This window comes from Psychrobacter sp. PSi21, assembly GCF_054960615.1.
The window spans coordinates 1-57,671 of the sequence record NZ_JBHNYR010000010.1 but is presented as its reverse complement, the minus strand read 5'-3'; the positions used below and the strand labels follow the sequence as shown (position 1 = coordinate 57,671).

The 57,671-nt window shown below is 47.6% G+C and carries 46 protein-coding genes and 1 pseudogene (1 of these 47 running past the window's edge); 22 read left to right on the top strand and 25 right to left on the bottom strand.

Translation table 11 applies throughout. The features are described 5' to 3' along the window. Positions 1 to 1,711, bottom strand: partial view of a carboxypeptidase-like regulatory domain-containing protein gene (locus ACFI32_RS08570; protein WP_462626116.1) — the 5' portion only. It extends 356 nt beyond the left edge of the window; only the first 1,711 of its 2,067 coding nucleotides appear in the window; its start codon is at positions 1,709 to 1,711; its stop codon lies off the left edge, out of view. A gap of 270 nt (positions 1,712 to 1,981) precedes the next feature. Continuing rightward, a complete protein-coding gene (locus ACFI32_RS08565) occupies positions 1,982 to 2,809 on the bottom strand; it encodes a hypothetical protein (protein WP_462626115.1) in 828 nt (275 codons plus the stop codon). A gap of 393 nt (positions 2,810 to 3,202) precedes the next feature. On the opposite strand from ACFI32_RS08565, the gene ACFI32_RS08560 reads away from it, so the two are divergent. Continuing rightward, positions 3,203 to 3,625: a YbaN family protein gene (locus ACFI32_RS08560; protein ID WP_462626114.1), complete on the top strand. Its 423-nt coding sequence runs from the start codon at positions 3,203 to 3,205 to the stop codon at positions 3,623 to 3,625. Between the two features lie 253 nt (positions 3,626 to 3,878). Continuing rightward, entirely contained in the window at positions 3,879 to 4,088 is a 210-nt protein-coding gene (gene cspE, locus ACFI32_RS08555) for a transcription antiterminator/RNA stability regulator CspE (RefSeq protein ID WP_075102704.1), read from the top strand. Between the two features lie 167 nt (positions 4,089 to 4,255). Here cspE and ACFI32_RS08550 read toward each other — a convergent pair whose 3' ends face one another. Further along, the gene (locus tag ACFI32_RS08550) at positions 4,256 to 5,341 is read right to left on the bottom strand and encodes a YeiH family protein (RefSeq protein ID WP_462626113.1); all 1,086 of its coding nucleotides are present in this window, start codon (positions 5,339 to 5,341) and stop codon (positions 4,256 to 4,258) included. Between the two features lie 316 nt (positions 5,342 to 5,657). Between ACFI32_RS08550 and ACFI32_RS08545 the strand changes: the two genes are divergently transcribed. Further along, positions 5,658 to 6,587, top strand: coding sequence for a LysR substrate-binding domain-containing protein (locus ACFI32_RS08545; RefSeq protein ID WP_462626112.1), 930 nt, complete (start codon positions 5,658 to 5,660; stop codon positions 6,585 to 6,587). Between the two features lie 104 nt (positions 6,588 to 6,691). Here ACFI32_RS08545 and ACFI32_RS08540 read toward each other — a convergent pair whose 3' ends face one another. Beyond that, positions 6,692 to 7,153: a universal stress protein gene (locus ACFI32_RS08540; RefSeq protein WP_462626111.1), complete on the bottom strand. Its 462-nt coding sequence runs from the start codon at positions 7,151 to 7,153 to the stop codon at positions 6,692 to 6,694. Between the two features lie 484 nt (positions 7,154 to 7,637). Between ACFI32_RS08540 and ACFI32_RS08535 the strand changes: the two genes are divergently transcribed. Further along, positions 7,638 to 10,721 (top strand): insulinase family protein, encoded by a 3,084-nt coding sequence (locus ACFI32_RS08535; protein WP_462626110.1) that lies wholly within the window; start codon positions 7,638 to 7,640, stop codon positions 10,719 to 10,721. A gap of 95 nt (positions 10,722 to 10,816) precedes the next feature. Here ACFI32_RS08535 and ACFI32_RS08530 read toward each other — a convergent pair whose 3' ends face one another. The 3 genes from ACFI32_RS08530 to ACFI32_RS08520 form a co-directional block, all read right to left on the bottom strand. Next, complete coding sequence (locus ACFI32_RS08530; RefSeq protein WP_462626109.1) at positions 10,817 to 11,380, bottom strand: NUDIX hydrolase; 564 nt, start codon at positions 11,378 to 11,380, stop codon at positions 10,817 to 10,819. Positions 11,381 to 11,498: 118 nt separating this feature from the next. After that, on the bottom strand, positions 11,499 to 12,776 hold the full coding sequence (locus tag ACFI32_RS08525; protein WP_462626108.1) for an AGE family epimerase/isomerase: 1,278 nt from the start codon (positions 12,774 to 12,776) through the stop codon (positions 11,499 to 11,501). Further along, positions 12,769 to 13,584 (bottom strand): SDR family oxidoreductase, encoded by an 816-nt coding sequence (locus ACFI32_RS08520; protein ID WP_462626107.1) that lies wholly within the window; start codon positions 13,582 to 13,584, stop codon positions 12,769 to 12,771. Before ACFI32_RS08520 ends, ACFI32_RS08525 begins: the two co-directional genes overlap by 8 nt. A 492-nt stretch (positions 13,585 to 14,076) precedes the next feature. Here ACFI32_RS08520 and ACFI32_RS08515 point away from each other — a divergent pair, with 492 nt between their 5' ends. Next, the gene (locus ACFI32_RS08515) at positions 14,077 to 14,841 is read left to right on the top strand and encodes an NUDIX hydrolase (RefSeq protein WP_462626106.1); all 765 of its coding nucleotides are present in this window, start codon (positions 14,077 to 14,079) and stop codon (positions 14,839 to 14,841) included. Between the two features lie 31 nt (positions 14,842 to 14,872). Here the strand turns inward: ACFI32_RS08515 and ACFI32_RS08510 are convergent, their stop codons facing one another. From ACFI32_RS08510 to nhaA, 3 genes are all read right to left on the bottom strand, one after another. Further along, positions 14,873 to 16,204: an oxygenase MpaB family protein gene (locus ACFI32_RS08510; protein ID WP_462626105.1), complete on the bottom strand. Its 1,332-nt coding sequence runs from the start codon at positions 16,202 to 16,204 to the stop codon at positions 14,873 to 14,875. Positions 16,205 to 16,282: 78 nt separating this feature from the next. Further along, positions 16,283 to 16,873: a DUF2799 domain-containing protein gene (locus ACFI32_RS08505; RefSeq protein WP_462626104.1), complete on the bottom strand. Its 591-nt coding sequence runs from the start codon at positions 16,871 to 16,873 to the stop codon at positions 16,283 to 16,285. Positions 16,874 to 17,017: 144 nt separating this feature from the next. After that, positions 17,018 to 18,220, bottom strand: coding sequence for a Na+/H+ antiporter NhaA (gene nhaA, locus ACFI32_RS08500; RefSeq protein ID WP_462626103.1), 1,203 nt, complete (start codon positions 18,218 to 18,220; stop codon positions 17,018 to 17,020). A gap of 390 nt (positions 18,221 to 18,610) precedes the next feature. Between nhaA and ACFI32_RS08495 the strand changes: the two genes are divergently transcribed. Next, positions 18,611 to 19,366 carry a TSUP family transporter gene (locus ACFI32_RS08495; protein WP_462626102.1) on the top strand — a complete coding sequence of 252 codons (756 nt, stop codon included), beginning with the start codon at positions 18,611 to 18,613 and terminating at the stop codon, positions 19,364 to 19,366. 228 nt (positions 19,367 to 19,594) lie between these two features. On the opposite strand, the gene ACFI32_RS08490 is transcribed toward ACFI32_RS08495, so the two are convergent. From ACFI32_RS08490 to radC, 3 genes are all read right to left on the bottom strand, one after another. Further along, complete coding sequence (locus tag ACFI32_RS08490) at positions 19,595 to 20,962, bottom strand: dicarboxylate/amino acid:cation symporter (protein WP_462626101.1); 1,368 nt, start codon at positions 20,960 to 20,962, stop codon at positions 19,595 to 19,597. A 490-nt stretch (positions 20,963 to 21,452) separates the two neighbouring features. Beyond that, positions 21,453 to 24,350, bottom strand: coding sequence for an acyl-CoA dehydrogenase (locus tag ACFI32_RS08485; protein ID WP_462626100.1), 2,898 nt, complete (start codon positions 24,348 to 24,350; stop codon positions 21,453 to 21,455). 376 nt (positions 24,351 to 24,726) lie between these two features. Beyond that, positions 24,727 to 25,413, bottom strand: coding sequence for a RadC family protein (radC, locus tag ACFI32_RS08480; RefSeq protein WP_462626099.1), 687 nt, complete (start codon positions 25,411 to 25,413; stop codon positions 24,727 to 24,729). Positions 25,414 to 25,549: 136 nt separating this feature from the next. On the opposite strand from radC, the gene coaBC reads away from it, so the two are divergent. From coaBC to ACFI32_RS08465, 3 genes are all read left to right on the top strand, one after another. Beyond that, positions 25,550 to 26,905 carry a bifunctional phosphopantothenoylcysteine decarboxylase/phosphopantothenate--cysteine ligase CoaBC gene (coaBC, locus tag ACFI32_RS08475; protein ID WP_462626098.1) on the top strand — a complete coding sequence of 452 codons (1,356 nt, stop codon included), beginning with the start codon at positions 25,550 to 25,552 and terminating at the stop codon, positions 26,903 to 26,905. 63 nt (positions 26,906 to 26,968) lie between these two features. After that, positions 26,969 to 27,751: a TSUP family transporter gene (locus tag ACFI32_RS08470; RefSeq protein ID WP_462626097.1), complete on the top strand. Its 783-nt coding sequence runs from the start codon at positions 26,969 to 26,971 to the stop codon at positions 27,749 to 27,751. Positions 27,752 to 27,853: 102 nt separating this feature from the next. Further along, positions 27,854 to 28,636 carry a sulfite exporter TauE/SafE family protein gene (locus tag ACFI32_RS08465; protein ID WP_462626096.1) on the top strand — a complete coding sequence of 261 codons (783 nt, stop codon included), beginning with the start codon at positions 27,854 to 27,856 and terminating at the stop codon, positions 28,634 to 28,636. 54 nt (positions 28,637 to 28,690) lie between these two features. Here ACFI32_RS08465 and ACFI32_RS08460 read toward each other — a convergent pair whose 3' ends face one another. The 4 genes from ACFI32_RS08460 to ACFI32_RS08445 form a co-directional block, all read right to left on the bottom strand. Continuing rightward, positions 28,691 to 28,897, bottom strand: coding sequence for a DUF2905 domain-containing protein (locus ACFI32_RS08460; RefSeq protein ID WP_462626095.1), 207 nt, complete (start codon positions 28,895 to 28,897; stop codon positions 28,691 to 28,693). Between the two features lie 24 nt (positions 28,898 to 28,921). Next, on the bottom strand, positions 28,922 to 29,839 hold the full coding sequence (locus tag ACFI32_RS08455; RefSeq protein WP_462626094.1) for a histone deacetylase family protein: 918 nt from the start codon (positions 29,837 to 29,839) through the stop codon (positions 28,922 to 28,924). A 97-nt stretch (positions 29,840 to 29,936) separates the two neighbouring features. Then, positions 29,937 to 30,764, bottom strand: coding sequence for a type III secretion system chaperone family protein (locus tag ACFI32_RS08450; RefSeq protein WP_462626093.1), 828 nt, complete (start codon positions 30,762 to 30,764; stop codon positions 29,937 to 29,939). A gap of 51 nt (positions 30,765 to 30,815) precedes the next feature. Continuing rightward, entirely contained in the window at positions 30,816 to 31,877 is a 1,062-nt protein-coding gene (locus ACFI32_RS08445) for a hypothetical protein (protein WP_462626092.1), read from the bottom strand. A gap of 128 nt (positions 31,878 to 32,005) precedes the next feature. Here ACFI32_RS08445 and ccmA point away from each other — a divergent pair, with 128 nt between their 5' ends. Both ccmA and ACFI32_RS08435 read left to right on the top strand, forming a co-directional pair. Next, positions 32,006 to 32,647, top strand: a complete 642-nt coding sequence (ccmA, locus tag ACFI32_RS08440; protein WP_462626171.1) for a heme ABC exporter ATP-binding protein CcmA — start codon at positions 32,006 to 32,008, stop codon at positions 32,645 to 32,647. 31 nt (positions 32,648 to 32,678) lie between these two features. Further along, positions 32,679 to 33,407, top strand: coding sequence for a heme exporter protein CcmB (locus tag ACFI32_RS08435; RefSeq protein WP_462626170.1), 729 nt, complete (start codon positions 32,679 to 32,681; stop codon positions 33,405 to 33,407). Here ACFI32_RS08435 and ACFI32_RS08430 read toward each other — a convergent pair. Continuing rightward, a complete protein-coding gene (locus tag ACFI32_RS08430) occupies positions 33,399 to 33,623 on the bottom strand; it encodes a hypothetical protein (protein WP_462626091.1) in 225 nt (74 codons plus the stop codon). The genes ACFI32_RS08435 and ACFI32_RS08430 overlap by 9 nt on opposite strands. On the opposite strand from ACFI32_RS08430, the gene ACFI32_RS08425 reads away from it, so the two are divergent. The 3 genes from ACFI32_RS08425 (at position 33,599) to ccmE (ending at position 35,382) form a co-directional block, all read left to right on the top strand. After that, entirely contained in the window at positions 33,599 to 34,387 is a 789-nt protein-coding gene (locus ACFI32_RS08425) for a heme ABC transporter permease (protein ID WP_462626090.1), read from the top strand. The genes ACFI32_RS08430 and ACFI32_RS08425 overlap by 25 nt on opposite strands. A gap of 57 nt (positions 34,388 to 34,444) precedes the next feature. Then, entirely contained in the window at positions 34,445 to 34,639 is a 195-nt protein-coding gene (gene ccmD / locus ACFI32_RS08420) for a heme exporter protein CcmD (RefSeq protein WP_462626089.1), read from the top strand. Between the two features lie 242 nt (positions 34,640 to 34,881). After that, positions 34,882 to 35,382 carry a cytochrome c maturation protein CcmE gene (gene ccmE / locus ACFI32_RS08415; RefSeq protein WP_462626088.1) on the top strand — a complete coding sequence of 167 codons (501 nt, stop codon included), beginning with the start codon at positions 34,882 to 34,884 and terminating at the stop codon, positions 35,380 to 35,382. Between the two features lie 128 nt (positions 35,383 to 35,510). Here ccmE and ACFI32_RS08410 read toward each other — a convergent pair whose 3' ends face one another. From ACFI32_RS08410 to ACFI32_RS08380, 7 genes are all read right to left on the bottom strand, one after another. Then, positions 35,511 to 36,359 carry an aldo/keto reductase gene (locus tag ACFI32_RS08410; protein WP_462626087.1) on the bottom strand — a complete coding sequence of 283 codons (849 nt, stop codon included), beginning with the start codon at positions 36,357 to 36,359 and terminating at the stop codon, positions 35,511 to 35,513. Between the two features lie 420 nt (positions 36,360 to 36,779). After that, positions 36,780 to 37,772, bottom strand: coding sequence for a MetQ/NlpA family ABC transporter substrate-binding protein (locus ACFI32_RS08405; RefSeq protein ID WP_462626086.1), 993 nt, complete (start codon positions 37,770 to 37,772; stop codon positions 36,780 to 36,782). A 176-nt stretch (positions 37,773 to 37,948) separates the two neighbouring features. Next, positions 37,949 to 38,635: a methionine ABC transporter permease gene (locus tag ACFI32_RS08400; protein WP_462626085.1), complete on the bottom strand. Its 687-nt coding sequence runs from the start codon at positions 38,633 to 38,635 to the stop codon at positions 37,949 to 37,951. An 18-nt stretch (positions 38,636 to 38,653) separates the two neighbouring features. After that, positions 38,654 to 39,424 (bottom strand): methionine ABC transporter ATP-binding protein, encoded by a 771-nt coding sequence (locus tag ACFI32_RS08395; RefSeq protein WP_462626084.1) that lies wholly within the window; start codon positions 39,422 to 39,424, stop codon positions 38,654 to 38,656. 262 nt (positions 39,425 to 39,686) lie between these two features. Continuing rightward, a complete protein-coding gene (locus tag ACFI32_RS08390; protein WP_462626083.1) occupies positions 39,687 to 41,669 on the bottom strand; it encodes an ATP-binding protein in 1,983 nt (660 codons plus the stop codon). A gap of 101 nt (positions 41,670 to 41,770) precedes the next feature. Then, positions 41,771 to 42,493 carry a response regulator transcription factor gene (locus ACFI32_RS08385; RefSeq protein WP_462626082.1) on the bottom strand — a complete coding sequence of 241 codons (723 nt, stop codon included), beginning with the start codon at positions 42,491 to 42,493 and terminating at the stop codon, positions 41,771 to 41,773. A gap of 278 nt (positions 42,494 to 42,771) precedes the next feature. Further along, entirely contained in the window at positions 42,772 to 44,109 is a 1,338-nt protein-coding gene (locus ACFI32_RS08380; protein WP_462626081.1) for an HlyD family efflux transporter periplasmic adaptor subunit, read from the bottom strand. Positions 44,110 to 44,600: 491 nt separating this feature from the next. On the opposite strand from ACFI32_RS08380, the gene pilG reads away from it, so the two are divergent. From pilG to ACFI32_RS08340, 8 genes and pseudogenes are all read left to right on the top strand, one after another. Then, on the top strand, positions 44,601 to 44,981 hold the full coding sequence (gene pilG / locus ACFI32_RS08375) for a twitching motility response regulator PilG (RefSeq protein ID WP_462626080.1): 381 nt from the start codon (positions 44,601 to 44,603) through the stop codon (positions 44,979 to 44,981). Positions 44,982 to 45,103: 122 nt separating this feature from the next. Then, on the top strand, positions 45,104 to 45,466 hold the full coding sequence (locus ACFI32_RS08370) for a response regulator (protein ID WP_462626079.1): 363 nt from the start codon (positions 45,104 to 45,106) through the stop codon (positions 45,464 to 45,466). A gap of 3 nt (positions 45,467 to 45,469) precedes the next feature. Beyond that, on the top strand, positions 45,470 to 46,000 hold the full coding sequence (locus tag ACFI32_RS08365; RefSeq protein ID WP_462626078.1) for a chemotaxis protein CheW: 531 nt from the start codon (positions 45,470 to 45,472) through the stop codon (positions 45,998 to 46,000). Positions 46,001 to 46,345: 345 nt separating this feature from the next. Continuing rightward, positions 46,346 to 47,551 (top strand): annotated as a pseudogene (locus ACFI32_RS08360) (methyl-accepting chemotaxis protein); the annotation flags it as partial. A gap of 202 nt (positions 47,552 to 47,753) precedes the next feature. Next, a complete protein-coding gene (locus ACFI32_RS08355) occupies positions 47,754 to 48,701 on the top strand; it encodes a CheR family methyltransferase (protein WP_462626077.1) in 948 nt (315 codons plus the stop codon). 145 nt (positions 48,702 to 48,846) lie between these two features. Further along, positions 48,847 to 55,938, top strand: a complete 7,092-nt coding sequence (locus ACFI32_RS08350; protein ID WP_462626076.1) for an Hpt domain-containing protein — start codon at positions 48,847 to 48,849, stop codon at positions 55,936 to 55,938. Beyond that, positions 55,928 to 56,917, top strand: a complete 990-nt coding sequence (locus ACFI32_RS08345; RefSeq protein ID WP_462626075.1) for a chemotaxis protein CheB — start codon at positions 55,928 to 55,930, stop codon at positions 56,915 to 56,917. Before ACFI32_RS08350 ends, ACFI32_RS08345 begins: the two co-directional genes overlap by 11 nt. Before the next feature lie 60 nt (positions 56,918 to 56,977). Continuing rightward, positions 56,978 to 57,559 (top strand): hypothetical protein, encoded by a 582-nt coding sequence (locus ACFI32_RS08340; RefSeq protein ID WP_462626074.1) that lies wholly within the window; start codon positions 56,978 to 56,980, stop codon positions 57,557 to 57,559. The last annotated feature ends 112 nt before the right edge of the window (positions 57,560 to 57,671 follow it).

Here is a 57,671-nt window from a genome sequence, read left to right as displayed (position 1 = left end):
GTGTTGATGGTAAGTTATTTATTTTATTAAATAACCTATCAGAAACGAATTCATCCTCAACGTTTTCTCGGGCGATGTAATTACCTATTGATTGCCCAGCTAATGGTTTATCAAAAAAACCAGTAGTTAATTTGAAGCCATTATCTAAACTCTGTGTGAGACTATTATTATCGAAATTGGTATTTAACGATTGGATGGTTAGGGTATTTGGACTATTAGATACAATATTTACAGAATCACTAATACCTTGAGTGGTTAATATCAACCCTTCTTCAAGTGAGTTCAAAAGTACAATCTGATCATTATTGTAGTTGGGTTGTTTGTACAGTGACTGCTGAGTGTATTCAATATTATTTGTAGTGTCATAAGTGGTGGTCATGACAATATTATCAAGAAAGGCTCGATTAAAATTATCGAAATCCAGATCAAGAGTGAAGTTATACCCTATGATATTGTTACTTACCGCAGTTGTCGGGGGGGTGAATGGACTAGGTTGTGGTGTTGGATTAGAGGGTGTTGGCGTTGGCGCTGGAGGAAGGGTATTAAAGGCATTGATGAGTATATTACTGTAGTCAATAATTTTGGTCGGCGTTGATCTAGTAGCCTCTATACAGTTGCCCCCATTGATTTTATAAGTGACATTTTGATCAAGGGCTGGAATCATGACCGCATCAAAGCGAGCACTATTGGGCGTAGGATATAGCTCTAATGGGGTATTAATGGGTACATAAAAGCTAAATTTACCATCGTTGTTACCAGCAGAGCCTGAATTGTGAAACCCGCGCCCCCGTACGTTAGCATAAAAATTGCCTGTAAATGGTGCTTTCGTGGTGGCATCAACCACGCAACCTTCTACCAATGCTTTGTAGCCGTCAATAGGAACATCTAGATTCCATAAAGTAAAGTGGCTGACCTCGCCGCGATAGCTACCATCCTCTTGACGCGTCGCACTGCCATCTTTTACCCAGATCATCTTATCTTCATCGTAATACCACAATGGAATGGTATCTAAGTCCTGATCGGTAGAGGCAGATGGATAGGTTAGGGTGGCCGTTGTGCCTGATTTTAGGTTCAGCTCGTTGCCTGTGGCAGGATCGGTTAGTTTGACATCAATGACGCCAACAGTAACCAGCCCTGTCTCATTAGAGCCATCGGCATTTTGACCAGTGAATGGCTGTGCGAATGACTGCGCACCTTCGATAGAATCAGGGTTGTAATAGTTGGCAGCGATATCAACGGTACCAAGAAAGGGCGTGCCGTCTTCGTAGCTGACAGCGTTGGCAGGGATGGTAACCGTAGCACCAGAGACCAGTAGGTTGCTGATACCTGCACTATTATCAAAAGAAGTCGCAATTTGATCTGGGCTTAGCGCCATATCAAGGCTATAAGACTGGTCTGGTATAATGATCAACTCACGGGCTAAGGATAAATAACCTGATTTTTTAACAAAAACCACAACTTTGTCAGTGATATTAGCCAAATCAAAAGAGTAAGCACCGCTTGCATCTGTCGTGACAGACTGGTCTGCCAACATTAAGGTCGCATCTGCTAGCGGATTGCCACTGGCATCAGTAATCGTACCGCTAACCGTTTGTTTCTGCGTCACCTCAGGAGTTTCGACTGGTGAGTTATTGTTGTTATCATCACCGCCGCACGCAGCTAGGCTGAGCGCTGCCGCCAGTAAGCTGACTTTGAAAAGATTAGAATGCATCGTAAGCCTCTCTTGATTTTGTAGTCCATCAGACAATCGCTGACAATAAATAAGTCCTTACAATAGGTTACTATTGATAAGGATTTAGAAACATTAGGATTATGCCTAAAAGTCGAACAAATATCTATTAAAAACATATGAGTAACATAGTCTTAGTCGGACTAACGTTTGCTAGTTTGACATCAAAAACGATATAAAAAAACCGCTCACAGTACGACTGTGAGCGGTTTTTATTGAGAGCTATTGCGCAAGCGTAGCGCATGTTATGTTCTACTCTTCATACAATGGTTCAAGGATGCCTTTATAGCTCAGACGTTCGGCGACTGGCATTTTAAATACTTGGCCTACAAAAGCTTGTGATTTACCCCATTCGATTTTATTGGTTTTTAGGTTAACCAAATATAAAGCGTGTGTCTGTCCTTGCTGCGGTGCAGAGTAACTTGTGCCACCCGTTGCCACTGCAGTGGTGATACCGACAGCCATAGAGTAGCCAAATGACGGTTTAGCACCTGCAATTAATGAGACAAAGACTTTATCAGTACCTTCAAGCTTTTGAACCAGTGCGCGGCTGTTTTCATCAAGTCCCAGATCGACACTTGCCCCTTCTGCATTGATAGCCATCTTGCGTTTATCACTACTGAGTGCTTGAAACAGATTGAGATAAGCTTGGTTGGTGAGACCATCAAACGTATTATCAGCACTCAGAATGGGATAGTCAGTATTGAGCACATCTTTGGCATCTGCTGTGGTCAGGATGTCCATTTTGGTCAGCGTGTCTTTAGCCTGCGTGCCGCAAATAAAGGGCGCAGTGGTACGGATAATGCGTAGGTCTTTTTCAGCAAGTGCCTCTTTCACGGTGTGCATCATGGCGATAGAGGCGGCATCAGATTGCTGATACAAGATATCATCTTTGCCCATTTCAACCCGCACTAGGCAGCCATCACTGACGATGCTCACAGGTTGCTTTTTTAAGCTTTTTTGCGTCTTATCATAAGCTGAGCGCGCCTCTGGGCTAGTGGTGGTCGCGCAGCCGCTCATCACGGTAGCCGCCGCTATTGCAAGAGATAGGGCCGCAGTTTTTGTAAATAATGACGTCATAACAATCCTATAGATAAAAGCCAGAACAAAAAAATCAATAGTAAAGCTGCCATTAGCAGCCGCTGTACAAGAGTTACCAAACAGCAAGCGAATCATTCAGTACCAATTTTACATTAAATTACGTAAAGCATACCATATAGAAACGTTTGAATTATGCCTCAGTATTGGACAAATTTCTAGCAAAAAAAGATAAACGCGACGCTTTTTTTATCATCAATAAGATAGCGTGACTACGCTATGACCACGTTAAACAAAAGACATAATAAAGACGCAAAAGTGTCATTGTGAGCGGATAAGCGTTGCGGCAAGATTGAGCACTTATTGGGACTGATACTGATTGGATGTATCAATAGTAGTCCTTGCCCTGCCGCCACTCTTATTGATACGACTGCCATGACTGAGAAAAAAAGCGCCTTTTACCATCGCCCTCACAACAAACAGTTTAAAAACCCAACCATGCGTTGGGTGCTGCTGGTGCTTGGCTGGGTGTTTTTTGTATTGGGCATCATTGGGGTACTACTGCCTGTCATGCCGACCGCACCCTTTATATTATTAGCAGCGGGGTGCTGGGCGCGTAGCTCAAAGCGCTTTCATTTTTGGTTGATCAACCATCGTTTTTTTGGCAAGTTTGTTCGCGATTGGGAACGCAACCATGCAGTACCGCTCTATGCAAAATGGCTGGCGACGGTGATGATGACGCTGTCTACTGCATGGCTGTTTTACCAGCTTTCAGGTGACATGATGTGGATGGCATGGCTGGTGGCGACCGTGTGTAGCGGCGTGGCCATTTATCTGTTTCGGTTGCCAAATGCTTAGAACAGATGGCAATAATGGTCAAAAAAGCAACAAAATCGCAAAAAATTGTATCTGTTTACGCGAAATGTCAGATAAAGCTTGCGATAGTGTGATGTGATGCTTATACTACGTTCAAGCTTAAAAGCAGTTCTGCACCAAATCATTACCTCGTAGTATTAGTTATAATCCTTCGGTTTAATATTTATCGTTCAGTAGCTATTTGAAAGCGTTACCGGTCGTTCGACCATTATTAGATTAAAATTAGGATTATAGTATGTCAGATACTCAAAAAGGTACAGTTAAGTGGTTCAATGAAGCTAAAGGCTTTGGTTTCATCGCTCCAGAAAACGGCGCAGACGTTTTTGCTCATTACAGCGAAATCTCTGGTTCAGGTTTCAAAACTTTGGCTGAAGGCCAAGAAGTTGAGTTCACTGTAACTCAAGGCCAAAAAGGCCCACAAGCACATAACATCGTTGCTATCTAATTTGTCTTTTATAGACAGATAGATAAACAGATGTATAAAAACGAACCTTCGGGTTCGTTTTTTTTCGTCTGTATTTTGGGTTGAGCTAGCATTGATTTGCGCTGTTGGTGTGCCATATAGACCACGTTTCATAGCCTGCACTTAATTGGCATCGCCCAAAACCAGCTTTATAAAAAACTGACACCAACGTTAATCAGCCCGCCGCCAAGGATCAGCCAAGCAAATATCATCGCACCAAGCAATAACGGCTTGATGCCTGCGTCTTTAATCGCGCTAAGATGGGTGGTCAAACCCAGTGCAAACATAGCCATCGTGAGCAGCAGATTATCTAGGTGTATCATGCTTTGTTCAAAGCGCGGCGCCATCGGTAGCCACGTATGCACTACCACAATCGCAATAAAAATAAAGGCAAACCACGGCACGTTGACCTGTTTGATACGCGCCGATAAAGACAGCGTTTTGCCATGTTTATTAGGCTGACCAGTCAAGACAAATGACAGTATCAATAAAAATGGCGCAAGCATCATCACCCGAATCATCTTGGTCACCACGGCAGCTGCGCCGACCTCAGCGCTGATGGCATTACCAGAGACCACCACTTGTGCCACCTCATGAATGGTTGAGCCGCTATAAATGCCAAAACGCTGCGCATCAAGCCACGGTGCCAACCAGCCCAAGTGATACAAAAAAGGGTACAGCAGCATGGAGAGCGTACCAAAGACCACCACGGTAGCTACGGCAATCGTCACTTTATGCGCCTGTGCGCGCACCACAGGCTCAGCCGCGATAACGGCGGCTGCCCCGCAAATACTGGCGCCTGAACCGATAAGTAAGGTGGTTTTTCTGTCCATTTTTAGCCATTTTGTGCCCAGCCAATAGGTGAGCAAAAAGGTTGAGGTCAGCACCAAAGCATCACTCATGATGGCAGGCATGCCGACGCTGGCCACTTGCGTCAAGGTCAGCTTAAAACCATAAAGCATGATAGCGAGGCGCAGTATTTCACTTTTGGCAAAGTTCACGCCGTCTTGTAAGTGTGAGGTCAGCGGCGGATAAATGGTGTTGCCCAGTAGCATGCCCAGTAAAATCGCTAGTGTCAGCGATGACAAACCAACAATGCGCCCTGCTGTCCATACTGTGATCGCTTGATTGAGCCATAGGCAGCACAAACTACCAATAAGGACAACAATCAAGCCGATCAGCTGCTTTGGTCGCGGTATATAGCCACTGATGGCAGGGGGTAAGGCGTGGGTCATAACATATCCTATCGGTATCGGCTCTCGAACGCGTAGCCACCGTTTGTGGCGATGATACGTCGCCTAATAGATCAGTTAAGCATCGGTACTGACGGTACCTTGCTTTTTTCATTATCAAATATTCATAAAGTTATGCATAAACAGTATAAGATAGGTAGAGTTATAATAAAAACAGATTGATTGGGTAGTATCTATCGATTTTTTGGGTTAAAGGTGCTGTAGAATATAAAGGGCAGCATGAGAGGCAGGGTATGGTCTGTGAGATTTGTATCATGTGGCGTGTGTTACAAATAGATGAGAACAGGAAGCAAAGCAGATGAAGCAACCCTCCCCAGCGTTGCCAAAGATCACACTGCGCCAGCTGGCTGTCTTTGTCAGTATTTATCAGACAGGCAGCACCAGCAGTGCCAGCGAGATGCTGCATTTGTCACAATCAGCGGTCAGCAGCGCGCTGACAGAGCTTGAGGCGCGGTTACATATGCCGCTGTTTGAGCGGGTCGGTCGCCGCCTTGTGCAGCATCGCAACGCCCATGCAGTCTATGTACAGGCGCAGGCCATTTTGGAGCAAGCCGCCACTCTTGAGGTCTATCATAAAAACCAAGCGGGGCAAATACGTATCGGCGCCAGTACCACGATTGGCAATTATGCGCTGCCGCCACTGCTTGCTCAGTTATACAGCGTCGCACCCGACGCGCATATTGATGTCTGTATCGCCAATACTCAAGAAGTGATCAATGAAGTGGAGCAGCTGACTGTGGACATGGCGTTGGTAGAGGGGACGCCGCGTCCGCAAAATGCCAAAGTCATCGAGCAACAAGCATGGCGCACCGATACGCTGATGATTTTTGCCAAGCGGGACAGCAAATGGCTGGCAGGGCGGACCGCGTATGAGGACACTGAGCGCTGCTATTATTTATCGCCATCAGACATTGCTGCACTGCCATTACTGGTACGTGAGGCGGGGTCGGGTACGCGGCAAGTGATCGATGAGCAGTTGCTCAAATATATTCCCAAAGTGGACACACTGATGGCAATTCAGCAGTCAGAAGCGATCAAGCATATGGTCAGCGCCGATATTGGGCTGGGCTGCTTATCACCGCATGTGCTGGGGCCTGAGCTGCTGACAGGAGAGCTGGTGCAAGTTAAGGTGAGGGGGATCAATCTTGCGCGGACATGGTGGCTGGTCTGGCACAAATCGCGGCATCAAAGCGCCATTTGGCAAACCTTTATGGATTTGATTCGCTAATTTTTATTTTTTTGTGCTGTGCGTGTTAATGTCATACCTAATACAAAAATCACAGGCAGCAAAAAGCGCGGCAGATGTCGCCGCGCCAAGATCATGGCTCATCATTAGTGGTCTTTGGGTTTGTCCAATCTGACCACCAAGCTGTCACAAGGGACATTGGGTAAGATGTTATCCGCTGTCGCGCCGTGTAGCCATGCGGCAATACCGTGGCGTTCATGACGACCGATAACCAGCAAATCCACTTCATGCTTGCCGCAATAGTTGACGATGCCTTCACTGCTTGAAATGGCGGTGGTAACTTCAGAGTTGACCACGTGCAAATCGTTATCCGTTAAAAACTGTGCCAATTTTGCGCGTGCTTCTTGGCAGCGTTCGTCGTCGATTTCATCATAAAGACTCGATGCAGGTACCAACTCATAACCAAACCCGACCATGGTGTCTTTGACGATATGTAAGACGGACAACTTGGAATCTGGGCGGTTGGCGACGATACGTTTCGCCTTTTGCGCGACGATGTGCGCATCGGGCAACAAGTCGGTCACCAATAAAATATGTTGATAGCTCATGTCTGTGCTCCTCATAACCGTTGTCTTTTATAGTAGCACTACGGCTGGATACTGTTAAGTGTTTACTGAGGACGCAAGCGTGATATTTATGAGCGCTTATGATTTATGTTGATGAGGTCTGCGCAAACCAGCATCGCTCTTGTGAGTAGGCGCTGTTTGTAAACGCGTGCCTTGACTTATACTGACGCAAACCCCATCTAGCATCGTTAGGCAGCGCCCACTTATGCGACATGACGATTGCGACATTACGATGCTATGCCAAAGGTTACAGACTAAGAGCGGCTAGTAGGCTAAAAGACATGGTGCTAAAAGACACCAGTAATGTCCGCATGGGCCACCCAACCTATTCATTGTTAACAGACGGGTTTGACTACCCGTTTGTTATGAGTCACCGATACTATCTATCGTTATATAACGATGAGTCACCATTCACATTTAATCGGCTTTGAGCGTATCGCTTCAAGGCCACTTTGTAAGGAACATCATGACTGATACGCAATTTACTGCTGATTTGACGCTTCACCCTGCGTTTGAGCTGATCGAGCATCGCCATATTGAGGCGTTGTCTATGGACGTGTTGATCAGTCAACATGTCAAAACAGGGGCCATGCACTACCACTTAGCGCATCCGAGCGATGAAAATGCTTTTTTGGTCGGCTTTCGCACCCAGCCTATGGACTCCAAAGGTGAGGCGCATATACTAGAGCATGTCGCGCTGTGCGGCTCAGAAAAATTCCCTGTACGCGATCCGTTTTTCTCGATGATTAAGCGCTCGCTAAACACCTTTATGAATGCCATGACCGCAGCAGATTGGACGGCGTATCCGTATGCCACGCAAAATAAAAACGACTATTTTAACTTGCTCGCGGTATATCTTGATGCTTCTTTTTTCCCCAGTATTCACCCGCTTGATTTTGCCCAAGAAGGCATCCGCGTTGAGCTGGATGAAAATGACGCGCCGCAGTTTAAAGGTATTGTGTTTAATGAAATGAAGGGGGCGATGAGCGGCGAGATTGACCAGCTGTATCATGCGGTGGCGCATCACTTGTTCCCAACCACCACTTATCACTACAACTCAGGCGGCGATCCTGCCGATATTCCAGACCTGACACACAGTGAGTTGGTCGAGTTTCATGAAAGCCATTATCATCCCTCAAACAGTGTCATCATGAGCTTTGGTAATATTCCTGTTGCCCAAACGCAGGCCAAACTGCATGATGATGCGTTGACTCGTTTTGAGGCAGGTAAAAAGCATGTGTCGCGCCCTGAGCAGCGCTTGAGCGCGCCGATACAGGCGACTGAGACTTATACCGCCGATGAAGTGGGCGACAAGCAAACCCATCATGTGTTGTCGTGGTTGTTGCCAGCCATCACCGATCCCAAGCAGCGCTTGGCACTGCGTCTGTTAGAGGGCGTGCTGATTGAGCATTCAGGCTCGCCGCTGCGTGCTTATTTGGACAGTCATCCACTGGGCACTGCACCAAGTCCGCTTTTGGGACTTGATGACAGCCATTATGAAATGGTGTTTTATACAGGTTTGCGCGGCTCTGAGCCTGAGCATGCCGATGCGGTTGAGCAAGGGATTTTAGATTTGCTCACCCAAGTGGCCAGCGCGCCAATCGATGATGACACCATTGAGACGATTTTGCATCAGATTGAAATCGATCAGCGTCATATTGGCGGCGACAGCATACCGTATGGTCTAAATTTGATGTTAGAGGGCTTTAGTACCGCGATTCATGATGGCAATCCGATTGATATTTGGGAAGTCGATGAGCATCTGGCATGGCTACGCGAGCAAATTAAAGATGAGCAGTGGCTGCCCAATTTGATCAAAACCCATTTATTGGATAACCCGCATCGCGTGCGTGTCACCTTGGTGCCTGATAGCGATAAGTCCGCACGTCAAGCGGCGGGTGAGCAGACCCGACTGGACACCATCGCGTCCAACCTGACCGCCGATGACAAAGACATCTTGCACAAGCAAGCGCTGGACTTGGCGGCACGTCAAGCCGCACCTGATGACTTGAGTCTGTTGCCTAAAGTAGGTCTTGACGATGTGCCTGCCGACATCAGCGTGAAGCAAGGCACAACCAAGCCTGTGCGCTTAAGCGATCAAGACAGTACCTTGTTCCAGTATGAAGCAGGTACCAACGGTCTGTATTATTATCAGGTGATCGTACCGTTGACCGATGCCATCACTGGCGCGAATAGCAGTGATGCGGCGCCAGCGCAGCTGCCCGCCAATGATGTGATTAACCATCCGTTATTGCCCATTTATTTGAGCCTGTTGTCTGAGCTGGGTACGGACTCAATGAGCGCCCATGAGTTGCAAGCCAAGCAAGCGGCGCATTCGTCAGGGGTGACCGCGCGTATCAGCCAGCGTACCAATGTCGATGACCGCAATGCCATCAGCAGCTACTTTGTGGTGGCGACGCGTGCACTGAACCGTAAGCCTGAAGCCATTGATTTGGTTAAAGAGGTAATGGAGCACAGCATCTTTACCGAGCATGCGCGCATTAAAGAAATCTTGCAGCAGCGTCAAGCAGGTTGGCAGTCGCGCCTTGCCAGTGCAGGACACGCCTATGCTATGCAGACCGCCAGTCGCGGCATGAGTCGCCAAGCGCAGCTGGAATATGTACGCAGCGGATTGCCAGCACTCAACGCGCTCAAAGACTTTTTGAGCCATGCGTCAGATGACGATGCCCCATGGGATCAGTTGGCCAGTAGTTTGATGGCGCTGCATCAGCGTTTGATCCATTTGCCTAAGCATGCGCTGATTATTGCCGAAGCGGAGCAAACCGAGCGCTTAAGCGACCTGATCATTGACAGCTGGCAAGAGACCAGTGCGCTGAGCGATACCAGCGCGGATGATCTGATTGCAGATTTGCAGGCCAATATTCCTAATGAGTTTGCCGCATTAAGCTTAGATCCTGCTTTAAATGGCGAAAAAGCGGATGACGTGAGTGAGTCTGACACTGTCAGTGCAGATGATGTCGCATGGTTGGTATCAACCAACGTCTATCACAATGCCAGCGTTTACGCCGCGCCGCCTGCCGATCATGTGGACACTGCTGCGTTGATGGTATTAGCGCCTTACTTACGCAATGGCTATTTGCACAGTGCCATTCGTGAGCGCGGCGGTGCTTACGGCGGCGGGGCAGGTTATGATGCCAATGCTTGCGCCTTTAAATTCTTTAGCTACCGTGATCCTTACTGCGCGCAAACCTTTGAGCATTTTGAAGCCAGTATCGACTGGCTGCTCAATGAAGCACAAAGCGAAGCGCAACTAGAAGAAGCCATCTTGGGCATCATCTCAGGCATGGACAAACCTGGCTCTCCTGCAGGCGAAGCGGTTAAAGCCTGCTTTGCTGATTTGCATCAGCGTAGTGCCACATGGCAACGCAAAATGCGCGCAGCCATCTTGTCTGTGACGCTAGACGACTTGCAGCGCGTGGCCACAACATACTTGCAAGGCCAACCCAGCGTGCGTGCGGTGCTGGCACCGTATGATAAAGAAGAAGCTGTCAGCAACTTGGGCTTTCGTGTGTGCAAAATCAAAAGCTAATAATGCACTGTTATCAGTGATGACTTGTTATTAAGCGTCAATAAAAAAGCCAAGCATGATGCTTGGCTTTTTTAATATTCCTTGTTCTACTGCCATCAGTAGCGCTTGATACTTTTGTCTTTACTGATGATGTCTTGATGCACTGGAAAATCAGCATGGTCGTCATGTTGTTTGCGATCGGCAAAGTAGCGCGTGAGCGTGCGAGTCACCGCTTCAAAAGCAATGTCTGACCACGGAATATCTGCTTCTTCAAACAAGGCGCACTCTAAACTTTCAGCGCCAACGCCAAACGCCCCGTCTTTTAGGCCAGTCAAATAGATGATATAAATCTGTCCGATATCAGGAATGTCGTAGAGGCAATAAAGGTTGGGATTGATGGCCGTCGCATCTGCCTCCTCAAAGCTCTCGCGTGCAGCGCCTTCAGCCATAGTCTCGCCATTTTCCATAAAGCCTGCTGGAATGGTCCAGTAGCCATAACGCGGCTCGATAGCGCGGCGACACAGCAGCACTTTGCCCTCATGAATGACTAGCGTGCCACAGATGACTTTGGGATTTTCATAATGAATATAGCCGCAGCTTGGGCAAACCAAACGTGGCATATTATCCGTTTCGGGGATTTTGTATTCAGCTTCGTGACCACATTCTAAGCAATAGCGCATAAGGTTGCCTTTTCACAAAAATATGATTTATTGTAGCGCAAATACTGGGTACAAATAGAGCTTTCCTGTAAGAAAGAAAGCTCAGTACAACGCTACTAAAAAAGAGGGTGGGCAGCCATTACACAGCGTATTTACGCAGCAAGCCACCAGCGATTGAGCCAGAGTTGGCAATCAGTGGCGTAACCGTCGCTTGAAAATCGTGATACAGGTCTTCACGATGTGGATAGACGACCGCGCTTAATGTACCATCAGCATCGACCTCATGCCGCCAGCCGCCGCGTTCATAATCAATCAAAGCACTGGCAATATAGTCCCACACTTCGCGATAAATGGCCTCATAGCTTCTGTCATTGGTACGCCGCGCCAGTAGCAGCGCAGTGTTGGCAGTTTCGGCCTGCACCCAGTAAGGACGGATAGCGACTGAGATCGCATCATCCCAGCCAATCGTATAGACCATACCCGATTTGCCATCGGCTGCCCAGCCACGCGTCATCGCACTATCAAAGAGCGCAATGGCGTTATCAAGTAGCCACGCAGGCGCATCTTGATTACGCTGCTTTAGTGCCGTTTCTATTTTAATGAGCAGTCCTGCCCACTCGGCAAAATGTCCAGGGGTTAAACCCCATGGACGCAAGTCATCGGTAGATTTGTCTTTATGGTAATCAGGCAGCATCTGCCATGACGCATCAAAATGCTCAGGAATGCGCCAGTCGTATGCGCTCGCAATATCGTGACCAAAGCGCTTGGCAAGTTGCAGCGCTCGCTGTAGATACTTGTCATTACCTGTGGCATCAGCAGCAATCAAAAAGGCTTCAGTGGTGTGCATATTACAGTTAGCGCCTTGATAGCTTTCCGCATCTGACCAATCGGCCGCAAAAGACGGCTGCATGACCGCATCATCAATTTGCCAAAAATGCGTCTCAATAATATCCAGCACTGCGCTGAGCAGTTCTGCGGCACGCGGGCGCTGGGAAAGGGTAGCACTACCAGCGGCAATCAATACAAAGGCATGCAGATAAGCATTTTTGCGTGAAGCGGTATAGCTGTCTTCAAACCAACCGCCGTGCCTGCTATCACGGAGCGCGCCATCAAGCAGCGCGTCAATACCGTGATCAGCCATGACACCTGCGCTAGGTACACCCATCATAGATGCCAGTGCGTAGCAATGTATCATCCGTGCGGTGACCACACCCTTTGCGCGCTGATCTTGGAGTGTGCCATCGTTACCAAGCGAACCAAAACCATCAACCACACGTGCTTTTTGATAATGGGTCAATAATCGCTGACCTTCATTAATGAGCCACTGTTGATGCGAAGGGTGCACCGCCCAACTGCTATGCTTCACGTGCGGGCAACGGTTATGATCAATACGCTGCACTTTCATCGCATTAGCCATTGGTGATCATCCCGCCATTAACATGAATGGTCTGACCTGTGATAAAGCTGCTGTCACTTGAGGCGAGGAAAACATATGCGCCGCCCAGCTCATAGGGCTGCCCAATACGTCCCATCGGCGTGGTCATGGATTTAATGATATCTTTGTCAAAGTCTTTAAAGACCTTTTGGATTTCGGTTGAGATAGGGCCAGGGGCAACTTGGTTGACACGGATGCCACGCTCGGCGAGCTGTAAAGCAAGGGCGCGGGTATAGCCGACGATGGCGCCTTTGGTTGAGGTATAAGGCACCAGTACATCATTACCGACAAAAGCATTGACCGAGGTGGTATTAATGATACTGCTGCCTTTTTCCATGTGCGGTAGGGCCGCGCGGGTGGTATAAAAAATTCCTGCCATATTGACATCAAAATGCTGTTGCCAGTCTTCATCGCTAATATCAGTCAAGTCGTTATACGGCTTTTGCATGCCTGCATTATTGATTAGCACATCCACGCCGCCCCATGCATCGACCACTTGTTTAACCGCGTCTTTGCAGCTGTCGCTATCGCTGGCATTATTCTGAATGACCAGCGCTTCGCTGCCTTCGGCTTCAATGCCTTTTTGTGTCTCGGTGGCCTGTTCTTCATCGCTGTGATACAGAATAGCGACTTTTGCGCCTTCGCGTGCCATATGCAGGGCAACAGCGCGTCCAATACCGCTGTCGCCGCCTGTGATGAGCACGCGCTTGTCAGTAAGTTTGCCTGCGCCTTTGTATGCGTCAGTGATGTATTCTACAGGAGGCAGTAAGTTATCGATTTGTTCTGTCATAATAAGGATCCTAAGTTATGATGGGTTATGATGGTTATTGGTCTTTATTTATTGTTAGGGTGATAAACGACTTGATCTGCTACATGGTAATACTCGCAAGCACGCTTGAACATATTGCTGGGTTTATGTTTGGTAATTAAGTTGCGGTCACCTTAGTACGCATGATAGTGAATAATGACGAAATATAGAGACCATAAAAATCAAGTAATCGATAGCGTGAGCAGGCCATAGCCCATATGTGACAAGCAATTGGCTGATATTGAGTACAGGCAAGAGAGACATAGCAACGATATAAAATTAAAATGAAACTTAAGATATCGTTTTAATCAGTCAATAGTGGTCATAACAAAGGTGATACATAAGGCGCGTGCAGTTTTAAAATCGCTCACATGACTGCATATAGGCCATCGCCTTTGTGTCATTTACTGTAGCAAGCGATGATTGGTAGGCAGTCAATGAGGCAAGGACCACCGCAATGTAAAGGATGTGATGATGATAATACCCGAACTCGCTAATGGCTTTTATGAGGCTGCTAGCCCCGATAAACTTGGTGTGGCCTTACCTGAGCACATCAGTCAGCCAAGCCTACGGCAGCTGGCGACTCGTATGCAGATCGCTCTACTGGGCGGTGAGGGCAGCACAGCACAGCCGGTTGATACCAACACCCAGCGCCGTCTGATATTAGACAAGCTGTATCAAACGCATATTGCCGATGCGTCGATATTGGTCGCCATCACCCATGAAGCGCGCCCAAAGCTACTGTTGACCAGACGCGCCGCACATATGAGCAGTCACGCAGGCGAGGTATCATGTGCAGGCGGTAAACATGACCACGGCGATGGTAACAATGTGATCACGGCCTTGCGTGAAGCATGTGAGGAGACGGCGCTTGCCCCCCACCACGTGCAGCTGCTGGGGCAATTGCCCATCCAGACCTCAAAAAGCGGCTTAAGTGTGCGTCCTATTGTGGCCTTGATTGCGCCTGATTTGGTATTGGTGCCAGAAGCAGGGGAGATTGCCCGTATTTTTTGGGCTGATTTTGAAGATTTGATCGGTCAGCCGACGGTCGATTATGCCGTAGATTATACGCTGAGCGACAAAGCTGGCGCGCAAAAAGCCACACTGGTGACTCCCAGCTGGCAGGTTGATGGAGAGGTGGTGTGGGGGCTGACAGGGCGAGTGCTGGCAAGTTTGCTAGAGCTGGGTTTTGATCGTAAGCTTGAATGGTACTACCGCTTGAGCAACCCAGCTTGTTAATGCGGAATAAAGCGCTCGGTAGTCAAGACGCTTATTGATAGTAGCTGTCGTTTTCTTTGAGCCACCAGTTCATGTTGTCCTGCCGTTTGGCACGGAAGCGCTCAAGCTTGTCTGCAACCTTACCATTATGCTGACGAGCCGTATCAAGGGCGAATAAAATTGGCACAGAAGAGAGCACCCCAAAGCGTATCTTTGACTTGGGTAAATCCAAACCATCGCCAATATCATCACCGACCAAGGTACGGGTCACACTGGCATTGACCATTTCCACAAAGCGGCCACGGCGGTTGTCCTCGCCCATCAGCTGGCGCGGCAAATCATGTAATGCTTTTGCCAGTGGTCGCCCCATCTCAAAGTCCATCTGCTGAATCGACAGATAGGTATAAATCCACTCCCAGCACGCGGCCTCATCTTTGGGCAACCGTTGCAAATCAACCCCCATCCAGTAACTGGCCAAATTCCAGAGGTGCAAGATGCCGTCGGCTTCTTCACGGCTGATACGAGCGCCTAAGAGTTGCAAACCGCGCATGATCAATAGTGAAAATTGCAAATGAGTAGCGATCATATCGGTTTGATTGATTGGTACGCCCCAGTAGTCGGTATTCCAGCTGCCATCAGGATTGCGGTGCTGATCGGCATTGGTTGTCATGCTTGTTGCCGCATTACCTTTGCCTTTGAGCAAGTTTTGTCGTACTAAAGTGTGGATTTGCCGTACCTGAATCGATTGCCGCCAGCCTTCAGCGCCGACGGCTAAGATACCATCAAGCGCCGTGCGCGAACGATTGCCGCCAGCACCCGTTGTAGGATGTTCAGAAACCGCCAAAATATACGCATACGTTCGCATCAGGCGAGGCAACGCGTCATGCATCAGTGCCCCCGTCTGTACCAGCGGCAGTGATAGCGCGGGGATGCTATAGCCTGCCATCAGCGCCACATTACGTAGTAACCAAATGAGCATCAAGGGATAACGACGGTAAGCAACCGCGCCCACGTACGCAAGTTCAGGATCAAACCAATCGGGATGCTGGCCAAACTGCTCGGTCAGTGTGTTAAAGGCTGGGTTGGATGTTAGGCCATCAGCGATGGGTACGCCTGATAAATGCTGGCGCAGTGGTTTGGCAAAGCGGATGTTTTCAGCGGCTAAGGCATCTGCAAGTGGATCGCCAATATCGTAGCCTGTGACGATCTCTTCTAATAACGCAGGCGAGATAGCAAAGTCTTTGGGGAGTAGATAACGCTTGATGCGGCGCAAGACTTGCAAATCACTATGGTCGTCGATTGCGGTTGTACGCCCATGCCGCTGATAAAATTCTGCTGATGAATGGCGCGTTTGCTTGGTTGACTTGCTGGCAGTATTGGTCATTTGCTTATCCATATGATCGAGTACCTTGGTCACTGGGCCAATCAATAATAGCCGCACTATAAGGACAATATATCGCCATCACTGATCCGCAGCCAATGAGAGGCTTAGGGCATTTAATTGCATCTTTGTGATACTGATACGAGATTTTAACTGATGCACCTCATCAGATAAAAAGAGTAGCCTTGCACGGGCTTCTTTTTCGGTAGCAAAGTCCAGCATAGCGCCATTTTTTAGCTGACTGAGTTCTGTTTGGTAGCTCTTTAAAAGACGTTTATCCGTGTTTAATTGTATGTCCAACGTGTAATAGTCATGACCTTGCTGATTGGCCTGTTGTAGCAGGGGTGCGCTGGCAATCGGGCAGACATGGTTTAACTGACGTCCGCGTTTGCCAAGGTTATAAGCATTGTTGACGGTGCAATATTTTTTGAGTCCAAGTGTGCGACCGCGCTCCCATGCAAGGTAGTCTGGAGCGATGCTGGCTTTTGCACAAGCTTTGGTATGAGCGGCCAGTCGGTTCGAGTCATAACCCGCCACGCCATCATTGTAACCAATCGCTTGCCAATCGCCGACCATACACTCTTGCTGAGACAGCGTGGCACAGCTTGATAATAGACAGGCACTACTCAGTAGAGATAGGCTTAATGCAAGCTGACGTATAGAGCAATACATGGTTGTCTCCTACGGCTGATTTTATCAATTGAGCACAATCAATTCAGGCAAAGCACGTATTTTTTGTGATGGGTTAATGTGAAGCGATGGACAATAAAAAAGCGACTTATCAGCCAAAATACTCATAAGTCGCTAGTGTGGATATCAGTGCGGGCGAGTCAAATCGACAGACGTACCGCTTACATTGTCTTTTAGGCTGACTTTCAGCATGATATAACCTGCGATACCTGAGACGATAGAGCCCATAATGATACCCAAGCGCTCATCAAACATCGTTGTGTCACCTTGGAATGCCAGACCGCCAATAAACAGACTCATGGTAAAGCCGACACCACATAAAAGCGCTGCACCGTAGATTTGCTTAAAGTCCATCCCATTAGGCATTTTTGAGATACCCAATTTGAAGATCAACCAGCACATCACCATCACACCCACCTGCTTACCAATAAACAACCCTGCGGCGATGCCCAGTGGTACAGAGTGGAACAGTTCACTAAAGCCAGCACCTTCGAGCGAGATTCCTGAGTTGGCAAACGCAAATATCGGCAAAATACCAAAGGCCACAGTGTTGTGTAAATCGTGCTCAAGCTCCTCAAGTGGTGAATGCTCAGGATCAGTGCGATCAAACATGGGGATAAATAGTGCCAGTACCACACCAGCTAGCGTGGCGTGAATACCTGACTTGAGTACCGCAATCCACATGACCATACCAATCAGCAAATAAGGCGTAATGCTGGTGACATTGCGGCGGTTAAGTAAGAGCAAAAACGGCAAACACAAACCAGCAATGGCCAGTGAGCCTAATGACAAATCACTGGTATAAAATAGAGCAATGATCAAAATGGCGCCAATATCGTCAAAAATCGCAATGGAGACCAAAAATACTTTGAGCGAATTGGGTACGCGGTTGCCAAGCAAACTTAAAATACCAAGTGCAAAAGCAATGTCCGTTGCTGCAGGAATGGCCCAGCCTTTTAAATACTCAGGCTCATGGTAGTTAAAAAACACATACACCAGCGCTGGCATGATCATTCCGCCAACCGCGGCACCTGCAGGCAAGATGATCTGTTTGACGTTTGACAGCTCACCGATCAATACTTCACGCTTAAGCTCAAGTCCCACCAAGAAAAAGAACACCGCCATTAGACCATCATTGATCCAGTGATGGGCATCTTTCGCAATGGCAAAGTCGCCGATACGAACAGAAACGGGGGCATGAATAAAGGCTTCGTACCAATCGTGGAGGGGAGAGTTGGCAATAATCATGGCTGCAATGGCTGCCAATGCTAAAACGATGCCACCTGCTGCTTCAAACTCAAAAAATGCCTTAATCCTTCGTATTGCCATGTTATCCTCATCTCCTAAATGCACAATAAACTGAAACGAATGTCTTATGATGTGTGCGGTAATGTCATTAAGTTTCTCACAATCTTATCTAGATACACAATGAAATACGTTTAATCGTATTGATTCCTTTCGCTCATGTGGCTCTGCTGCGCGCAGAAACCAGATAAATAGTGAGTATTTTTTATAAATATACCCGCACATAAACTTTAGTAGGTTATTATATTTGGGCAAGATGTCAATCACCGCTCAGCCATATTCCTTTTTTGCCTAGAGGTGTCGTATTGTTAGTCACCACTTCTACCGTCCGCCCCATATGATGGGCGTTTTTTTTGTTCAAAAAATAGACAAGGCGGCTCTTTTTAGCATAAATCATCACGTAAGGCCAATAACATGGATTTATCGTTATCTTTTGACATCATCATCATGCTTAGCGTGGTCGCTGCGGTCGCAGGCTTTATCGATGCCATTGCAGGTGGCGGCGGACTGCTGACCATTCCTGCCATGCTGCTGGCCAATATTCCGCCAGTGCTCACGCTGGGTACCAACAAGTTGCAAGCAGCTTCAGGGGCGCTTGCCGCATCGATCACCATGATTAAAAAAGGGGTGGTTCAGCCAAAAAATATCAAAATAGCGATTATCGGCGCTTTTATCGGCTCTGTTATCGGCACCATTGCCGTACAGCTGTCACCGCCTGATTTGCTTGAAAAACTCATTCCCTTTTTGATTGCTGCGATTGGTATTTATACCTTATTCGCTCCAAGCTTGGGCGATGTCGAGGCCGAGCCGCGCATCAGCGAGAGCGCGTGGCAAAAAGTCGTTGCGCCCTTGATTGGCTGTTATGATGGCTACATTGGCCCCGGTACAGGCATGTTTTTTGCGCTGGGCAACGTGGCGCTGCGTGGCCGTAAAATTATTGAGGCCACAGGCGCTGCCAAAGTGCTCAATTTATCGACCAATATTGGCTCACTGATATTTTTTATATTGGGCGGCAATGTGCTGTGGACTCTAGGCATTGCCATGATGGTTGGTCAAACCATCGGCGCTTATCTTGGCTCGCATATGGTGGTCAAAGGCGGCAGTAAGCTGATTCGTCCTGTGATTGTCCTCGTTTGCTTGGCAATGGTAGGCAAGTATGTCTTTGGCTAATCATCGAGCGCATTTAAGATAAAACATAACGCTTTTTATAGATATCACCCCAATGCCAAACCCAGTGTCAAAAAAGCCCTAAAGCAATTACTTTAGGGCTTTTTTTATGCGCTGTCTGTGGCTAATTCGTTGAACGATCAACCCTGTAATCTATCCTAATCGCCAGCCGTCGCCTGCTGGGCGACGACGATGTGTGACCAATACAAAGAGGTACGGCGATTATTTGCCTTAGGGACGGTTGTCATATTCACTGCCCATGACGCCATCATTCATTACTTGTGAAAACTCACGCTCGCTGTCTTCATCAATATGACCGTCATACACGTCTTTTGAACCCGCTTCAGGGTCATTATAAATCGCCAAGTCCAGCTTGCCTTCAGATTTTGCTACGATCGTGGTTACCGCCGCATCACCACCGACGTTCACCGCTGTACGCAGCATGTCTAGGATACGATCCACACCTAAGATCAGACCAATACCTTCGACAGGCAAGCCCACTTGGGCAAAGACCATCGACAGCATGATCAAGCCCACACCAGGTACACCCGCTGTACCAACTGAGGCCAGTACCGACATTAAGATGACGGTTAAGTACTCCGTAATGCCCAAATCCACGCCATAGATATTGGCGATAAAGATGGTCGCCGTACCTTGCATGATTGCCGTACCATCCATGTTGATGGTAGCACCAAAGGGAACCGTAAATGACGCAACCGAATTGTTCACCCCCATACGCTTAGTCACGGTACGTAGCGTGATCGGAATCGTCGCGTTCGAGCTTGAGGTACTAAACGCAAAAATCTGTACTTCGCGCATTTTGCTTAAGAACGTACGGATAGACAGTCCTGAGAACAGCTTTAAAACAATCATCATGGTGACAAAGAAATGGAAGGCTAAGGAACCAACCAATACGAGCATATAGCTTACCAGCGACCAAATTAAATCAAAGCCCAGCTCTGACATGGCTTTAGCCAGTAGCGCAAACACACCGTAAGGGGCTAGGTTCATGATGATGGTCACCATTTTTAAGATGACTTCGTTGATCAGCTCTAAGCTTTGCACCAAGCCTTTAGCAGGTTTGCCCACCATCAAGATCGAGATGCCAAGTAAGATGGCAAAAAAGATGATTGACAGCATGTCCCCATTGGCCATCGCACTGATGGGGTTTGATGGCACGATATTGGAGAATACATCCAATAATGGCGGTGCTTCTTTGGCCTCAAAAGTAGCTGCGGACTCAATGTTCATACCTGAGCCGATACCAAACAATGAGCCAAGACCAATCGCCGTTGCAATCGCAAGGGCGGTGGTCATCATATAGATAAAGAACGTTTTGGTACCGATGCGGCCCAATAGGCGAATATCACCAATACCGCATACCCCGCAAATCAGCGAGACCAGTACTAAAGGCACGACCAGCATTTTTAGCGAGTTAACAAAGAGTTTGCCGATGATGGCAAGGGCGCCATTGGTTATGTAGGTATTTACAAAGCCGCCCTCAGCATTCAAGCTCAACCCATTTATCGTCAGACCGACGATGATACCCAGTATCATGGCAACGATAATCTTGCCTGTGAGCCCTAAGTTTTTCCACATAATCCAGATCCTTGATTATACATAACGAGCACGGAACCAAATAAAAACCGCCACTAAAAAGTGAGCAAATGGCACGATGCTTCCTTTGTTATGTTTATAAATTCCGTTGACTGCTATCTGCGGTCACGTTTGCGGTGGACAATATAAAAGAATCGTTATAGTGACTGCAAGATTTTTTTATCAATTAAAATGACCACGCTGAGTAAAAAAATACGTGACAGTCATGATTAACAAAAACAGCGTTCTTATTATACTAACGCTTTTAAAGATGTTGATAAACAAAAGTTTTAAAAAATAAGGATCAATTAAGTCAGTCGTATCTTGTTATGACCTTGTTAACCCTAAATTTTATAAAAAGTGTCGACGAAGAAGTGCTTATAAAAAATTACTTATAAAAAAAAGCACCGCCATAGAGGCGATGCTGGTTTTGAGTTGTCTAGGTGTGGCTAGATGAAGGTGCAGTGACAAATGAATGATGTCACGTCATACACTATTTGGTCGTGTCCTTGTCATTTTTATCACCGCGGCGCAAACCATCTTGCCATTGCTTTTTTTCTGAGTCGTCATGCACATCACGATCGGCTTGAACCTCTGTTGCCGATTTACTCGTCTGCGCGGCCTGACGATTGGCATGGTTTTGTGCCATGCGCTCGTTAAGTGTCGAGGCAGCGTCACGGTGGCGGTGATCCAGTGCTTCTGCCTCAGGGTTGACTTCATCAAACTGGGTCTGTGCCTTGGCCGCTTGCTTCGCGTCTTGTTGCTCAGCCATAGTCACATCGCCGTCGATTTCGTAGCCATGATTGGGATTGGCATCGCCTGTTTTTTGTGCATCGTCACTATCAGCTTGTTGTGCTTCTTGCTGTTGCTGAGCGCGGTTTTTACGTTCCGCGTAATCAGTCAACTGATGCACCGCATTATCAAGGGTGTGCGGGTTGGTGCGTGTTTGTGCTTGTGATAAATGGGCGTCAAACACATCAGTCAACAGGGCATCAAACCGCATGGCGTTATATTCGATCAGCACTTCGGCTTCTTCTTCGGTGATATCACCATTTTGACTGGCATGAACCACATGGTCTTCAAAGGTTAAGCCCTCAAAGCTGTCTTTGTGTTCCGCTTTTTTAAATTTCTGCCAGAGTGGTTCAATGGCGAGCAAAGTCTGATACGTGTGCTCCACACGTCCGTTTGCATCATCAGGTTCGGTGTTGTAATACACCATGGTTTTGAGAAAATCACGAAACGGATTGGCCTCAAAGTCATCCATAAAGGTGTCGCCCAGCTTCTGCTTGAGCTCGTCACTGACAGGGCTAAAAATACGCCCGCTAGGGAAGGTGACAAAACGAACCAGACCCGCCGCCATGGTATTCGGGAAGTTGGCAAAGAACGACAAAAAGGCTTCTTGAATGGTGTACAAGCTGTCTTTTAATGCGACCTCGGCATGTAGACGCTCGGCATCTGATTTGTTGCCATGCTGATAAAACTGCAAGATGGCCGTGGCGATAAACAGATGGCCATGAATGTCAGCGAGGCGGCCAGAGAGCATCTCTTTACGTTTGAGATCACCAGCGAGTAACCCAAGCGCCATATCAGCGGTCAAGGCAAAGCCTGCGCTTAGGCGGTTGATGTGCTTGTAGTAAGGACGGGTAAAGTCATCAGCAAAGTCTGGCGCGTTATTGCTGCCACCAACGTAACCCGCCACAAATGCTTTCGCGCCGCGATTAAAGGTGTAACCCAAATGCTTAAAGAACAGATGGTCAAATTGACTTAGTGCGCCTTTTTTGTCCTCACTTTGGAGCAGTTGCAACTCATCAAACAAATACGGATGACAACGCATCGCCCCTTGACCGAAGATCATCAACGAGCGGGTTAAGATATTGGCACCCTCTACCGTGATCGATACAGGAATGGCTTGATAAGGCGTAGATAAAAAATTGCGCGGCCCCATTTGGATGGCGCGGCCACCGACCACGTCCATGCCATCATTGATGACGTCGCGCATGGTTTCGGTTGCGTAGTATTTTGCCATGGCAGTCATCACTGACGGCGTGCCGCCTTGGTTTAAGCCGCAAGTGACCAGATGGCGAAAGGCTTCAAGCATATAGGTCTGACTGGCAATACGACTGGTCGCGTCCTGTACACCTTCAAACTTACCGACTGAGATTTTGAACTGCTCACGGATTTTGGCAAAGGCGCCAACAGACAAATAGCTCATCTCGCTGGCCGAGGTTGACAGTGCGGGTAATGAAATACCGCGTCCCACGCCCAAGCACTCCATCAGCATGCGCCAGCCGCGACCTGCGTTTTCAACGCCGCCGATAATATAGTTTAGGGGTATAAAGACATCTGTACCGGTTACCGTACCGTTCATAAATGGCGAGCCGCTGGGATAATGGCGCGGGCCTGTGATAACGCCTTCATGGCTGGCAGGTACCAGCGCACAGGTGATACCGTAGTCGGTTTTGCTGGCATCGCCAAGCAGATCATCTGGGTCATACATTTTAAAGGCCAGACCCACCACGGTGGCGATGGGTGCCAGCGTGATCCAGCGCTTAGAGAAGTTCATACGCAGACCCAGCACCTGCGCGCCCTCGTGCGTACCGTAGCAGACCACACCAGTATCAGGAATGGCGCCTGCATCAGAACCCGCTTCAGGGCCTGTCAAACCAAAGCAAGGAATCTCCTCACCGCGAGCCAAGCCGGGTAGCCAGCGCTGTTTTTGGGCGTCTGTACCGTAGTGCATCAACAGCTCACCTGGGCCAAGCGAGTTGGGCACCATACAGCTGACAGCGGCGGTGGGCGAGCGTGAGGCAATTTTGCTCATCACTCGGCTTTGGGCATACGAGCTAAAGGCCAGACCGCCGTATTCTTCAGGAATAATCAACCCCAAAAAGCCATTGTCTTTGACAAATTGCCATGCTTTTGGCGATAGCTCTTTGTCTTCGTGCTGAATTTGCCACTCATCGAGCATGGCGCAGAGGGTTTCGACCTCGTTGTCAATAAAGTACTGCTCTCGTTCAGACAGCTCAGGGTAGGGGTAGCTGGCAAAGGTGTCCCAGTTAGGTGCACCCATAAACAGCTCTTTTTCCCACCAGCTGGTGCCCGCATCCAGTGCCTCGCGCTCAGTGTCACTCATACTTGGCATCGCGCCGCCCAGCGCTTTATATACTGGTTTGGTAATCATCGCTTTACGAATCGGGTCGATCAGCAGTATCAAGCACAGCAGCATGATCGGCGCACCTAATATGAGCGACCACGGACTGATAAAGATGGTGGCTAAAGCCGTGACGATCGCCAAAATGCTGCCTGTGGTGCGTGACAAGGACAGCAAAAAGATGGCCAAGACGACGGCTAACTGAATAAGTACTGCCAAAATAAATAAGCCAATCGCCATGGCTGTCTCCCTAACAAAGCGTGGTGAATAACGATGATAACAGCCCAGTGCTCAAACATAAATGATAGACATCTGTCAAAGACAGATGCAAAACCTCAACATCCTTTGAGATTATAGTCTATCCGTTCACACAAACTGTATATTATTGACATAAAGTAGGCTACCAATATGAGAGGACTGAGCTGCACTATCAATAACGATAGTGCTACGCTGTGTCGATGATCTGTATCAATAACGTCGGCTGTCACAATATCTTTTTATGTCACAATGTCTTTTTATAGGGTGACAGATAAGCCATAACGCCGTGTGACGTATTTTTGGCTATAAGTATGGGTGCTGCCGACGCTCGATCAGGCAGCAATGTTATACAGCCATGCTATGCAGCAATAGGCATCTTGCCTTGCTCGGCATAAGACAACGTATCGTTGCGACCAACGATGATATGATCAATCAAGGTAATGTCTAATAACGCACAAGCCTCAGCCAAACGGTTGGTCAGTTGGTTGTCAGCGTGGGAGGGCGTGGCATCCGTGTGTGGGTGATTGTGAGCAATGATCAGCTGGGTGGCAGCATGGGTCAGCGCATGACGCAGCACTTGCTTAATACACACCGCACAAGAGGTGATTCCGCCGACAAACAGCACTTCATAGTGAATCAAGTTAAGCGCACTGTCTAAGCACAGTACCGCAAATACTTCTCGCGACTCGCGGCGCAGCTGGGCACTGATATAGTCCTTGACCATTTGTGAGCGATCAAGGGGTTGTCCCATCTTCAGCTGACTGCCTAGATAACGGGTGCCCATCTCAAGCGAGGCGAGGATTTGTGCGTATTTGGCAGGGCCGATACCATTACAGGACAACACGATGTCTCTCGGTGCGGCGAGCAGCTCTGCCAGACTGCCAAACTCATCAATCAGATGTCGCGCCAGCTCAATGGCGGATTGTGACTGGGTGCCTGTCCGTAAAAATATTGCTAATATTTCTGCATCAGACAAATGGGATGCCCCGAACTTTAATAACTTCTCGCGTGGTCTGTCATCTTCATGCCAGTCTTTGATGGCCATCTGTACTCCTTAGTCCCAAATAAACAATGGATGAATAATAGATAAATGTACGAAATCTTACCCAATTTGGCACATAATTGTTACTATAAACGCAATTTTTCTCCTTTTATCCCCCTCAACGATTCATACCACGCTTATGTCAAATATCCTACTTGCTATCACTGGCGGTATCGCCGCTTATAAATCTGCTGTTTTTGCCCGCTTATTGATTAAAGCAGGCTTCGATGTTCGTGTCATTATGACCACAGGCGCACAAGCCTTTATCACTCCATTGACGCTGCAAGCGCTGACAGGTAACGAGGTGCATGTCTCATTGCTCGATGAGCAAGCAGAAGCGGGCATGGGTCATATCGAATTGGCGAAATGGGCAGATTTGATCGTTATCGCCCCTGCATCAGCCAATACGCTTGCGCGTTTGTCGATGGGTATGGCAGATGATTTGTTGACCACTGTGTGTCTTGCCACGACAGCGCCTGTCATCATCGCACCTGCGATGAATCAGCAAATGTGGGCGCACCCTGCGGTAAGCCTAAACGTGCAAACCTTACGCGATATGAACTATCAGATCATTCAGCCCGCTAGCGGTGAGCAAGCGTGCGGTGATGTGGGGGCAGGGCGCTTGCCTGAGCCTGAGCAATTATTGGATGAAGTACTGCTGTTTAAAGCAATGAATACCACACCGCAGCGACTGGTAGGTAAACGGGTGGTCATTACCGCAGGGCCAACGGTAGAGGCGATTGACCCTGTGCGCTATTTGTCCAATCACTCTTCAGGAAAAATGGGCTTCGCCTTAGCACGTGCTTGCGTCGCCGCTGGTGCGGAGGTGATCTTGATAGCTGGTGGCAAAGTCGCGCTACCAACACCGCTCAATGTTACCCGTATTGATGTGCTGTCTGCCAAAGACATGCTCCTTGCTGCGCAGCAATGTGTGGATGGCACACATAGCGAGCTGCAATTCGACTTGGAGGAGGCGCATGAGCATGCTCACTCTCATGACCATCATCATGGCGACTGTGATTGCGATGATGCGCATGAGCTGGCGCAGCCTGATACTGACAACCAATTTATAAAAGCCGATATTTTTATCGCGACCGCCGCAGTAGCAGACTATCGCACCGAGGAAGCAGCACCACAAAAAATCAAAAAAACACAGGATACAATGACGCTTGAGTTGGTCAAAAATCCTGATATTTTGGCAACGATCTCGCTTGCACATCCAGCGCTTTTTGTTGTCGGCTTTGCCGCAGAAACTCAAGATGTTGAGCACTACGCCCGTGGCAAACTGGTCGCCAAAGATTTAGACATGATCGCCTGTAATGATGTTTCACGAGCAGATATCGGCTTTGCCAGTGATGACAATGCCATGCAGCTATTTTTTGCCGAGCGTTATAAACGTGAAGCGGTAACACTGGACAAAAACAGTAAAGATAAAATCGCTGAGCAACTGGTTACTGTTATGGGTGACGTCATCGGTCAGCACCAAGATTGTTAAAGATGAAGATGGCCGCTCAAATGATGTAGGCAGGTGCGCTAGGCCTCAAATGGTATCACCAATATGACAAATATAGTTGGCAACGATAGCACCCAGATGCTGATACTGACGGTCGTGTTTGCGATCGCCTCGCTGCTACACGGCATCAGTGGGCTTGGTGTGACCTTGGTGACGACCACTGCGCTTGCCAGTATGTATCCGCTGCCACATGCTATTGTGTTGGTTCTTTTTCCGTCGTTATTACTCAATGCCATGACATGGCTGGCAGGCGGTGAGCGCAGCGTTTGGCAAAACTTTATCTATTACGGTCGGCGCTATTGGCTGCTGGCGCTGACCAGTTTGTTGGGTAGCCTCTTAGGCACTCAGCTCTTGCTGTGGGTCGATAGCGCCTATATTCTATTGCTGCTGGCGGCGGTGATTGCTTTTTATGTTGGCAGTAGCGTGCTTGGCAAACAGATCCGTCTACCCAATACCAAGCCTGTCCTGATAGCCATTGGTTTTAGTGCAGGCGTGATTGGCGGCTCAACCAATGCGATGTCGACCATTCTGATGATGTATCTACTCTCTGCCAGTGACGATAAAAATACCATCGCCAAGGTAGGTAACATGTGCTACCTCTTAGGAAAAGTTGCGCAAATTATCGTCCTGCGGGAGCCTATTATGGTGCTTACTGGCGCCGAGTGGCAGCTGATTGCAGTGCTGAGTGTCGTATCAGTAGTGGCACTGTTGGTGGGTATTCGTCTGCGTCGTTACTTGCCGCAAGCGCGCTTTCGTCAGCTGATTTTGGTGATTATCACCTTGCTTGGCATCCGCGTGGGCTGGCAAGGGATCACCGCGTTATTGTGATAAAGCGTTGTTTTTAGCATATTTAGTGATGAACGTTTGAATTAGGGGCAAGCCCTAGACTCTATTACGCAGTAAACTACGGAGAGTTAAGATGGGTCAATCATGACTGACATAACTGGTAACGATAGCACTCAGATACTGATACTAACGATTGTGTTTGCATTTGCCTCCTTGCTGCATGGTATCAGTGGACTTGGCGCGCCACTCATTACCACCACTGCCATGGCAAGCATGTACCCATTAACCCATGCCATTGTGCTGGTTCTTTTTCCGTCAATGCTGCTCAATATCATGGCATGGCTAGGAGGCGGTGAACGCACGATTTGGCAAAACTTTACCTACTATGGTCGGCGCTATTGGTTGCTGGCGCTGACCAGTCTGCTGGGTAGCCTCTTAGGCACTCAGCTCTTGCTGTGGGTCGATAGCGCCTATATTCTATTGCTGCTGGCGGCAGTGATTGCTTTTTATGTTGGCAGTAGCGTGTTTGGCAAACAGATCCGTCTGCCAGATACCAAGCCTGTACTGATTGCCGTTGGCATTAGCGCGGGCATCATTGGCGGCTCGACCAATGCGATGTCGACCATTCTGATGATGTATCTGCTCTCTGCCACTGACGATAAAAACACCATCGCCAAGGTGGGTAATATGTGCTATTTTTTGGGAAAAATCGCTCAAATCATCGTCCTACGTGAGCCTATTATGGCGCTCAGCAGTGGCGACTGGCAGCTGATTGCGCTACTGAGTGTCGTATCGGTGGTGGCACTGTTGGTGGGTATTCGTCTGCGCCGTTACTTGCCACAAGCGCGTTTTCGTCAGCTGATTTTGGTGATTATCACCTTGCTTGGCATCCGCGTGGGCTGGCAAGGGATTACCGCCTTATTATAAAAACGCGAATGCTCATCACAAAATACGCCCTAGCTAGAGCAGAGCGAATGTGATCTAACGATTAAACATATTTAAAATAATCGTCGCAACAACACTGATCACGATCATGGTGACTACTGGGAAATACACTCGCGTATTGCCTGAAGTGTGTTTGATATCGCCTGGTAGATTACCTATCCAAGAAAAGGCATTGGGAAAGACCAGCCAAATCACACCAACAATCACCAGCACGATGCCGATACCAATCAGAATTTTTGCCATCTTCTCATCACTTTTACAAATATATTAAACTGTCGTCGCCCCAAAAAAAATCTGCTGCGCGAGGCGAAAGGTATTGCAGTGCGCCTCGACTACATCGTCGATGTCCTCAGAGTAGCCGCCGCCCATAACGATGGCAATCGGAATATTGGCTAACTTGGCTTGGCGCAGTACGTACTCATCACGCGCTTTGCATCCCGCTTGTGTCAAGCCAAGCTTCCCCAGTTTGTCTGTAGCAAGCACATCAACCGCCGATTGATAAAAGATCATGTCGGGCGCAACCTCAGCGATTAAACGTGGCAGGGTGTCTGCCAATTTTTGTAAATACTCGTTATCGCCAGTATCATTGTCCAGCTCAATATCTAGGTCGGACACTTGCTTACGAAACGGATAATTCTTGGCGCCATGCATGCTAAAGACAAACACGCGCGGCTCATCTGCCATGATACTGGCGTTACCATTGCCTTGATGGACATCCAAATCGACAATCAAAATCTTTTGCGCCTGTGCGCGATCGAGGAGTAAATTGCTGGCGATACAGACATCATTAAACACACAAAAGCCTTCGCCATGATCGGCAAAGGCATGATGCGTGCCGCCTGCCACATTCATTGACACACCATATTGCTGAGCATACCGCGCGCACTCATAAGTGGCATGAGCGATATGACGACCGCGATCCACCAGCTGAGGCGTCATCTCAAACCCAATGGGCCGCGCTTCTTTGCGCGGTAGGGTTTGGGTTTTAAGCTTGTGCCAGTATTCGGCCGTATGCGTGGTCAAGATTTCCGCCTCGCTTAGCCGCGTCGGGGCAAAAAAATTGGCCGTCGTGATGGTACCTTCACGCAATAAGCGCTCAGTTATCATGGTGTATTTTTGCATGGGAAAGCGGTGCTTGTCAGGCACGCTATAGCGAAAAATCTCAGAGTAGGCAATTTTTAGCATAAGACAATAAAAACTCTCGAACAAAAAGAAAAACCGTCACCTTGATAGTGCTGCGTCGTAAGACCAATGCAAGATCAGTGGGCCATAACAGGGCGTGCTATTGCACCAACTGGGTCGGCAAAAAGAACGTACGTGACTCGGTTTGCTGTTGCAGCTCGCTGAGCAAGGTCGGGATATCTGCACTCGGATCTTCGGTACTGAGCAAGTCGCTAAAAACATCATGCGCAACTGTAGTCATCGCCACCACGCTTTGCAAGAGATGATCAATGACTGGCTCGTTGATACCGACAACCTCGATGTCAATGGCATGTTTATAGCGTATCTCGCCGTCATTGACGTCCATCTCAAGATTACCAATAATCATGTCATAGTTGATCTGAGAGACCAGCAGCATGGCGGCACTTTGATGGGTATCAGGAATCAAAAACGGCAAAATACCATAGACTGCGAGCAAACCGTTACGCTCTTGAATGCGAAACAAGTAGCCACATTCAATGTCTTTGTGACGCATACGCAAGGACAAGTGCATCGTTTGCTGCGTATCTGCATCTTTGGGGGGATACTGGGTATAGTGCCACTGCTGATTATCCAGATAGTCTTTGAGGCTATCGGTTATCACGGTTTCGGCTTGGACGTTTGTTTCAGGCTTATCTGTTTGGCCAAGATGTTTTTCGATGGTATGACTGTCGGTGTTTGAGTCATATTTTTTATCGGCCTGTGTCTCGCTGTGCGCGGCCTTGGCAGGGGGTACTTGTTCGTTTTTATCTGTTTTTGGCCGATCAGGGGCGAGCACATCAGTGCTGCTGTCTTGATCAGACTGCGCGCTTGTGGCGGCGTTATCATTTGCCGTCTTGGCATCAGGCGCATGGGCGCTTAATAATTGTTTTATTTTTTGCCACAAGCTGGATTTATTGGTATCACTCATAACGATTGCTTTTCTTAATAGATGAACGCGGCAAGCGTATGGCGTTACCGCTTAAGGACGGTTCATGGTCAGTCCTTGCTGAAAATCAGGCTGCGCATAAAATGCGCTGAGCATGTCACGCAGGTGTGTGTTAAACCACTCACTATTTATGGCATCATACAGCATCGGGCGCAGAGCGTCACCAAGCTGGCTCATGGCGGCATCGTCCAGACCAAGCGCGGCGGCCATGGTGGCAAAGGTGTCATTGTGATGGTTGTCATACCATGTCTGCGCGGCGGTGCGGGTTAAAGCATGCAGGTAAGGGGCCTGACGCAGGCGGTCATAGCTTTGCTGTATGCCTGCTTCGATGTGGACGATACTGCCGTGATCAGGATCGTCATTGAGGTAGGTTTGCAACTCGCTCACAGGTTGATCCTTGAGGCGCGCCCAACCAGTGATCAACAGCCGCGCCACCTCCTCATTGGATAGATGCGCCTTGGCATTGCCTTCTGCGCGCTGGGTCAACTCTTTGATATTGCGATGTAGGTAGGCTTGGAGTTTGTCATCGAGGTTTTTGTTGGTTGCTTTTTCAAATGAGCTGCGTCCAAACTTCATCAGTTTGCCCACGCCGCCTGCTTTATCCAGCGTACCTTCCATAAAGTCATTGATGGCATGGTACAAGGTCTGGGTCAACAGATCAGCAAAGGTTTCGTTACCGATTAAGGTATGAATCAGCGCCTCACGCTGGGTGCTGTGGCTGCCAATATAAGTGGCCAAGCTCTCAATCTGCGTATCATCGACCAATTCAGACAGTGGTACCTCATCATTGATCGGGTGATAAATGATGCTGTGCATGATATCGCGAATATCAGTGCGAATGGCATCACTGATTGGTTGTGACAAAATCCAGTCGTTCATCACATACTGAACATCAGCGGCGCTAAGATACTGACTCATTGGCTGGGCGCCAAACCAGTGCGACGCATCATCGGCCAAAGGAGCAGCCTGCTGCTTAATCCACGCTTGTATGAAGCTGACTTGAGCGTCAATTAAGGTGGCAACGGTCATGTGGGCTTGGTCTTGAGTGCTTGGTTGGGCATTCGTGGTCAGGTCTTGGGTATCTTTTGAGGTCATAGTAATCGACAATTTGTTATACTGTGTGGTTAAGAGCGCATAGCGTATTATGCCACGAACGCTACGGTGGGTTGCGGTGAATATGACTGCCTAACAGATAAATAATTGTGAATAATGAAGAAGAGACTATGATGACAGCGCCGCCATCAATCACCCCCGCCGCACTGACGCTAGAGGCCTTGACAGTCCAGCGCGGCGAGATGCCTTTATGCGTGGGGGTTGATTTACAGTTGTCTGCGGGTGCCATTTGTCATTTGGTTGGTGCTAATGGTACGGGCAAAACTACGTTACTCATGCAGCTGGCAGGGTTGTTGCCCATACTGACAGGTACAGTGCAGTATCAAGGCGAGGCAGGGTTACCGATTCAGCCGCTCTATGTATCGCATCAGCTTGGGATTCACCCCAGTCTAACGGTTGCCCAAAACCTATCATTTTTGCTCAATTTGTATGGCATCACGCCCAGTCGTGATGAGATCGATCAGGCACTAAGTTGGGTAGGGCTACAAGGCTTTGAGCATATCAGCTCAAGTCATCTCTCCGCTGGACAAACGCGGCGGATTACCTTAGCGCGCTTATATTTGTTGAGCGCAGCGGTGACGCCGCTTTGGCTGCTTGATGAGCCGTTTACGGCGCTGGATGTTGATATGGTGGCGCGGATGGAGACGTTATTGCAGCAATTTGCGGCGCAAGGCGGGGCGATACTGATGACCAGTCATCAACCTGTGGCAGTGGCCAATCAGCGGCTCGACTTGTCAGATCATATGGTATAAGGGGCAGCACATGACAGACAGCCACGCATCGATGACCCATGATGCGACCACTACGCGAGCCGCGCCGCGCCAGACTCAGGCGGCAAGTGCGACTATCAGCTTTAGCCAGTTGTGGCGGCGTGAATGGCAGGTGAAACAGCAAGGAGCGGTGCAGTGGTTGTATCCGCTGGTACTGTTTTTGGTGATTATTACCTTGTTTCCACTGGCTGTGGGTAGTGAGCCGCAACTGCTGCAGCGCCTTGGTGTATCGGCCGTGTGGATTGCTGCCCTTCTATCTTTGGTTATGGGCGTTGATGGCTTGTTCAAGCCTGCGCTGGACAACGGCACGCTGGCGCAGCTGGTGGTGGCAAAGGCATCGCTACCGCTGTGGGTACTGATCCGCTTGGTGATCCACTGGATTTTTAGCAGTGGTATCGTGGCACTGCTCAGTCTGCTGGCCGTGCCGCTGTTTCAACTCAGTTTTTTTGAAACAGCTATGTTAATGGCGTCGATTTTAGCAGGTAGCCCGATGCTGCTGATGCTGTCGGCGGTGGCCAGTAGTCTGACCTTATCGCTCAAAAACGGCGCAGTGCTGGTGCCATTGATTGCCCTACCGATGCAGCTGCCAGTATTGATTTTTGCCACTGGTGCGGTGGATTTGTTCGCGACTGGACTCAATGGCTTACCAATCCTAGCACTGTTATTGGCAGGCAGCATCATGTCACTGCTGGTTATGCCATGGGTGATTGCCATGACGCTAAAAATGTCATGGTTAAATTAAAGCGCTGTATTTGAAGCGAGCGCCAATCTGTATAAAAGTGCGCCTGACCAGTCGCTTGCGAACAACGTGGTGACGACGGGCAATTTTGCTATAATACGCAGCGGTAGATGTACGTTGATATTTGCCGCCAGTATCGTCCTTGTGTGGCGATGACTTGTTTTTATCCATATGCTGTGCAATAGGTTTATCCCATGCCCAACCTGAAGAATGTTTCATCTCCCAACCTGTGGCAACGTCTGTGGCAGGGTTTTTTGATCACTGTGGGTACGAAAGAGTTTTTTCGTATTTTTTCACCGTGGGTAAAATGGCTGGCGATTGTGGCGGCTATTTGCTTGACGGTGGGCAGTGTTTGGGGCTTGGCTTTTGCGCCGCCTGATTATTTGCAGGGCAACAGCTACCGCATTATCTTTATCCATGTTCCAGCCGCCAGTCTTGCCATTTCCATCTATTTTGCTTTGGCAGTGCTGGGGGTGATTTATTTGGTGTGGAAAATCAAAACCGCCAACTTAGTGGCACAGGCATTGGCGCCGATGGGGTTTTTGCTCTGCATCATCAGTTTGTTGACCGGATCGATTTGGGCCAAGCCCACGTGGGGCACTTACTGGGTCTGGGATGCACGCCTCACCTCGATGCTGATTTTGGCGTTTTTGTACGCAGGGGTGATGGCGCTTTTTGCTGCCTTTGAGCACACAGCCAATCGCGGTAAAGCGGCGGCGATTTTGTCCATCGTGGGCGCGGTGAATCTACCGATTATCAAATACTCGGTTGAGTGGTGGAACACGCTACACCAAGGGGCGACGTTTAGTTTGACCGAAGCGCCAAAGATGTCTGCTGACATGTGGATGCCACTGCTGCTGATGATTATCGGTAGTTATCTGCTGGTCGCCGCTGTCGCCATTTATCGCACCAATACCTTGATTTTGAATCGTGACCAAGGCAAAGCATGGGTCAAAGAATATATCCGCGCGCAGCACAAATAACGGCCGTCTACCTTTATCCATTGCCCAGTATCGCCCCACATCGTTTAGGAACCTATCATGCAGCCTTATTTCTACAGCTTATCTGAGTTCATCGCTATGGGTAAACATGGCGTGTTTGTGTGGTCTTGCTGGGCAATCACCGTTGGTGTGATGCTGATTTTTATTTTATATAGCCGCAAACAGCGCAAAACCCTTATCAAGCAGTTGACCATTCAACAAGCACGGCAAGCACAGCGCCAAACGCCGCGCTAACGCTCACTTATCCCAAATCCAGCACTATAAAATCATTTGTTATCAGTATTTTAGCTAAATCCATGCGGACAATAAAAATAGCAGTATGGGCTTATTGATCAGCCAAAAAAGTGCTACCATATCTGTCATATCAACGTAACGACCGCCACGGACAGCAGCAGCACATCACATCGATGGGCACTAGGGCGGTGGTTGCGTTTTTTTTATTTTGTATAGCAGTCACTCATCAATGAGGTAGTGGTATGAACGCCGTTCGACGCAAAAAGCTTATGTGGGTTTTGTTTACATTGGCAGGTGCCGCCTTAGCTGTGGCTTTGGTCATCTATGCCATCGGTCAGCAAACCGACTATTACTTTGACCCCACGGCCATCTCCCAAGGCGAAGCACCGCAGGATAAACGTATCCGTGCTGGTGGCATGGTGGTATCGGGCAGTGTGCAGCGCTCACAGACCGATCCGCTGAATGTCGAGTTTGCCATTACCGATTTTAAATCAACCGTGCCTGTCACCTATAAAGGCATCTTGCCAGATTTGTTTGCCGAAAACTCAGGTGTGGTGGCAACTGGTAAAATGCAGGGCGAAACCTTTGTCGCGGGAGAGGTGCTCGCCAAACATGACGAAAATTACATGCCGCCTGAAGTGGCCAAGTCACTCAAAGAAAATAACCGTCAAGGCACGATGCCCAGCTCTGAGCAATACAACCCTGCCGAAAAAATACATGAAACTCAAACTCTGACGCAATAACGAGGTACGTCTGGTCTGTGCTGTTACTACAGCGCGAAAGCCGTACAGCAAAAGCCACCGCAATAAAAAAGCCACCAATAATATATTGGTGGCTTTTTCGTGGGTAACGCTAAAGCTGATATTAAAAATCAGTCATCCCATTCTGGAGAATAGTCAGGATGCTCAATTTTACGGCCATCGGCGCTGGCCAATTTGCCAATCTGTGCCAACTCGTCATCACTCAGTTTTAAATCAATAGCATCTAAATTGCCTTGCAAGTGATCAGGGTTAGACGTTTTTGGAATAGCGACACGGTCTTTGTCTGATAAGATCCAAGCCAGTGATACTTGTGCTGGAGTCACGCCGTGGTTGTCAGCGATTTTTTTGATGACGTCATTGTCAAACACATCACCGCGTGCCAATGGTGAATACGCTTCTAACAAAATGTGGTGATTGTTCAAAAAGGTCTGCAACGTATCTTGCTTGATAAACGGGTGGAACTCTACCTGATTGACCACGATAGGCACATCGGCATGTTTTTCTGCTTCAATGATATGGGCGATGTTAAAGTTCGATACCCCGATGTGGCGGGTTAGGCCTTGTTTTTGCAGTTCACACAACGCTGGAATGGTTTCTGATAAAGGCACACGGTCATCTGGCCAATGTAGCAGCAACAGATCAACATAGTCTACGCCCAGATTTTCTAGTGACTTTTGCGCGGCAGCTTTAAGCTTTTCTGGCTCAAATTTTAGGTCATCAGGGAATATCTTAGTGGTTAAGAAAAATTTATCACGCGCCACGCCTGATTGCTTGATGCCTTCACCGACTTCTTTTTCATTGTCATACGCTTGCGCGGTATCAATGTGCTCGTAGCCCATTTTCAGGCCTTTGCTGACCACATCGATGCAGTCTTGGCCTGTTGATTGCCATGTACCCAGACCGAGTACAGGAATGTTGGCTTGGCCAGCGGTACGAATGTTATAGGTTTTATTTGACATGTGCTTATCCTTATTATCAATATTTTATATTGTCATTACTCTTATACTTTTTGATGTATGCTTTTTGGAAAAAAGACTGTAACTCAAACTGTGGCTGGTTGACGCGTTTTAGAATCGTTATTGGGCGTCGTTGTCCGTCAGCTCACGTATGAAGTCTCATGTATAAAGCTCAGTTACTATAAGAAAAACAAGATCCAAGTGATAGGGCAACTGACGCTTTTATACAAAGGGCACACAGGTTGTAACGTCATTTTTAGTAACCCGTAAGTGGCTCAGCAAAGGCAAAACCACAACGAATATGCATATTTGCCAAAAAATACACGCCATAAAAAATGCCCATCACCAAGTGGTCATGGGCGTTTGCGGTCATCAGAATACCTAAGATGACATATTCATGTTAGGCATCTCACAGGTAGCTGATTACTGAGCGGCCGCTTCGTCAGTAGGTGCTGCAGCCTCAGTGGCAGGCATATCCATCTCAGCATTCATGTGGGCGCTGTGGTCAGTCCCCCATACTTTTGGATACTTATAACCAGGGAAGGTTTCATGCGCGTATTTTTTGAACGCGTCTGAGTTGTACGCCGCATTCACATCTTGTACCCACTTGGCATCTTTGTCTTCGGTTTTAACCGCTGACCAGTTGATGTACGCAAAGCTTGGCTCTTGGAATAGTGCGTCAGTCAGTTCGATACCCGCATCAGTCGCGTAGTTACCATTGATTACCGCAAAGTCCACTTCGTCACGAGCGCGTGGCAACTGCGCTGCTTCTAGCTCAACGATGTCGATGTCGTATTTGCTGTTGTCAGCGATATCGGTTTTTGACGCGGTCAATGGATCAACATTGTCTTTAAGCTTGATCCAGCCAAGATCTTGCATCATTACCAACGCACGGGCAAAGTTACTTGGGTCATTGGGCGCAGAAACGCTCATACCTTTGTAAGCCTCATCCAAGCTGGTTTTTTTGCCTGAATAGATCCCCAGCGGTGCGGTAGGTACTTGGAAGACTTCAACCAGATCCAAGTTGTTTTCTTTCTTGAAGGTATCAAGATACGGCTTGTGCTGGAAGATATTGATGTCGAGGTCGCCTTCGGCCAATGCCAAGTTCGGACGTACATAATCTGTAAACGGTACCAATTCTACTTCGTAGCCTTGGGCTTCTAGTGAGCCTTTGACTTGGTTGCGAACCATATCCGCAAAGTCGCCTTCGGTCGTACCGATGATGATTTTGGTATGGTTGGGATCGATATCACCAGTGGCAGCCGCGCTCGTCTCGCCAGTAGCGGCTTCGGTGCTTGCGGTTTCAGTAGTGGCTTCTGGCGCAGATGAGTTGCTGCAGCCAACCAAAACCATGCCTGATACACCGACAGCTGCAAAAGCGCTGGCCAACTGACGGCTGATATCTGTAAGTTTCATAAAAAATCCTTAGTCAAATGTGGGAAATGAAAGTGAGCCATTAAAAAAGCAACATTCACAAATCGTAATGCTACTCTATCAATTTAAATACAACGTATTTTTGATACAGTGCGCTATATAATAACCTGAAATATATTCAGATAATAACGTAATTGCTGAAAATTATTTAGTTTATTTTAACGCTTATCCAGTCGCGTTGCCAACCAGTTGCCAAAGGCTTGAATCGTGATGACCATCAACGATAGCATGATCACAATAAAGATCATTACCTCGGTTTGGTAGCGATAATAACCGTAGCGAATCGCCAAGTCACCCAGTCCGCCGCCGCCGATCATGCCTGCTGCTGCTGAATAGGACAGCAAGCTGATACACAAGATAGTGACAGATAAGACCAGTCCCGAGCGTGCTTCATTAAGCAGCACTTTGATGATGGTAAAGGGACGTGCCCCCATCGACTCTGTGGCTTCAATGATGCCGCGCGGTACTTCGCGCAGGTTTTGTTCGACCAAGCGCGCAAAATAAAAGGAACCTGCAATTGCCAGCACGAGGGACGCGGCAATTGGGCCGATGCCTGTACCAACGATGGCCTTGGTAAAAGGGCTCATGGCAATCATCAAAATCACAAACGGGAATGCACGCATAAAGTTGGTGATACCGCCAAGTAAGGCGTACAAGGTTTTGTTTTGCAAAAACTGTCGATCGCTAGATAAAAACAAAAATATCCCGAACAGGCCGCCGATGATGATGGCCACTGTCGTTGAGATACCCAGCATTAAAAAGGTATCCAAAGACGCTTGCCAAATCTCTTTGCGCAGCGTCAGCAGTTTGTCTATCGAGGCAGATAATTCAGCACCAGTTAACATCTTTTCTCTCCTGCCTGATTAGTCTTCTTGCACCAAACCTTGGCCAATCGGGGTAGTGGCCTGAATCAGACCGTCTTGAATATCTGCCACTTCAAGCAGTGCCCCTTGATGCAGCAGTGCTGAGCGGTGGCATAATCTGCGAATCACGCTCATCTCATGGGTTACAATCACGATGGTGACACCCAGTTGCTCATTGATATCACGTAAGCATGTGAGCAGACTACGGGTAGTGGCAGGGTCGAGGGCGCTGGTGGGTTCATCAGCCAGTAGCACTTTAGGACTGGGAGCGATGGCGCGGGCAATACCCACACGCTGCTTTTGGCCGCCAGACAGCTGTGCAGGATAATGGCCGGCGCGATCGGTCAAATCAACAATCTCAAGACATTCCATCACGCGTTTATGAATATCACGGCTTGGATAGCCCGAAACCGTCAAATTAAAGGCCACATTGTCAAATACGGTGCGATTGGTCATCAGGTTAAATTGTTGAAAGATCATACCAATATTGTGTCGTGCCACACGCAAGTCACTGGCGGATAGCTTTGTTAAGTCCACACCATCAATGATTACTTGGCCGCTCTCGGGCCGCTCTAGCAGGTTAATCAGACGTAGTAAGGTCGATTTACCCGCTCCTGAATACCCCATCAATCCAAAGATTTCACCCTGTTTTACAGATAGCGATGTCGGCTCAACGGCAGTGAACCAATGCGGTTTGCCATTTTTATCTTTGATAGAACGGTCGCTTAAAAAGCGCTTGGTCACATTGTTTAGGACAATCATGTCACTCATGGAAGGCTCAAAAGGTCATAAATATTTTAGCGGTTATCAGACAGTCACCTATGCGCAGCAGTCAATAAAGCCGCCAGCTGCGAATAACCTGACAATAAGGGGCGATAATATAGCATATTATTGATTGTTTTGGATATGCACATCCATGACTGGCTAATGCTGCAAGCGCATTACGCTACTGAAGAGAAGGCGATGTCAATACAAAATGCACAGACAAAAAAATAGACCGCCTTTGGTGCGGTCTATCCGTTGTTTTATACCGTTAATCGTGATGATGATGGTGCGGGTTGTGGGTGACAGGAATAACCACCAAAAACCGCGTGTGACCGTTGACTGTATCAGTAGTAATGCGTCCTTGATGCGCGGTCACGATCTGTGAGACCAGTGACAGCCCCAGACCTGAGCCTTTATTCTTTTGCTGCAAGCGTACAAAGGGGCTAAAGATTTCTTCACGTTTGTCTTCGGGAATACCGCCGCCTTCGTCGATGACACTCAGTACCACATACTTGGGTAAAGGCCGCTCAGGTTTGGCTTTTTTAAGATGTTTTGTAAATAGGCCTTCTTTGCGTGACATATTGCCATTATCTTTGGCTATGTCGTTTTTCTTATTGGCTTTACTGGTCGTGTTGCTGGACTCATTGCTGCTTTGAGTCGCTGCATCAGGCGCTTCGCTTCGCTCAGGTACGGCATTCCAGCGAACTTTTTTGATTTTACCGATCCAGTCAGCGGTGAATTTGTCATAACCGCTAAGCCGTACATCGTCAGGGTGATAGGCAGAACTGTTTGTTTGTGCATTATCATTGGAAACAAGCGCCTGTTCAGGCAGCGTGCCGCTCGTATCATCAGACACATCACTGAGGTTAAGCCGCTCACCATTACGGTATAACGGCGGTGCTGGCAACGGCTCAGTTTCTGCTGGCTGATTTTTTGGTACGGAATGACTGGTATTGGGTTTGAGAGCACCCTCTTGCGCCACCAGCTCAGTCGATACCAGTGCCAAATTTTGCTTGTTTGTGTCAACATGACCATCATTAAGATGATCCAGAACAGCCAGTTGCAACAGATAGTCAGGTATGTTGCCAGCGTCGTCCAGTGTTTGTGCCCCATAGAGCAAAATTGTGACAGGTGGCACACCGTGGAGCATGGCATTATTAAGCAAATTGCGAATCAGGTGCGTCAGCAGTGGCGGCTGACCATCGATAATCACATGCTTGCCAATCAATGTGGCTTCAGGATAATGCTGCCGTTCTTGGTTGACCAAATCATACAGATCCACTCGCTCGACTTGCTGCATAGCATGTCCTGCATCTAAGCGGCTGACCAAGAGAATACTCTCAACCAAGTCATTCAGACCCGCCAAATCGCGGTTGATGGCTTGTGCACGTTTGTCAAACTTGGTTTTGGTATCCGCGGGCAGGGCGCCTGCCAACATGTCCATCATTTCAATCTGTAACCGAATACGGGTGATGGGGGTGCGCAGCTCATGTGACGCATGAGCCAGCAATAAGTTGTTGGCGTTAATGAGATGCTCAATTTTTTGTGCCGCTTGGTTGAACCCACGCGCCAATGAGGCGATTTCATCATTACCACGACTGTTCACCCGTACGGTAAAGTCACCATCACCCAGTTGCCCCATTTGCTGGCTCATTTGGTTGATACGCCACGTCATCGAGCGCGCAATCCACCACAGCACTCCTGCCATGATGATCAGCAGTAGTAATGTGCCCGTAAATAAGTTCAGCGCAGCAGAGAGGACTGGTTTTTTGGGCGGTAAACGTGATTCATATAATAAGGTATAACCGGTACTACTGTAGACTTGGGCTTGCTGCTGTACTGGCGGCACATCTACAAAAGAGGGAAAGACACGCGCGAGCCATGAAGGCGTTGGTGGCAAGGTGCGCGGCAAATCACTATTGTCCGTCTGCATCAGCAGATGACCCTTATGATCATAAAGCCCCATTTTCGCTTGTAGTGACTCATCAAAGATATCAAAGCTTTTTTTGACCACAGCTAACATAAAACGGGACTGCAAGCGATTGTCATCACTGATGGAGGCATTCAGCTCATCCAAAAAAGGATCAATCTGGCCAAGGATTTGTGTGGCCACGACTTCTGAGCGGATACTGGCATCTTTATCGTGCACCAACTGGGTGAGCAGCACCATTGCCACAGCAAATAAAATCAACGCCAGCATCACGCTGGCAAACAACTTGGCAAATACGGAGCGAAAACCCAATTGCGGCATTAAACCATCTCTATTATCAGACGCGAGTACAGGCAGCTTGGTAACGATAGGTGTGATATACCCATACCAAGTGCCTGCTTAGAAATAAAACCTATTAACGATCAAATTTGATCAGTAGCGAACTGATAGCCCACGCCGCGTACGGTGATGATGCGCTTGGGTTGACGCGGGTTGTCTTCAATCAGTGCGCGCAGGCGTGAAATATGGACATCAATGGCGCGGTCGATATTGTCTGAGCTGTCGTCATTGGGCATGGCTTGCCATAGCTGCTCACGGTTGAGCACTTTTCCAGAATGGGTGGCAAAATAATGTAAAAGCTGAAACTGATGCGTGGTCAGACGCACAGGCTCGTCATCAATAGTCACTTCATGACTGTCTGGAAAAACGCTCAGACGACCAAAGGTTAAGCTATCAGACTGGTTATCTGCTTGGTTGGGCTGCTCATGGCGGCGAATCACTGCACGAATACGGGCAAGCAGCTCACGTGGCTCAAAGGGCTTAGAAATATAATCGTCTGCCCCCATCTCCAGGCCCAAGACACGATCTGTGGTGTCACCCTTGGCAGTCAGCATGATAATAGGCACTTTGTTAGTGATATTGTTTTTATTACCACGGATTTTTTGACAGACCTGCATACCGTCCATATCTGGTAACATCAAATCAAGCACCACCAAGTCAATATCCCGCTCTTTGGTGTCTAAGATATCCAGCCCTTCTTGTCCAAGACCTGCATGATGCACATCATAATAATTCATGGTCAAATAATCGCTGATCAATTCAGCCAAATCTGGATCATCTTCAATCAATAAAATCTGCTTGCTCATGGTAAGTCCTCTAATTGTTGTCATTATGGGGTGTTCAGTTTTTCAGGATTAATCAAATAACGCGCTCAAAATCATATATTTTGCCGTATTTAAAGTTGCAATATTAGGTGGTTCTCAGCAATAAACATAAGGTCAATGCGGCGGCTCATGACACGGCTATCATACCAGTAGCGTTATTATAGCCATAATGCCTAACGATGATGTTATTGTACAAGACACCCTTTGTTAATATTTCTATACTATGTAACTGCTCATCGTTAGCCCTGCGTGTGAAGATATCAAGATATAACGACTTTTTTACCTGCTGACTCAATTGGTAGGTCGGCTAAGCAAATCAAGCTGTCATTACTGATACCAGCGATTAAGTATTGACCCGTACTGGGATTGTATTCAATCACTTCAACAGGCTGGCGAGTCAAGCGCTGATCTTGTTTGATGATCCAAACGTTGGCTTTTAGGGGTGACAGGGGTTGATAAGGTGGTTTTTGTAACTCAGATAGGTCGACATCGTGAATGGCGCGCTCAGGAACAATGGTACCAACTTCAATTTGTCCATAGTTGACCCGTCCGATGACGTGCATCTGAGGCATCAGGGCATCTGTCGTGCCTTCTTTTCTGATGACATGAACGTAGACAGCCAACTGATCAGCCCGCGCACCTGCCAGTAAATGGCTGATTTGGCCGCTAAAGGTTTCTGAGAGTTGATCCGTACTAAAATTGACCGTTTGACCGACTGAGAGCTGTGATTTAGCTTGTATAGGCAAAGCGGCAACAAAGCGCAAGTCAGTATCGTCGCTCAAGCTCAGTAGTGGATCATGGGCTGCAATTTGCTCACCGTCTTCGACATAAAGATCACTCACGCGGCCTGTGAACGTCGCCCGAACTATGGTGACGCCCATACCGCTGCCAGTGGCTTCAGTAACGGTACTGGCTACTGGATCTTGAACCCGCTTTTTGTGCTTGGTTTCTGTGGTGATGATGTCATCCTCAGCGCTGACCTTGTCTTCTGGACTGAGCTCAGAGATGACGACCAACGCAGCAGCGTCATATGACTCTTGGCTCAGGGGTTCTGTTTCAATGATTGGCGTTGATATTGGGCCATCTGTTGGGGCAAGGGTAGCCTGTTGCGTTTCTTCTGATGTCGGTGTCGTTGACGCCTCATTAGGCTCATGTTCATCATCGTTTTTGTTGCCAATCTCATTATCACTATCCTCGCCATCGCTATCTATTTGTTTATCTGCCGCTTTAGCTGTTGGCGCTGCTGCGCGTGAGATGAGCAAGAGCGGGGTGCCTTTTTCTACCCATTGGCCTTTGATGACCAGCACCCGCTTGACCAGCAAGCTTTGCGCTGCATCAAATTTTGCTTGCTTGATGGGCTCTAGTGTTCCTTCCAGCCCTAAGCTTGGCTGATAACGAGAGGACTTAAGATTCAAAATATAGTCCTGTGCCATAGTAACGCTATCCTCGCCGATCACCATGGGCGAGTCGGTAACAGTCTCTTCACCTGATGCCACCTCTTGCGTATTTTTAGGGGGCTGACAGGCCGTGATTGTACTGATTGCGAGCAGCACGACAAAAAGCCGTTTGCGCCTGTGACCACTTGTCCAAATCTGCATACGCATCACCAACACTCATCATTACCAATATAAAAATGATTATATAGAGAAAGGGCGTTCAGCGCGACAGTGGCAACGTTACAGCGTTGTCTCTCAACCATGATTACAAGTCTTTTGTGTGAAAGCGCTGGAAAACCGTTACGTAGTATGCTAAAACAAGCATAAAGTACGGCGTTGATACATAAGCGTTACAAAAACAAGCCTTTAGTCGTATACTACGTCACAGATACGAAAGTATATATCTATAGGTAAAATCGTCCAATTAACAGTTTTTGGTAAAAATGATCAATAAAAATGCGGTAATAATAGTGATTTAACCCGTAATCTATCTATAATTTTTGCTATGATTGAAAGACGTGGTGACGGTTATGATTCGTGCCAATAGATGATGATAGTCGCCAAAGAAGTGTGTAGCGTAATTTTGGTCTTGCAACGCTTTGGTTAATAATAATTTGTGTGACGCATAAACAGTCGTTTATAGGATAATACCAATGGAAAATAATTTTGATGGACTAAAGGTCATGGTAATCGATGACTCAAAAACCATTCGCCGTACTGCAGAAACACTACTGCAAAAAGCTGGCTGTGAAGTGGTCACTGCCATTGATGGCTTTGATGCCCTTGCCAAAATCGTCGATAACAATCCGGATATCATCTTTGTTGATATCATGATGCCGCGTTTAGATGGCTATCAGACTTGTGCCTTGATCAAAAACAATCCTGATTATGCCAACAAACCAGTGATTATGTTATCTTCAAAAGATGGCTTGTTTGATAAAGCACGTGGCCGTATTGTGGGCTCTGATGAGTATCTCACCAAGCCCTTTAGTAAAGATGAACTGTTTAGCGCAATCAATCAATACCGCACTTAGTAATGATGGGTGTGATGAGGTTGTCACCTAGTAGTAATACTGGCCAGTAAACAGAATGCATAGCAGACCATCATGAGCAGTAGTTGCTATAGTCGATGCAATCAATAGTAAAGGGGATATTCATGACAACTGTATTAGTCATTGACGACTCGCCATCTGAAATGGCGAAGTTTCGTGACATGTTAGCCAAAAACAACTTTAAAGTGTTAGAGGCTTCAAACGGTGAGCAAGGCTGCACAATGGCGACTGACCACCTACCTGATGTGATCTTAATGGACGTGGTGATGCCTGAGATGAATGGCTTTCAAGCCACTCGCAAAATCACACGTGGTAAAACAACTTCCCACATTCCTGTAGTGATCGTTAGCACTAAAAACCAAGAGACAGACCGCGTTTGGGGCAAACGTCAAGGGGCAAAAGAGTATTTGGCCAAGCCTGTCGATGAGTCTCAATTGGTTAATATCATTCGCAGTGTGACGGAGTAACTTGTGGCTTCTAGAGGGTTCATTGAGTTACTGCGCTTAGCTGATCTGGCCAAATCGCGCAAATCAGGTCGCCTTGGTCGTGAGAGTACAGACTGGCGCGGTGTGGCCTTTGAAGTTGGCGGTCAGCGTCTGATCGCACCGATGGGTGAGGTGTCTGAGGTATTAATGATGCCTGAGTACACCAGTATTCCATTGGTGCAGCCTTGGATGCTGGGCATTGCTAACGTGCGGGGCCGCTTGTTACCCCTCACCGATCTGGCCAAATACTTACATATACCGGGGCGCGCGCGTCAGCTTAACCAGCGCAAGGTCATTGTGATTGATCACGAGTCCATATTTGCAGGCATTGTGGTCGATCGAGTGCTGGGTATTGAACAGTTCTCAAGTAGCCAATATCGCGCAGAGGCCATTCATGTCGACTCACCATTTGCCCCTTACAACCATGGCAAGTTTTTAAAAGATCAGCAGGACTGGTTTATTTTTATGCCAAGTCTGCTGGTACAAGACCAGCGTTACATTGATGCTGCAATATAATCGGCTACAAGAATCGCTTTGTCTCGTCCATTGAGTACAGAGCATCAAGACTGGCATGCTACTGTGATATGTCGGCATCATACAGGCTTTACTTTTAACTGATCACTAGTTTTAGATCAAGAGTAACGTCAATCACGATATGACCTAGACGACCGTTTGGAAGGAATAAACACAATGAGCGATACCAAAAGCTTTGCCAATGATGCCAGCATCAGCAAGCCTGTAGCCACAGAATCAGAAAATTTGTGGGGCAAGATACTGGGGTTTTTTGCCTTTGTGAGCGTAGCCAGTTTGCTGTGGCTACTTTTTGATGTTGATCATGACGCCTTAGCGCGTGGCAATGTAGTCATCCCAGGCGTGCTATTTTTGCTCAGTATTTGTGGAACGTTGTATGCTTTTTATCAGCTGTTTAAGCAGCGCGGGTCATCTGAGCGGGTATTGATTGAAAAAGAGACCTTACGCCGCCGCCAAGAAGCGGAAACGGAGTCAGAGCGCGCCCGTCAAATTCAAGAAGAAAACGAGCGTAACCAGATGGCCATTTTGCGACTGCTCGATGAGCTTGGTGACTTGGCAGAAGGTGATTTGACCGTGAACGCAACGGTATCAGAGGATTTTACGGGTGCGATTGCTGATTCGGTCAACTTCGCTATTGACCAACTGCGTCAGTTGGTATTGGTTATTAACAGTACTGCCGACCGTGTTTCTCAGTCATCAGAGCAAACGCAGATGAACGCAGTAGAATTGGCAGAGGCTTCTGAACATCAGGCTCAGGAAATTGCCGGTGTATCGGCTGCGATTAATGAGATGGCAGTCTCGATTGATCAAGTTTCTACCAATGCGACAGAATCGGCGGCCGTTGCTCAGCGCTCGGTTGCCATTGCCTATAATGGTGCGGATGTTGTACAGCGCTCCATTGAAGGCATGAACGTGATCCGTGACCAGATTCAAGAAACCTCAAAGCGTATTAAGCGTTTGGGTGAATCATCACAAGAGATTGGTGACATAGTAAACTTGATTAACGATATCGCCGATCAGACCAACGTCTTGGCACTAAATGCGGCAATTCAGGCATCGATGGCGGGTGAAGCGGGCCGTGGTTTTGCTGTTGTTGCCGACGAAGTTCAGCGTTTGGCAGAACGTTCAGCCAATGCCACCAAGCAGATTGAAACTTTGGTAAAAACCATTCAGGCTGATACCAATGAAGCCGTCATGTCTATGGAATCAACCACCTCGGAGGTGGTTCGCGGTGCCCGCTTGGCAAAAGATGCCGGTGAAGCGCTAGAGCAGGTGCAGAACGTTTCTAATACATTGGCTGAGCTGATTCAAAATATCTCAAACGCTGCTCAGCAGCAGGCCGATTCGGCAGGCCATATTTCAAACACTATGAATATCATTCAAGACATTACGTCGCAAACCTCATCAGGCACGATGGCAACGGCACGTTCGGTAGGTGAGCTCAGTGAAATGGCAGCTGCGCTACAAGAGTCGGTAACGGGCTTTAAACTGTCTAATGATGATGAGCATCTGCATCATGATTATGATGCTTTGTAGAATATCTTGTAAGTAGGCGTGTTGGTTTTTAACATATGACTACAAATGGCCGCCATCAAATGGATGAAAACCATAAAAGGTAAGTGAGACATAACGCAGATCGTATCTATCACCACTGACTATAGTAGGCCATGTGTACAAACATACCCAACAAACCTATTTTCAGCAGCGTCACCGAATGATGAATTCAAATGAGCTGATAATGAAAATGAACAAACCAGCAGGCGGCAGTAGTGCCTTCCCAGTTGCACAGTGGCAGCATTACATTGAGCAAGAAATCGGCTTTGTTCTACCTGATGAGCAGATCCAGTGGTTAATCAATGCAGTCAGTCGCACGGCAGCAGAAAATAAACTGTCAATAGAGCAACTGTGGTCGGTCGTACAAAACGATAGTGTACTGCGCCAGCAATTACTCGACACGGTGCTGATTCCTGAAAGTCGTTTTTTTCGTCATTTGCCATCTATACAGTTTGTTACTAGTTTGGCCATGGCTGATGAACGTGCGGGGCCACAGCCAACAAACCGTAATCAACCTTTTCGAGTTTGGAGTGTTGGTTGCTCTGCAGGACAGGAAGTGTGGTCGCTAGCCATGTGTATGGCGACAAAAAAGCTGAGGAATTACCATATTCTAGGGACGGATGTGAGTCAGCAAGCACTGATGGTGGCAAGAGCGGGCGAATATGATGGCCGCCAGCAGCACTTGGTTCCACCAGCTTGTCAGGCTTTTATAGAACCGCTAACACTGCGACAGTCGACTAACAGTCAAAGTCCTGATGCTTCTTTGTCTAGTAATCATGTTGTACATCCAGAACCATTTAGTGACCAACCTGATTCTTTGTTTCAAAGTGAACCGCCGTTATCTCGCTGGCGCGTAAGTACTTTACTACGTCAGCATGTTGATTTTGTTTGGCATAATATTTTTATCCCAACGATGCCAACCGACCATTTGCAGCAAGTCATCATTTGTCAAAATGTGCTGATATATTTTCGTCAGTTTGATCAGCGTGATATTTTAAATAGGCTTGCCGCGCAGTGTGATGTTGGCGGCTATATTATTTTAGCACCAGGAGAGGGTCTATTTTGGCAGCCTAAGAATATGCGTCGTCTCAATCATGTTCAAGTAAATGGTTGGCAAAAAATCGCGCCTTGAGTGATTGTGTTATGCTCAAAGCAAAGACAAATAGCGTTACTATATCTATTGATGGCCGCAGTGGCACAACAACTGATAACCATCGATCACGATTGCAAGTTAGTATGGCCGTGTGGATTAACGATAAACGAGTTAGGATAATCCTATGAAAAACCAGCCCAATGAAATGGTGACGCTTGAATGGCTATTGCCAATACTGAACCAGCAGCTATCACAACTGTCTGGTGGCTGGCAGGGTGCATTGATGCCTAGTGATACTGAGCCAATGGCAGAACAGTATCATCAGATCAGCGGTGCCTTGGTAATGGCCAATTTGCCTCAATTGAGCACGCTTGCTAACAAACTCAGTTTGCTTTCAAAAATTCATGCAACAGACCCTATCGATGAGGCGCTTCGGCGTCAGGCTCAGCTTGCCCATCAGCTCTTAGGGCATGAGCTAGAGCAATACGTGCAAACAGGGCGTTATCGTAGTGCCATCATTGCTAAAACCATTACTGGTTTAGTGCAAGCGGCAACGCAGTCCATTGAACAGTTGCCAGCAGAGCAGCAGGATATCTTCAAGCAAGACATCAGTAATGAGCCTGATACGGTTAAAGCGACCAAAGCAATCAAGCAGGATGTGCAAGTCGAAGTACCATCGATTCCAGATGCTGAGCCGTTACAGAAAAAACAATACGAGCAAATTTTAGCGATATGGCGTCAACAAACCCAAAGTTTACTGAGCACCAATAGTAACGACAAGCGTCCACTCACCATGCTTAAAAAAGCCAGTAATTATCTCTGGCAAACCATGCATGTAGCCGTTCAGCAGCGTCTATGGTATATCGTTGAGATGTGGCTGAGTAATTTGGCACAAAACAATCATCCGTTGCCCTCCCAATATGCCTCTATATTGACACAGTTAGAGCAAATCATTGTGTCTTATGTACAGCAGTTTGAACAAGTCGATAGCGAACAGCTTTCACCTGATATGATCGAAGGCTTGATTGTTGATATCTATATTCACTTAAGTGGATTGACGCATATCAGTGAGCAGGCGCAGACACTACTGAGTCATTTGCCGCAGACTGCGGATGCCACATTGCGATTCTTACCTCGTATATTAAGTGAGCTTGAGGCGATTATCTTTGCACTCGAAGATGCTGCCTCCTTGATTGAGCCGTTAGAAAAGGTACAGCACCAGCTGGATATTCGGGGCTGGAAGCTCTATCAGGCTCAGATAGAGCAGGTATTAAAAGACGTCAAACAAAGCGTTGACTCTGAAGAACTATTTGCACAAATGAAATGGCAAATCGAACGCCAGCTGCAGGAGTTGTACAGCGCGATTTATCAGACAGAGCAAGCAATTCGTACGAAAATTGGCGCGGCAACCACATTTGCTGCCCAAGATGATGTCAATCAAGCAGCCAATTCAAACACACCTGAATCTTCTACTAACGATGAGGCGTTACGCGAATTGCGTATCGCTGTTGAGAACGTCAAACATCATTTTAATGATTATGTCCAAAGGCAACAAATTTACCTATTGCCAAGTGCGGATGCTTTCTTAAACATAGGTCATGCATTTGAAGAAATGGGCTTACCTACCGCAAAAGATACCGTGGACAAATTGGGCGCTTTGTTTGCAAAAATTATTGATCAAAATATCAAGGTTTTGGGCTGGAATCTGACCCAGGCTTTGGCAGAGGGCTTATCTGCTATCGAGCTGCTTCTGGACTATTTGGCGCAGCAGGTATTCGATGTGCCCCTGTTGGCACAAGCGGATAACCATATTACCAAGGCAGCACAACTACTCGATGGCTTAATTCATAACCCTGACGACGCCATGCAAGATATGAGCAGCTATGCTGCGCCAACTTATCGTGCCAGTAATGTGCCGCGTTATGACGATGCTGGCGAAATCATGCCAGAGATTGATGATCAAGACCATCATGCTACTGAAGATGATAATGTGAACTCAGACGATAGCACTGATAAAGTTACAAACACGCATACAGATAAGACGCAAGAGCAAGATAGTGATGCGCAAAACGTCGATGGCACAGATGCTAATGAGGAACAAGAAGGAACTGTACTCTCAGCTCACGTGAGTGAACTGCTGTTAGCCGCACGCAGCAAGTTGAAACCTGATAACTTTGAAACTGATGATGAAATTCGTGAAATCTTCACTGAAGAAGCCGAAGAAGTGGTTGAAACTTTAGAGGACTTCTTACCTGTTTGGCATCAAAACCCACAAGACTTAACCCCACTGACCGAAGTACGCCGTGGTTTTCATACCCTCAAAGGCTCTGGGCGTATGGTCGGTGCTTTTAGTATCAGTGAGATGGCGTGGGCTATTGAAAATCTATTGAATCGAGTGCTTGATAAAACATTGCCTGTCACCAATGACGTGGTCAAGCTGGTGCTACAGACGATGGCTTATATTCCTACGCTGGTAAGTGACTATACAGCGAAGGATGAACCCAGCATCGACCCTGCCATTATCATTTTACACAGCGATAATATATTGGCTGGGCGCGATTTTGATGATGGAATTACTGTAATTACAGAGACAGAAGCTGAGTTGCTCGCTGAAGACAGCCTGCATGAAGACAGCGGGTATCATGACCAACAAGAAGCCGATCATAAGGCAGCTGCGAATTATGGTGACGTGGATCTTGGTAATGAGACATCGGTGACGGCTCAGGCTCCTGTAACTACTGCAGGTTCAGGCGATACTGATATACCTGATACGCTGGTACCATTTATGGCGGACGCAGCTGAGCTGCCAAATGACAGTCAAGATGCTGACCCTGATATCAAAGAAATCTTTATTGAAGAGGCCGAAGAAGTTCTTGAGGAAATCGTACCATTGTATGAACAGTGGCGAGCTGATTATGAGTCTTTAGAGCTGCTTTCTGATATTCGTCGTGGCTTCCACACGCTGAAGGGTTCAGGCCGTATGGTCGGTGCTAATCATACCGCTGAATTGGCATGGTCGATTGAAAATATGCTCAATCGACTGCTTGACCGTAGTGTGTCTGTGTCAGCAGATATCGTGGCACTGGTAGGAGATGTTCTGGCAGCTTATCCAGATCTGGTTTCCGTATTTGAAGAGGCAAGTGAAAACTACCCTGAAGTAATGAGCTTATGGGTGGCATGCGCTCAAGCGTATAGCAAGCAGTTGGGTGATGGCTTTGATTACCCAGTACTTTATGCACAGTGGTGTGGAGAGAGTGATATCGTTCCATCGTCATCGCTTGTACCAACGAGCGATAATGAAGCGGAGGCCTTTGATAGCACCTTAGAGACGATGAATTCAGTTAATGAAATTATCGCTGAAACGCCAGTCATGCCGATTTCGCAAAGCGCCGAAGAACAAGCATTTTGTGAAATTTTCGTCGAGGAAGCACAGACATTGCTCGACAGCATCAATGATTTTGTACGTGATAATCAGGATCGTTCTCAGGTAGAAGTGAACGATGAGATTGTTCGTGCCTTTCATACCTTACGCGGTGCGTCAGGATCCAGCGCGTTGGTGGCAATTAGTGATGTCAGTGGAACCATCGAAAAAAGTCTAGAGCATCTGCAGCAAAATGACACGTCGATGAATGCACAGCACTTACAAGCACTCAAGCAGTCGGTTGCATTGATAGAAAGTCACTTGTTGGCTTATGAAAAACATGTGCAGCATCACGTACCGCTGGATGACATGAACACACAAAATGAGCAGGATTTGGCATCATTACAAGTAATGCTGGATGATCCTGATTATCTATCAGACAGCAATAGCAGTCATCTGAATGTGGTTTCGTTGCTAGATGTCAACATTGATGCGCTATTAGATGGTGAGTGGCAGTTGGATACAGCGCTGAGCACGCCCGACCTTGCCGCTATAGAACACTATGCCCAAGGTCAGCTTGTGCAAATCACACGTTTGAAAACTCAAACGGCTAGTTCACCCAAGTTCAACTTGATTTTAGAGGCATTAGAAGCCGCTTATCGTTTGATCGAGGCAGCACCCGACGCTGCGCATGACAGTGTGCTGCAATCGTTACTTACCAAGGCGCATAAGCAGCTCATTGGTCTGTTCGATGCGCTTGCAGGCAGTATGTCGCTAAAAATAGACCGTCAAGTGGTGGTCGAGCTACAAGAATGGATGACGCATTATACGGATAGCTTGTCGATGGATACGGCAGCTGAGCAGAGCGAGTCAGAGGCCTCAACATCAAGTACGGCGCCAGTAATGCCAGATCATACACCAGCAGATGTGCCAGTAGCTGAGGCGGCAGTAGCGCCAGTAAAAAGCACGCAAGCAGCGGAACTAAAGATTGAGCGTATTGAGACAGATATTGAGCTTTTAGAGATTTTCTTAGAAGAAGCGCAAGAGCTTGATAACGCCATCACCCAATCGTTTAACAAATGGCGTGCTGATATTTACAATGTGGCGACGCTAAAGATACTACAGCGCCATCTGCATACGATCAAAGGCGGTGCTCGAATGGCGGGCATCAGCAGTATTGGTGATCTTACTCACGAAGCTGAAAGTATTTATGAAGCTTTTGTAGAAGAGCGTTTTGCTCCAACTGAGCAGTGGCTCATCATCATGCAGATGGTGCAAGACACGCTTTCGCTCCAGATCGATTATGTCATACGTTATCAAGAGTCCTTCTTTGCTGATGAACTGATTGATCAGCTCAAAGCGTTTATCAAAATGGATACGCTGCCAGAATCGGTGACTTTGATACTACCTGCGCTACAAGGTCAAGGAGATACTGAGCAAGCCTCAACGTTATCTGATGACATTGAAGACGACAGTACATCACTGATGAGTATTGAGTCGCTTGTTGAGCAGTCTTGGACAGATGGCTTACCAGATCCTGATATTTTAGAGGTCTTTTTAGAAGAAGCTGATGAGCTGATTGCCAGTAGCAATAAATATTTGCAATTGTTTTTGAGCAATATCAGTGATGTTGTGGCCTTGCAGGCACTACAGCGTGATTTGCATACCATTAAAGGTGGCGCGCGGATGATTGGTGCTACTGGTATTGCAGATTTGGCGCACCAGATGGAAACGGTTTACGAAGAACTGGCAATTCGCCGTCGCCCAGCAACCAAAAAAATATCGCAGTTATTGGTTGCCTGCCATGACTGGCTTGCTGACGCAATATTCATCCTAAAACATACCGTCAATGCGTCAATGCCTACTGCCTTAATCTCAGCGCTACAACAGTTTGTTAAAGACCCTGATAGTCTCAAGCAAGTGCCAGTTCAATCACTGCAGTCACAGTTGAATGTGATTTTAGCCAATGTCACCAAGCAGTCAGCCGTACGCGGCGTTGAGGATATCAGCAAAATGCCTTCGATGGAGGGTAGCTTTGCGATGCAAGAGCAAGGTAGCAGCAGTAGCAATGAGATGATCCGTATTTCTAGCAATCTTGTTGAACATATGATCAACCTATCTGGTGAATCAGCCATCAACCGTGCGCGTATCGACATGGGTATGAGCAGTTTGACCAACAGTATTGAAGAGATGGGCACGACTGTACAGCGCTTGGCTGATCAGTTACGCCGTATGGAAATCGAGCTCGAAGCGCAGATTTTGTCTCAAATTGATGACGAAGAATTGATGCAAAATGAAGGTTTTGATCCACTAGAGATGGATCAGTATTCCTCTTTAAATCAGTTGTCAAAATCGCTGACCGAGTCGGCGTCGGATTTAATTGATATTAATGGCACCTTACTTGAAAAAACCCGCGATAGTGAGAATTTATTGCTACAGCTGTCACGGACACAAGCGGAGCTACAGGACGGACTGATGAATTCGCGGATGGTGCCTTTTGCGCGCCTCACGCCACGTCTTGAGCGTATCGTGCGTCAGACCGCGAACGAGCTGAACAAGTCGGTTGAGCTGAGCATTGTTAATGCTGATGATGAAATGGACAGAACCATTCTTGAGCGTATCACCTCACCTCTTGAGCACATGCTGAGAAATGCGGTCGATCATGGTATTGAAGATGTGCAAGACCGCCTGAATGCAGGCAAAGATCGCAGTGGTCATATCCGTTTAGAGGTGCTGCGTGAAGGTAGTGAGGTGGTGATTCATCTCACTGATGATGGCCGCGGTATCAATGTTGATGCCGTACGTGCTAAAGCCATCTCGCAAGGTTTGATTGAGGCGGGTGATAATCTGTCTGATATTGAAGTGATGCAGTATATCTTTAACGCAGGCTTGAGTACAACCAAGCAAGTCACGCAGATATCTGGGCGCGGCGTTGGTATGGATGTGGTGATTAGTGAAATTCGTCAATTGGGTGGTGTGGTATCGGTCAGTTCTGAGCGTGGCCAAGGCTCGCGCTTTACCATGCGTGTGCCGCTTACCGTTGCCATCTCTGATGCCTTGGTCGTTCGTGCTGCCGATCGCTATTATGCCATTCCTTTGGTACAAATTGAGCGTGTGGTACGGATCAATCCAGAAGAGCTTTATGACTACTATCGCTCAGGGCGTGCGACAATGCAGATTGAGGACGCAAACTACCGTGTTCGTTACCTCAATGAGATTTTAACTGGTAGTAAGCTCAATGAGTTGATTGTTAATACCAATAGTAGTCTGCCAGTTATCATTGTGAAAAATCGTGCAGGGCAAAATCTGGCATTACAAGTGGATCAAATTGCAGGTTCGCGTATTGAAGTGGTGGTTAAACCGCTTGGCCGTCAGCTCTCTCATCTTGATGGTATTTCAGCAGCGACCATCATGGGTGATGGTTCGGTAATGTTGATCTTAGATTTGATCGTGCTACTACGTAATGCACCAACTCTAAAAGATGTTTCACAGACCGGTAAGGTAGAGAGTCAGTCGAGTGATCGACAAACGACTGTCTTGGTGGTAGATGATTCAGTGACGGTACGCAAAGTTACTTCACGCTTCTTAGAGCGTCAAGGTATTAAGGCGATGGTAGCTAAAGATGGTATCGATGCGATTGAAATCCTGCAAGAAACTGCCCCTGACTTAATTTTGCTGGATATTGAGATGCCGCGTATGGATGGGTTTGAGGTGGCTTCACAGATCCGTCATAATGGGCGCTTGCAGCATATACCGATTATTATGATCACCTCAAGAACGGGTGAAAAGCATCGAGAGCGTGCATTTGAGCTGGGTGTGAATGAATATATGGGTAAACCTTTCCAAGAGAACCAATTACTTGATAACATTCAAAACCTACTGGGTATAGAAATAAGTGCAGCACATGACGGATGAGACGAAGAGCAAGCTTCACGATAAAAAATATCACAATATTACGGTATTAGTGGTGGCTGAAAACCAGCATCAGCGGCTGGCATTTAGTGATACAGTACGTAGCTGTGGGTTCACGTTGGTTGACTGTGTCACTCGTGAGCAACTTAGCTCAAAAGCACTCAATCATAAAATTGACCTTTGGCTGATTGATAGTGACTACGATGATAATGTGGCAGACGCGATTGCTCAGTCAGAATCAAAAGCGGTGTTGGTAGGGTTCAATCAAGCGCCTTATCTCAATGCCGCGCAGCACTATGCCAAATGGCAACGTCAGCTAAAGCGAAAATTGGCTCAGATTTTAGAGATACCCAGTTTGACCGTCACGCCAACCTACGATAAAAGCCAAGAACAGTGGCATTATGTTGTGTTTCTAGGGGCTTCTATGGGTGGTCCAAGCGCGGTGAAAGCCTTTTTGGACAATCTATCTCCTGAGCTGCCTATTTGTGTATTGTTGGCACATCACTTCAACCCAAGTATGGTACAAACCTTGCCACGTGTGCTCAATCGGCATAACAAGTGGCGTTGTCAGTTGATTACGACGTCACAGCGTCTGCGAGCAGGGCATTGTTTGATCGCTCCCATCAATCAGCAAATTGTTTGCGATTCTCAAGGCCGTATTATTTTATCTGATAAAGCATGGACGGGCAGTTATAAACCAGCCATTGGTCAAATACTCAAAAATACCAGTGATGCCTATGGTAGCCGGCTCGTGAGTATTGTGTTCTCAGGAATGGGCAAAGATGGTTCGCAGTATTTGGACACTATTCAAGAAAACCACAGTCAGATATGGGCTCAAGATCCCAACTTGAGTACCTGTCCAAGTCAACCGCAAGCGATTGTCGACTCGGGACATTGCCAGTTTGTTGGCAGTCCTGAAGCGCTCGCCCAGCGTCTGACAGACTACATTAGCGAAATGACCACGGTATCTTACTCGCTATAGTATTATTAGCTGTGACCTTTACTCTTTATTTTTATTGTCTTAATGGATGGTGAGCAACTTATGAGCCAAATTCGAAAGCATACCTTTGAAGCGGTCAGCCTATTGACCGCTGAAAACGGTACCTTGGAGGTGACTGTCATTCCTGCGATGAATCAGCCAGACTGGCTAGTGCCTACTAATCTGATTTTGAGCGTTGATGATTATGATGAGCGCATTTGGACGTACCTCTGGCAAGACCAAGAAGTGGCAGTATTTCATCTGCTCCCTAGGGGGGAGACGCCAGACAAGCTGGTCGTTTTAGAGGGTAATACTACGGTGCATCGTTTGGCGCTACAAACGGTAGGGGAGCTGCAAAATATACAGGTGCGTATCTCTGAGGTGCGCGATGCTGAGCTGCCAGAGGAGTATGTTGATACGGCGCTGCATAATAAAAAAGATAACCTAGAAAAGAGCAAAAAATTCAATATCTATCAGCAAGTAGGCTCAGACTCAAAAAATAACAATACAGATGCAGTTGCAGAAGATTTGCGAGAAAATGTTGTGCTATCTTATTTGCTTCAAGCAGTCACCATCGACGATACGTTTTATATGATACCTGATTTGGATCTGATCGCGCATAAAATGGTTGATCTTGACAGCTGATGACTGGCTGCTTTGACAATAAAATGATTGCCTCATGGTGCAGACGTCTTGGGGTTTAGAAAATGTGTGGTATCGCCCATAAGTCATTTGATCGATAGTATAGGGACACGTC

Excerpts from the sequence above, each read along its gene's own strand:
- ccmD (WP_462626089.1), top strand. The coding sequence starts at position 34,445 with ATGCAGCCTTATTTCTACAGCTTATCTGAGTTCATCGCTATGGGTAAA.
- ccmE (WP_462626088.1), top strand. The coding sequence starts at position 34,882 with ATGAACGCCGTTCGACGCAAAAAGCTTATGTGGGTTTTGTTTACATTG.
- ACFI32_RS08530 (WP_462626109.1), bottom strand. The coding sequence starts at position 11,380 with ATGCGCTATTGCTTAGAATGTGGTCACGAAGCTGAATACAAAATCCCC.
- ccmA (WP_462626171.1), top strand. The coding sequence starts at position 32,006 with ATGATGACAGCGCCGCCATCAATCACCCCCGCCGCACTGACGCTAGAG.
- ACFI32_RS08465 (WP_462626096.1), top strand. The coding sequence starts at position 27,854 with ATGACTGACATAACTGGTAACGATAGCACTCAGATACTGATACTAACG.
- ACFI32_RS08425 (WP_462626090.1), top strand. The coding sequence starts at position 33,599 with ATGCCCAACCTGAAGAATGTTTCATCTCCCAACCTGTGGCAACGTCTG.
- cspE (WP_075102704.1), top strand. The coding sequence starts at position 3,879 with ATGTCAGATACTCAAAAAGGTACAGTTAAGTGGTTCAATGAAGCTAAA.
- ACFI32_RS08515 (WP_462626106.1), top strand. The coding sequence starts at position 14,077 with ATGATAATACCCGAACTCGCTAATGGCTTTTATGAGGCTGCTAGCCCC.
- ACFI32_RS08460 (WP_462626095.1), bottom strand. The coding sequence starts at position 28,897 with ATGGCAAAAATTCTGATTGGTATCGGCATCGTGCTGGTGATTGTTGGT.
- radC (WP_462626099.1), bottom strand. The coding sequence starts at position 25,413 with ATGGCCATCAAAGACTGGCATGAAGATGACAGACCACGCGAGAAGTTA.
- ACFI32_RS08395 (WP_462626084.1), bottom strand. The coding sequence starts at position 39,424 with ATGAGTGACATGATTGTCCTAAACAATGTGACCAAGCGCTTTTTAAGC.
- ACFI32_RS08445 (WP_462626092.1), bottom strand. The coding sequence starts at position 31,877 with ATGACCTCAAAAGATACCCAAGACCTGACCACGAATGCCCAACCAAGC.
- ACFI32_RS08340 (WP_462626074.1), top strand. The coding sequence starts at position 56,978 with ATGAGCCAAATTCGAAAGCATACCTTTGAAGCGGTCAGCCTATTGACC.
- ACFI32_RS08430 (WP_462626091.1), bottom strand. The coding sequence starts at position 33,623 with ATGAAACATTCTTCAGGTTGGGCATGGGATAAACCTATTGCACAGCAT.
- ACFI32_RS08495 (WP_462626102.1), top strand. The coding sequence starts at position 18,611 with ATGGATTTATCGTTATCTTTTGACATCATCATCATGCTTAGCGTGGTC.
- ACFI32_RS08350 (WP_462626076.1), top strand. The coding sequence starts at position 48,847 with ATGAAAAACCAGCCCAATGAAATGGTGACGCTTGAATGGCTATTGCCA.
- ACFI32_RS08390 (WP_462626083.1), bottom strand. The coding sequence starts at position 41,669 with ATGCCGCAATTGGGTTTTCGCTCCGTATTTGCCAAGTTGTTTGCCAGC.
- ACFI32_RS08470 (WP_462626097.1), top strand. The coding sequence starts at position 26,969 with ATGACAAATATAGTTGGCAACGATAGCACCCAGATGCTGATACTGACG.
- ACFI32_RS08505 (WP_462626104.1), bottom strand. The coding sequence starts at position 16,873 with ATGTATTGCTCTATACGTCAGCTTGCATTAAGCCTATCTCTACTGAGT.
- ACFI32_RS08355 (WP_462626077.1), top strand. The coding sequence starts at position 47,754 with ATGAAAATGAACAAACCAGCAGGCGGCAGTAGTGCCTTCCCAGTTGCA.
- ACFI32_RS08400 (WP_462626085.1), bottom strand. The coding sequence starts at position 38,635 with ATGTTAACTGGTGCTGAATTATCTGCCTCGATAGACAAACTGCTGACG.
- pilG (WP_462626080.1), top strand. The coding sequence starts at position 44,601 with ATGGAAAATAATTTTGATGGACTAAAGGTCATGGTAATCGATGACTCA.
- ACFI32_RS08450 (WP_462626093.1), bottom strand. The coding sequence starts at position 30,764 with ATGAGTGATACCAATAAATCCAGCTTGTGGCAAAAAATAAAACAATTA.
- coaBC (WP_462626098.1), top strand. The coding sequence starts at position 25,550 with ATGTCAAATATCCTACTTGCTATCACTGGCGGTATCGCCGCTTATAAA.
- ACFI32_RS08565 (WP_462626115.1), bottom strand. The coding sequence starts at position 2,809 with ATGACGTCATTATTTACAAAAACTGCGGCCCTATCTCTTGCAATAGCG.
- ACFI32_RS08550 (WP_462626113.1), bottom strand. The coding sequence starts at position 5,341 with ATGACCCACGCCTTACCCCCTGCCATCAGTGGCTATATACCGCGACCA.
- ACFI32_RS08545 (WP_462626112.1), top strand. The coding sequence starts at position 5,658 with ATGAAGCAACCCTCCCCAGCGTTGCCAAAGATCACACTGCGCCAGCTG.
- ACFI32_RS08560 (WP_462626114.1), top strand. The coding sequence starts at position 3,203 with ATGACTGAGAAAAAAAGCGCCTTTTACCATCGCCCTCACAACAAACAG.
- ACFI32_RS08490 (WP_462626101.1), bottom strand. The coding sequence starts at position 20,962 with ATGTGGAAAAACTTAGGGCTCACAGGCAAGATTATCGTTGCCATGATA.
- ACFI32_RS08385 (WP_462626082.1), bottom strand. The coding sequence starts at position 42,493 with ATGAGCAAGCAGATTTTATTGATTGAAGATGATCCAGATTTGGCTGAA.
- ACFI32_RS08540 (WP_462626111.1), bottom strand. The coding sequence starts at position 7,153 with ATGAGCTATCAACATATTTTATTGGTGACCGACTTGTTGCCCGATGCG.
- ACFI32_RS08370 (WP_462626079.1), top strand. The coding sequence starts at position 45,104 with ATGACAACTGTATTAGTCATTGACGACTCGCCATCTGAAATGGCGAAG.
- ACFI32_RS08405 (WP_462626086.1), bottom strand. The coding sequence starts at position 37,772 with ATGAAACTTACAGATATCAGCCGTCAGTTGGCCAGCGCTTTTGCAGCT.
- ACFI32_RS08380 (WP_462626081.1), bottom strand. The coding sequence starts at position 44,109 with ATGCAGATTTGGACAAGTGGTCACAGGCGCAAACGGCTTTTTGTCGTG.
- nhaA (WP_462626103.1), bottom strand. The coding sequence starts at position 18,220 with ATGGCAATACGAAGGATTAAGGCATTTTTTGAGTTTGAAGCAGCAGGT.
- ACFI32_RS08345 (WP_462626075.1), top strand. The coding sequence starts at position 55,928 with ATGACGGATGAGACGAAGAGCAAGCTTCACGATAAAAAATATCACAAT.
- ACFI32_RS08535 (WP_462626110.1), top strand. The coding sequence starts at position 7,638 with ATGACTGATACGCAATTTACTGCTGATTTGACGCTTCACCCTGCGTTT.
- ACFI32_RS08510 (WP_462626105.1), bottom strand. The coding sequence starts at position 16,204 with ATGACCAATACTGCCAGCAAGTCAACCAAGCAAACGCGCCATTCATCA.
- ACFI32_RS08485 (WP_462626100.1), bottom strand. The coding sequence starts at position 24,350 with ATGGCGATTGGCTTATTTATTTTGGCAGTACTTATTCAGTTAGCCGTC.
- ACFI32_RS08435 (WP_462626170.1), top strand. The coding sequence starts at position 32,679 with ATGACCCATGATGCGACCACTACGCGAGCCGCGCCGCGCCAGACTCAG.
- ACFI32_RS08410 (WP_462626087.1), bottom strand. The coding sequence starts at position 36,359 with ATGTCAAATAAAACCTATAACATTCGTACCGCTGGCCAAGCCAACATT.
- ACFI32_RS08525 (WP_462626108.1), bottom strand. The coding sequence starts at position 12,776 with ATGGCTAATGCGATGAAAGTGCAGCGTATTGATCATAACCGTTGCCCG.
- ACFI32_RS08520 (WP_462626107.1), bottom strand. The coding sequence starts at position 13,584 with ATGACAGAACAAATCGATAACTTACTGCCTCCTGTAGAATACATCACT.
- ACFI32_RS08455 (WP_462626094.1), bottom strand. The coding sequence starts at position 29,839 with ATGCTAAAAATTGCCTACTCTGAGATTTTTCGCTATAGCGTGCCTGAC.